This window comes from Weissella sp. LMG 11983 (assembly GCF_025908495.1).
In the GTDB taxonomy this organism is placed as follows: domain Bacteria; phylum Bacillota; class Bacilli; order Lactobacillales; family Lactobacillaceae; genus Weissella; species Weissella fermenti.
In genome coordinates, this window is the sequence record NZ_JAOZFD010000002.1 from 519,042 (window position 1) to 576,712 (window position 57,671).

The 57,671-nt window shown below is 44.9% G+C and carries 61 protein-coding genes and 1 pseudogene (2 of these 62 cut by a window edge); 10 read left to right on the forward strand and 52 right to left on the reverse strand.

Going from position 1 to position 57,671, the window contains the following annotated elements; genetic code table 11:
* Positions 1-284 carry the 3' end of a glycerol-3-phosphate 1-O-acyltransferase PlsY gene (gene plsY, locus OIT45_RS12155; protein ID WP_199404473.1) on the forward strand. Its footprint begins 346 nt before the window's first position, so only the last 284 of its 630 coding nucleotides appear in the window; the start codon falls outside the window, past its left edge; it ends in the stop codon at positions 282-284.
* Between the two features lie 120 nt (positions 285-404).
* On the opposite strand, the gene OIT45_RS12160 is transcribed toward plsY, so the two are convergent.
* The 31 genes and pseudogenes from OIT45_RS12160 to OIT45_RS12310 all read right to left on the reverse strand — a co-directional run bounded on the left by OIT45_RS12160 (position 405) and on the right by OIT45_RS12310 (position 29,297).
* The gene (locus OIT45_RS12160) at positions 405-1,286 is read right to left on the reverse strand and encodes an aldose 1-epimerase family protein (RefSeq protein WP_003607892.1); all 882 of its coding nucleotides are present in this window, start codon (positions 1,284-1,286) and stop codon (positions 405-407) included.
* A 128-nt stretch (positions 1,287-1,414) separates the two neighbouring features.
* Positions 1,415-2,335 carry a tyrosine recombinase XerC gene (xerC, locus tag OIT45_RS12165; protein WP_199404472.1) on the reverse strand — a complete coding sequence of 307 codons (921 nt, stop codon included), beginning with the start codon at positions 2,333-2,335 and terminating at the stop codon, positions 1,415-1,417.
* A gap of 2 nt (positions 2,336-2,337) precedes the next feature.
* Positions 2,338-4,458, reverse strand: coding sequence for a type I DNA topoisomerase (gene topA / locus OIT45_RS12170; RefSeq protein ID WP_003607894.1), 2,121 nt, complete (start codon positions 4,456-4,458; stop codon positions 2,338-2,340).
* Between the two features lie 140 nt (positions 4,459-4,598).
* Positions 4,599-5,456 carry a DNA-processing protein DprA gene (gene dprA, locus OIT45_RS12175; protein ID WP_199404471.1) on the reverse strand — a complete coding sequence of 286 codons (858 nt, stop codon included), beginning with the start codon at positions 5,454-5,456 and terminating at the stop codon, positions 4,599-4,601.
* Positions 5,457-5,504: 48 nt separating this feature from the next.
* Entirely contained in the window at positions 5,505-6,269 is a 765-nt protein-coding gene (locus OIT45_RS12180) for a ribonuclease HII (protein WP_264340105.1), read from the reverse strand.
* Positions 6,256-7,134 (reverse strand): ribosome biogenesis GTPase YlqF, encoded by an 879-nt coding sequence (gene ylqF / locus OIT45_RS12185; RefSeq protein WP_087044439.1) that lies wholly within the window; start codon positions 7,132-7,134, stop codon positions 6,256-6,258. The genes OIT45_RS12180 and ylqF overlap by 14 nt, the downstream gene beginning before the upstream one ends.
* A 45-nt stretch (positions 7,135-7,179) precedes the next feature.
* On the reverse strand, positions 7,180-7,401 hold the full coding sequence (locus tag OIT45_RS12190; RefSeq protein WP_003607899.1) for a YozE family protein: 222 nt from the start codon (positions 7,399-7,401) through the stop codon (positions 7,180-7,182).
* On the reverse strand, positions 7,401-8,015 hold the full coding sequence (locus OIT45_RS12195) for a YpmS family protein (protein ID WP_087044437.1): 615 nt from the start codon (positions 8,013-8,015) through the stop codon (positions 7,401-7,403). Before OIT45_RS12195 ends, OIT45_RS12190 begins: the two co-directional genes overlap by 1 nt.
* A 1-nt stretch (position 8,016) precedes the next feature.
* Positions 8,017-8,901: a GDSL-type esterase/lipase family protein gene (locus OIT45_RS12200; RefSeq protein WP_199404469.1), complete on the reverse strand. Its 885-nt coding sequence runs from the start codon at positions 8,899-8,901 to the stop codon at positions 8,017-8,019.
* 85 nt (positions 8,902-8,986) lie between these two features.
* Positions 8,987-9,832, reverse strand: a complete 846-nt coding sequence (locus OIT45_RS12205) for a DegV family protein (RefSeq protein WP_003607902.1) — start codon at positions 9,830-9,832, stop codon at positions 8,987-8,989.
* 163 nt (positions 9,833-9,995) lie between these two features.
* Positions 9,996-10,862: a DegV family protein gene (locus OIT45_RS12210; RefSeq protein WP_003607903.1), complete on the reverse strand. Its 867-nt coding sequence runs from the start codon at positions 10,860-10,862 to the stop codon at positions 9,996-9,998.
* A gap of 17 nt (positions 10,863-10,879) precedes the next feature.
* Positions 10,880-12,118 (reverse strand): MFS transporter, encoded by a 1,239-nt coding sequence (locus tag OIT45_RS12215; protein ID WP_199404468.1) that lies wholly within the window; start codon positions 12,116-12,118, stop codon positions 10,880-10,882.
* A gap of 2 nt (positions 12,119-12,120) precedes the next feature.
* A pseudogene (locus OIT45_RS12220) lies at positions 12,121-13,402 on the reverse strand (alkaline phosphatase family protein).
* A 10-nt stretch (positions 13,403-13,412) separates the two neighbouring features.
* Positions 13,413-13,829 (reverse strand): MarR family winged helix-turn-helix transcriptional regulator, encoded by a 417-nt coding sequence (locus OIT45_RS12225; protein WP_003607907.1) that lies wholly within the window; start codon positions 13,827-13,829, stop codon positions 13,413-13,415.
* Between the two features lie 76 nt (positions 13,830-13,905).
* Complete coding sequence (locus OIT45_RS12230; protein WP_264340106.1) at positions 13,906-14,559, reverse strand: copper homeostasis protein CutC; 654 nt, start codon at positions 14,557-14,559, stop codon at positions 13,906-13,908.
* A 146-nt stretch (positions 14,560-14,705) separates the two neighbouring features.
* Entirely contained in the window at positions 14,706-16,418 is a 1,713-nt protein-coding gene (locus OIT45_RS12235) for an NFACT RNA binding domain-containing protein (protein ID WP_003607909.1), read from the reverse strand.
* A 24-nt stretch (positions 16,419-16,442) separates the two neighbouring features.
* Positions 16,443-17,384: a riboflavin biosynthesis protein RibF gene (gene ribF / locus OIT45_RS12240; protein WP_199404467.1), complete on the reverse strand. Its 942-nt coding sequence runs from the start codon at positions 17,382-17,384 to the stop codon at positions 16,443-16,445.
* Between the two features lie 125 nt (positions 17,385-17,509).
* Entirely contained in the window at positions 17,510-18,643 is a 1,134-nt protein-coding gene (locus OIT45_RS12245) for a DNA/RNA non-specific endonuclease (RefSeq protein WP_199404466.1), read from the reverse strand.
* 93 nt (positions 18,644-18,736) lie between these two features.
* Positions 18,737-19,051: a PTS sugar transporter subunit IIB gene (locus OIT45_RS12250; RefSeq protein WP_071707312.1), complete on the reverse strand. Its 315-nt coding sequence runs from the start codon at positions 19,049-19,051 to the stop codon at positions 18,737-18,739.
* Between the two features lie 148 nt (positions 19,052-19,199).
* A complete protein-coding gene (locus OIT45_RS12255; RefSeq protein ID WP_199404474.1) occupies positions 19,200-20,420 on the reverse strand; it encodes an NAD(P)/FAD-dependent oxidoreductase in 1,221 nt (406 codons plus the stop codon).
* A gap of 130 nt (positions 20,421-20,550) precedes the next feature.
* Positions 20,551-21,462: a tRNA pseudouridine(55) synthase TruB gene (truB, locus tag OIT45_RS12260; RefSeq protein WP_071707316.1), complete on the reverse strand. Its 912-nt coding sequence runs from the start codon at positions 21,460-21,462 to the stop codon at positions 20,551-20,553.
* 73 nt (positions 21,463-21,535) lie between these two features.
* Positions 21,536-21,892, reverse strand: a complete 357-nt coding sequence (gene rbfA / locus OIT45_RS12265; protein WP_003607916.1) for a 30S ribosome-binding factor RbfA — start codon at positions 21,890-21,892, stop codon at positions 21,536-21,538.
* Positions 21,893-21,918: 26 nt separating this feature from the next.
* Positions 21,919-24,180 (reverse strand): translation initiation factor IF-2, encoded by a 2,262-nt coding sequence (gene infB, locus OIT45_RS12270; RefSeq protein ID WP_056973417.1) that lies wholly within the window; start codon positions 24,178-24,180, stop codon positions 21,919-21,921.
* 12 nt (positions 24,181-24,192) lie between these two features.
* Entirely contained in the window at positions 24,193-24,498 is a 306-nt protein-coding gene (locus OIT45_RS12275) for a YlxQ-related RNA-binding protein (protein ID WP_003607920.1), read from the reverse strand.
* Positions 24,488-24,787 (reverse strand): RNase P modulator RnpM, encoded by a 300-nt coding sequence (gene rnpM / locus OIT45_RS12280; RefSeq protein WP_003607921.1) that lies wholly within the window; start codon positions 24,785-24,787, stop codon positions 24,488-24,490. Before rnpM ends, OIT45_RS12275 begins: the two co-directional genes overlap by 11 nt.
* 12 nt (positions 24,788-24,799) lie before the next feature.
* Positions 24,800-25,939, reverse strand: a complete 1,140-nt coding sequence (nusA, locus tag OIT45_RS12285; protein ID WP_003607922.1) for a transcription termination factor NusA — start codon at positions 25,937-25,939, stop codon at positions 24,800-24,802.
* An 18-nt stretch (positions 25,940-25,957) separates the two neighbouring features.
* Positions 25,958-26,644, reverse strand: coding sequence for a ribosome maturation factor RimP (locus tag OIT45_RS12290; protein WP_264330315.1), 687 nt, complete (start codon positions 26,642-26,644; stop codon positions 25,958-25,960).
* A gap of 159 nt (positions 26,645-26,803) precedes the next feature.
* Entirely contained in the window at positions 26,804-26,950 is a 147-nt protein-coding gene (locus OIT45_RS12295) for a hypothetical protein (RefSeq protein WP_199404465.1), read from the reverse strand.
* A 102-nt stretch (positions 26,951-27,052) separates the two neighbouring features.
* Entirely contained in the window at positions 27,053-28,138 is a 1,086-nt protein-coding gene (locus OIT45_RS12300; RefSeq protein WP_199404464.1) for a hypothetical protein, read from the reverse strand.
* A gap of 135 nt (positions 28,139-28,273) precedes the next feature.
* The gene (locus tag OIT45_RS12305; protein WP_264330316.1) at positions 28,274-28,408 is read right to left on the reverse strand and encodes a hypothetical protein; all 135 of its coding nucleotides are present in this window, start codon (positions 28,406-28,408) and stop codon (positions 28,274-28,276) included.
* 88 nt (positions 28,409-28,496) lie between these two features.
* Positions 28,497-29,297, reverse strand: a complete 801-nt coding sequence (locus OIT45_RS12310; protein ID WP_199404463.1) for a matrixin family metalloprotease — start codon at positions 29,295-29,297, stop codon at positions 28,497-28,499.
* Positions 29,298-29,667: 370 nt separating this feature from the next.
* Between OIT45_RS12310 and OIT45_RS12315 the strand changes: the two genes are divergently transcribed.
* Entirely contained in the window at positions 29,668-30,024 is a 357-nt protein-coding gene (locus OIT45_RS12315) for a hypothetical protein (protein WP_071707324.1), read from the forward strand.
* A gap of 45 nt (positions 30,025-30,069) precedes the next feature.
* Here OIT45_RS12315 and OIT45_RS12320 read toward each other — a convergent pair whose 3' ends face one another.
* A complete protein-coding gene (locus OIT45_RS12320) occupies positions 30,070-31,176 on the reverse strand; it encodes an alpha-hydroxy-acid oxidizing protein (RefSeq protein WP_199404462.1) in 1,107 nt (368 codons plus the stop codon).
* A 106-nt stretch (positions 31,177-31,282) separates the two neighbouring features.
* Positions 31,283-32,500: an MFS transporter gene (locus OIT45_RS12325; RefSeq protein WP_199404461.1), complete on the reverse strand. Its 1,218-nt coding sequence runs from the start codon at positions 32,498-32,500 to the stop codon at positions 31,283-31,285.
* Between the two features lie 156 nt (positions 32,501-32,656).
* On the opposite strand from OIT45_RS12325, the gene OIT45_RS12330 reads away from it, so the two are divergent.
* Together OIT45_RS12330 and OIT45_RS12335 are read left to right on the forward strand one after the other, a co-directional pair.
* Positions 32,657-32,824, forward strand: a complete 168-nt coding sequence (locus tag OIT45_RS12330; protein ID WP_003607932.1) for a hypothetical protein — start codon at positions 32,657-32,659, stop codon at positions 32,822-32,824.
* Positions 32,825-32,968: 144 nt separating this feature from the next.
* A complete protein-coding gene (locus OIT45_RS12335; protein WP_242458279.1) occupies positions 32,969-34,396 on the forward strand; it encodes a helix-turn-helix domain-containing protein in 1,428 nt (475 codons plus the stop codon).
* 42 nt (positions 34,397-34,438) lie between these two features.
* Here OIT45_RS12335 and OIT45_RS12340 read toward each other — a convergent pair whose 3' ends face one another.
* A complete protein-coding gene (locus OIT45_RS12340) occupies positions 34,439-34,909 on the reverse strand; it encodes a hypothetical protein (protein ID WP_003607934.1) in 471 nt (156 codons plus the stop codon).
* Between the two features lie 303 nt (positions 34,910-35,212).
* On the opposite strand from OIT45_RS12340, the gene dld reads away from it, so the two are divergent.
* From dld to OIT45_RS12355, 3 genes are all read left to right on the forward strand, one after another.
* On the forward strand, positions 35,213-36,898 hold the full coding sequence (gene dld / locus OIT45_RS12345) for a D-lactate dehydrogenase (RefSeq protein ID WP_199404459.1): 1,686 nt from the start codon (positions 35,213-35,215) through the stop codon (positions 36,896-36,898).
* Positions 36,899-37,037: 139 nt separating this feature from the next.
* Positions 37,038-37,718 (forward strand): transposase, encoded by a 681-nt coding sequence (locus OIT45_RS12350; RefSeq protein WP_264330024.1) that lies wholly within the window; start codon positions 37,038-37,040, stop codon positions 37,716-37,718.
* Positions 37,719-37,738: 20 nt separating this feature from the next.
* On the forward strand, positions 37,739-38,641 hold the full coding sequence (locus OIT45_RS12355) for an IS3 family transposase (protein ID WP_264330023.1): 903 nt from the start codon (positions 37,739-37,741) through the stop codon (positions 38,639-38,641).
* Between the two features lie 101 nt (positions 38,642-38,742).
* Here OIT45_RS12355 and OIT45_RS12360 read toward each other — a convergent pair whose 3' ends face one another.
* The 10 genes from OIT45_RS12360 to OIT45_RS12405 form a co-directional block, all read right to left on the reverse strand.
* Positions 38,743-38,892, reverse strand: a complete 150-nt coding sequence (locus OIT45_RS12360) for a hypothetical protein (RefSeq protein WP_199404911.1) — start codon at positions 38,890-38,892, stop codon at positions 38,743-38,745.
* A 149-nt stretch (positions 38,893-39,041) separates the two neighbouring features.
* Positions 39,042-40,220, reverse strand: coding sequence for a chorismate synthase (gene aroC, locus OIT45_RS12365; RefSeq protein WP_199404912.1), 1,179 nt, complete (start codon positions 40,218-40,220; stop codon positions 39,042-39,044).
* A 2-nt stretch (positions 40,221-40,222) separates the two neighbouring features.
* Positions 40,223-41,410, reverse strand: coding sequence for an MFS transporter (locus tag OIT45_RS12370; protein WP_199404913.1), 1,188 nt, complete (start codon positions 41,408-41,410; stop codon positions 40,223-40,225).
* The gene (locus OIT45_RS12375; protein ID WP_199404914.1) at positions 41,407-42,177 is read right to left on the reverse strand and encodes a shikimate kinase; all 771 of its coding nucleotides are present in this window, start codon (positions 42,175-42,177) and stop codon (positions 41,407-41,409) included. The genes OIT45_RS12370 and OIT45_RS12375 overlap by 4 nt, the downstream gene beginning before the upstream one ends.
* Positions 42,174-42,980: a prephenate dehydrogenase gene (locus OIT45_RS12380; RefSeq protein WP_199404915.1), complete on the reverse strand. Its 807-nt coding sequence runs from the start codon at positions 42,978-42,980 to the stop codon at positions 42,174-42,176. Before OIT45_RS12380 ends, OIT45_RS12375 begins: the two co-directional genes overlap by 4 nt.
* Positions 42,973-44,271, reverse strand: coding sequence for a 3-phosphoshikimate 1-carboxyvinyltransferase (gene aroA, locus OIT45_RS12385; protein WP_264340107.1), 1,299 nt, complete (start codon positions 44,269-44,271; stop codon positions 42,973-42,975). The genes OIT45_RS12380 and aroA overlap by 8 nt, the downstream gene beginning before the upstream one ends.
* 372 nt (positions 44,272-44,643) lie before the next feature.
* Positions 44,644-45,138, reverse strand: coding sequence for a hypothetical protein (locus tag OIT45_RS12390; protein WP_199404917.1), 495 nt, complete (start codon positions 45,136-45,138; stop codon positions 44,644-44,646).
* 5 nt (positions 45,139-45,143) lie between these two features.
* Positions 45,144-45,344, reverse strand: coding sequence for a helix-turn-helix transcriptional regulator (locus tag OIT45_RS12395; RefSeq protein WP_167849097.1), 201 nt, complete (start codon positions 45,342-45,344; stop codon positions 45,144-45,146).
* A 168-nt stretch (positions 45,345-45,512) separates the two neighbouring features.
* Positions 45,513-45,896: a hypothetical protein gene (locus tag OIT45_RS12400; protein ID WP_199404918.1), complete on the reverse strand. Its 384-nt coding sequence runs from the start codon at positions 45,894-45,896 to the stop codon at positions 45,513-45,515.
* 39 nt (positions 45,897-45,935) lie between these two features.
* Positions 45,936-46,547 (reverse strand): ECF transporter S component, encoded by a 612-nt coding sequence (locus OIT45_RS12405; protein ID WP_199404919.1) that lies wholly within the window; start codon positions 46,545-46,547, stop codon positions 45,936-45,938.
* Positions 46,548-46,758: 211 nt separating this feature from the next.
* On the opposite strand from OIT45_RS12405, the gene OIT45_RS12410 reads away from it, so the two are divergent.
* Positions 46,759-47,307: a helix-turn-helix domain-containing protein gene (locus OIT45_RS12410; RefSeq protein ID WP_135411938.1), complete on the forward strand. Its 549-nt coding sequence runs from the start codon at positions 46,759-46,761 to the stop codon at positions 47,305-47,307.
* Positions 47,308-47,316: 9 nt separating this feature from the next.
* Positions 47,317-48,282 (forward strand): multidrug resistance efflux transporter family protein, encoded by a 966-nt coding sequence (locus tag OIT45_RS12415; protein WP_199404920.1) that lies wholly within the window; start codon positions 47,317-47,319, stop codon positions 48,280-48,282.
* Between the two features lie 52 nt (positions 48,283-48,334).
* Here the strand turns inward: OIT45_RS12415 and OIT45_RS12420 are convergent, their stop codons facing one another.
* Positions 48,335-49,306, reverse strand: a complete 972-nt coding sequence (locus tag OIT45_RS12420; protein WP_264340114.1) for a Gfo/Idh/MocA family protein — start codon at positions 49,304-49,306, stop codon at positions 48,335-48,337.
* Positions 49,307-49,399: 93 nt separating this feature from the next.
* Between OIT45_RS12420 and OIT45_RS12425 the strand changes: the two genes are divergently transcribed.
* A complete protein-coding gene (locus tag OIT45_RS12425) occupies positions 49,400-50,392 on the forward strand; it encodes an IS30 family transposase (protein WP_264329892.1) in 993 nt (330 codons plus the stop codon).
* A gap of 157 nt (positions 50,393-50,549) precedes the next feature.
* Here OIT45_RS12425 and OIT45_RS12430 read toward each other — a convergent pair whose 3' ends face one another.
* From OIT45_RS12430 to OIT45_RS12460, 7 genes are all read right to left on the reverse strand, one after another.
* Positions 50,550-51,827, reverse strand: a complete 1,278-nt coding sequence (locus tag OIT45_RS12430; RefSeq protein ID WP_264330322.1) for an OFA family MFS transporter — start codon at positions 51,825-51,827, stop codon at positions 50,550-50,552.
* Positions 51,828-51,985: 158 nt separating this feature from the next.
* A complete protein-coding gene (locus OIT45_RS12435) occupies positions 51,986-53,923 on the reverse strand; it encodes a fructose-specific PTS transporter subunit EIIC (RefSeq protein ID WP_199404959.1) in 1,938 nt (645 codons plus the stop codon).
* A gap of 20 nt (positions 53,924-53,943) precedes the next feature.
* Positions 53,944-54,855: a 1-phosphofructokinase gene (gene pfkB / locus OIT45_RS12440; RefSeq protein WP_199404958.1), complete on the reverse strand. Its 912-nt coding sequence runs from the start codon at positions 54,853-54,855 to the stop codon at positions 53,944-53,946.
* Positions 54,852-55,619: a DeoR/GlpR family DNA-binding transcription regulator gene (locus OIT45_RS12445; RefSeq protein WP_199404957.1), complete on the reverse strand. Its 768-nt coding sequence runs from the start codon at positions 55,617-55,619 to the stop codon at positions 54,852-54,854. Before OIT45_RS12445 ends, pfkB begins: the two co-directional genes overlap by 4 nt.
* Before the next feature lie 156 nt (positions 55,620-55,775).
* Positions 55,776-56,369, reverse strand: a complete 594-nt coding sequence (locus OIT45_RS12450; protein ID WP_199404956.1) for a 5' nucleotidase, NT5C type — start codon at positions 56,367-56,369, stop codon at positions 55,776-55,778.
* A gap of 163 nt (positions 56,370-56,532) precedes the next feature.
* On the reverse strand, positions 56,533-56,739 hold the full coding sequence (locus tag OIT45_RS12455; RefSeq protein WP_112465071.1) for a CsbD family protein: 207 nt from the start codon (positions 56,737-56,739) through the stop codon (positions 56,533-56,535).
* Positions 56,740-56,839: 100 nt separating this feature from the next.
* A protein-coding gene (locus OIT45_RS12460; protein ID WP_199404955.1) for a hypothetical protein crosses the window boundary here: on the reverse strand, positions 56,840-57,671 show its 3' portion. It continues 773 nt past the right edge of the window; 832 of the gene's 1,605 nt are visible here — the last part of the coding sequence; the start codon falls outside the window, past its right edge — the gene reads right to left on this strand; its stop codon occupies positions 56,840-56,842.

The following is a 57,671-nucleotide window of genomic DNA, read 5'->3' on the forward strand; positions in this document are numbered from 1 at the left end:
TGCTATTGATGTACAACCCAACGATGTTTGTAATTGCGTTTGCGATTTTCCTAACCGTTATCTTGCTAACCAGTATGGTATCAATGGCTTCAATGATTGGGTTCACCCTGGTTACGTTGCTATCAATCTTTTGGTTGCACGATTGGTTGTTATCAATTATCGCCTTCGCGTTGACGATTTTCGTCTTCTACCGTCACCGTGAAAACATTGTCCGTATTAAAAACGGCACAGAATCAATGGTTCACTGGGGACTTGGTTACTGGCGCAGCCAATCAAAAAACTAACCACAACTATTCAACACAAGCACAGCTACAACTCGTAGTTGTGCTTTTTATTATGCACCCTGTGTCAATATCATAATAAAAAGCCCTGCTATCAAATAGCAAGGCCAAATAAATTGCTAATTAGAAAAATGTTAGCGAGTATGAACCCGTGAATGTTTGGGCTGGTGCAAGTGTATTAATACCAAATTTGTGACGCAACTCACCGTCGGCATCAACCGTGTCCGCAATTCCCCACCATGGCTCAATCGCCACAAAAGGTGCTTCCTTGGCATATGGCGTCCAAATACCAACATACTTGGCGTTTTGGATGTGCATCGTCACCCCGTGTGATTCGTTCAACTTTGCCAAAACGATTGAAACGGGATTTTGATCCAAGCGCAAGATAATTGCGTCATCCTTGTAGTCATCACGACGCAAACGCAACGGAATACGTGAGTCAAACGTTGATTCCAAGTTATTGTCCAAGTATGGACCAACCAGCTTTGCACGTTGATACTTACGTTGTGGCTCAACATTGATGTAGTAATCCGTGAACTTCTCCCCCTCTTCAAGTGGGGCCCGGAAGCCGGGGTGTCCACCAACCGAGAAGTAGATATCATGCGTGTCCGTGTTCGTTACAACGTACGCAATTCCAAGCGTATCTTGCTCTGTTAGACGGTACAAAACGTCAAATTGGAAGTGGAATGGATAGATTGAAAATGATTCGTCATTATCAACAAGTCGGAAGCGGGCCGTTGTAGCAGTCTTTTCAACCAAATCGAATTCATTATCGCGGGCAAATCCGTGTTGCGCCATAAAGTACGTCTTGTCACGATACTTGTAACGGTCACCACGAAGGCGGCCAACAACCGGAAACAAATTAGGCGCGTGACGACCCCAGAAATTAGGATCTGCCGTCCACATGTATTCCAAACCACTTTCCTTGTTCGTAACGCTCGTTAATTCAGCCCCCATTTCTGAAATAACGACCGTAATATTATCATTCTCTAACTTGACTGACATGCCACTCTGCCTCCTGTAAGCGTTTTCCAATATGTCAATTATAACAAATTCGAGCATGCTTTTCTATTCAAGAACCATGAAAAATGTATGCAAAAAAAGAGGCTTACCTGTGTAAGCCTCTTTTTCAGTTACTCAGTTGCACGTGGGAAAAAGTCACGATAACTTTTCTGCAACGCATCCGTTGTAACGTGAGTATAGATTTGCGTGGTGCTCAGACTGCTGTGACCGAGCAATTGTTGGACGGTACGCAAGTCAGCCCCGTTATTCAATAAATCAGTGGCAAACGTATGCCGGAACATGTGCGCCGACACAACCTGTGTCAGCCCCGCTTTTTTGGCGAGCTGTTTCAGGATATACTCAATCCCACTCGTCGTCAGTGCTTGTCCGCGTTGGTTCACGAATAAGGTATCGTGTAGTGTGTCTGATTTTGCCAGTAAGGCCGGCCGGGCATCGGCTAAATAAATCGCCAATGCATCAGCCGCATATTGACCATACGGCACAATACGCGTCTTATTTCCCTTACCAGTAATCGTGATAATACGAGCTTGTTGGTCAATCATCCCCAACGTCAGCCCTGCAACCTCAGAAACACGCGCCCCGGTACCATACAAAATTTCAAGTAACAAACGGTTTCGTATGCCTAAGAGACTGGTGTCCCCCATCACAACTTCAAACAGCTTGTTCAACTCTTTTTCGTAAAAATAACGTGGCAAGTGGCGCCCCGCCTTCTTCAGTTGTACACCAGCAAATGGATTACTGGCCACAAATTCATTACGTTCCAAGAACTGATAAAAGGCACGCAGCGAACTCACCTTACGAGCAATCGTCCGACTCACATCACCCTTTTCATAAAGGGCTGATAAGTAAACGCGTACATCATATTGATCAACGGCTGTAATATTGACCGTCTCCTGATCTCCGGTCTCAATTAAGAAGCGTTCAAACTCATTAATATCTGATCGGTAAGCTTTTTGGGTGTCATCTGAATACTGGCGTTCAACACGTAAGTAGTCCAAAAACAACCCGGTTAATTTCGCCGTATCTGCCATCCTTATGCCTTCTCAGTTTCTTGCTTCTCAGCCTTGTCTGAAGCTTCTTCGTCATCCTTTGGCGTTGTACCGTCGGCACGTGTCTTTTCAGTTGGCTTGTCCCATGACACAAAGTCACAGTCTGGGTAACGTGAGCAACCGTAGAACGTACGGCCACGCTTGGTCTTGCGTTCAACGATTTGTCCGATACCACACTTAGGGCAACCTAGACCGATTTCTTCAACAATCGTTTGCGTGTTACGGCAATCAGGGAAGCGTGAACAAGCGTAGAACTTACCATAGCGACCCATCTTTTCAAGCATCGGTGCGCCACAGACATCACAGTTAAAGCCGGCCAAACGGTCCTTCAAGACAATCTTTTCCATCTCAACTTCAGCCTTTTCAAGCTCTTGTGAGAATGGCTTAAAGAAGTCATCAATGACCTTCACCCAGTTTTCCTTACCGTTTTCAACGTTGTCCAAATCGGTTTCAACTTGGGCGGTAAACTTAATGTTCGTGACATCAGGGAAGAATTCTTGCACCGTATTTTGGACTAATTCACCCAATTCAGTTGGCACAAACTTCTTCGCATCAATACGAACGTAACCACGCTTTTGAATCGTTTCGATTGTGGCAGCATACGTTGATGGACGACCAACACCATTCTCTTCCAGCGCCTTAACCAAAGCAGCTTCGGTATAACGGGCAGGTGGTTGCGTAAAGTGTTGTTCTGGTGACGTCTTTGCCATTTGAACCAAATCACCTACTGCTAGTTCAGGCAACTTGTTATCCTTCTCCTTGGCAGCTGGGTAAGCCTTAGTAAATCCAGCAAACTTGGTCTTTGAACCATTCGCACGGAACATCACACCGTTTTGCTCAATGGTAACAGCCATCGTGTCTAAGATTTCTGGCGTCATTTGACTAGCCACAAAACGTGACCAAATCAATTGGTACAACTTGAATTGATCATTCGTCAACTTATCCTTGATTGAAGCTGGTGTGCGGAAGACAGATGTTGGACGAATTGCTTCGTGGGCGTCTTGCGCACCTTCCTGCTGCTTACCTTGTACCGGCTTAGTTGCCGCATACTCAGCACCGTATTCTTCATGGATAAATGTTGAAGCGTCAGCCTTGGCGATTTCAGAAATACGCGTTGAATCAGTACGCATATACGTAATCAATCCAACACTACCTTCTTTGCCACCCAAGTTGATACCTTCGTACAATTGTTGCGCAGCCATCATTGTCTTACGCGTACGGAAGTTCAATTGTGTGTTCGCCGTTTGTTGCATTGTTGATGTTGTAAAGGCCGGTTGTGGGTTACGCTTGCGTTCCTTTGCCTCAACCTTCGTGATATCAAAGTCACCCTTTTGATCAAGGCGCTTCATGACATCTTGGACAGCATCATTGTCTGGCAATTCAGTCTTCTTGCCATCGACACCGTAAAAGACAGCCTTAAACTTCGTCTTGTCCTTCTTGAATTCTGAATCCAGCGTCCAGTATTCATCTGGTTGGAAGGCTTGAATTTCGTTTTCACGAGCAATAACCAGCCCCAACGCAACGGATTGCACACGTCCAGCTGACAAGCCCTTCTTAACCTTCTTCCACAAGATTGGTGAAATAGAATACCCCACCAAACGATCAAGGACACGACGTGCTTGTTGTGCATCAACCAAATCCATATTGATCTTACGTGGTTGCTTGAAGGCATCCTTAACAGCATCCTTAGTAATTTCATTGAAGACAACACGGTTTTCGCCGGCGTCTAAGTCCAAATCAAGAATGTGTGACAAGTGCCAAGCAATCGCTTCACCTTCACGATCCGGGTCGGATGCGAGGTAAACGTGCTTAGCTGCCTTGGCTTCTTTCTTTAAGCCCTTAATCACATCACCCTTACCGCGGATGTTAATGTACTTAGGCTCATAATTATTTTCAATGTCGACACCCATCGTTGACTTTGGCAAGTCGCGGATGTGACCAATACTTGCAACGACCTTATAAGAACTTCCCAAGTACTTTTCAATCGTCTTGGCCTTTGATGGTGACTCAACGATAACTAGGTTCTTCTTTGGCTTAGCCTTTGACTTGGTCTTTGAAGCCGTCGCACGCTTCTTCGCTGGCTTTTTTTCAGTTGTTTCTGCCATATGCGTGGACCTCTTTCTTTCAAATTTATTGTTTTCTACTATATATAGTAAGTATTATGCTTTAACAATTATGTACTATACACTACCAGTCTAGACTTTGACAAATAACAACCGTTTCGTATGTGCACCGTTTAACAAATTCAGAAGGAATTTTTGATAATATCTGCGGGTGTTAATGCCGGTATTGCACCACCTGCAATTAACGCATTTGTACCGCTTGAAAGCATCGTATCAATTCGGCCCGGTACTGCATAAATATCCCGATTCGCAGCTAACGCCAGATTGGCCGTGATAAGTGAACCAGAGCGATTTTTTGCTTCCACAACCAGGCATGCCGCACAAAGTCCAGCGATAATCCGATTGCGTTCTGGAAACTGATGTTTAGCCGGTCCGACCCAGGGCAAATACTCCGACACAACAACGCCTGCTTCAACGACTTGGCTTTGTAAGCCGTCGCGACGACGCGGATACGCAACCTCGAGGCCCGTCCCGATGACACCAACCGTCGCCCCATGGTGCGCAAGCGTTTCACGATGCACAGCTTCATCGATACCGGTCGCTAACCCAGATATCGTAATAATGCCAGCTTCCACAAAAGCTGGCACAAAGCCTTTAACAATTTGTTCCCCATACGATGACATTTCACGGGTGCCGACAATCGCAACACCCGGATAGCGCGCAAATAAAAAATTCCCTTGATAAAACAAAACCACTGGTGGGCAATCAATTTCAGCTAACCAAGTTGGGTATTCTTCGTCAGCAATTGTGACGTAGTGGGTCGTTTTAAGTTTTTCGAACTGCCGTGTCGCAATATCTGATTGGCAAAAAACACGACTACTAGCACGCTGTTGTTGTGGCACACCTGCCAATTGGTGCACCTCTTGGATCGACAACTCGTTTAAGCCATGCACCACCATGTACTCCCACACCCGCGTTCTACCAACGATCCCAACTCCTGGGACAAGTAATAACCATAATAAAAAATCACGTTGTTTCATAGCACCCTCCTAGTAAGAAAGAGTTGCAACAACGTGATTTTTCCATTTTTAGTCTAAATAATTTTTAACCGGCGCAAACGTTTTACGGTGAATTGGGGTCACTCCGTGCGCTGCCAAGCCAGCCAAGTGTTCAGCCGTACCATAGCCAGCATTATGTTCAAAGCCGTAACCAGGGTAATCGACCGCGTAGGCCGCCATCAATTCATCACGAAAGTTCTTCGCGAGAATCGAAGCCGCCCCAATCGAAATACTGCGGTCATCCCCTTTAATTAGCTTTTCTTGTGGCAACGGCAAATCAACTGTCATCGCATCAATCAACAGCCCGTCAACTTGTACTGATAGGTTTTCAATGGCTTGCTTCATCGCCACGCGTGATGCCTCATAGATGTTAATATCATCAATTTGTTCAGCATCAACAACCCCGAACGCGTAAGCCACAACTTTATCTTTAATATCTTGATCAAGTGCCAAACGCGCCTTTTCAGACAACTGCTTTGAATCATGCACTGCACTTAAATCAAATAAATCGTCAATCACCGCAGCTGCTGCGACAACCGGCCCAGCTAATGGTCCACGACCGACCTCATCAACCCCCGCCAAAACAAGACCATTCTGCCAGGCGTCACGTTCAAATGTTAGACGCTCCGAAAAAGCCTTGGCTTGTTCAGCCTGTTTGGCCAGTCGTTTGTCATAACTAGCTAACAGTTTTTGGACACCAGTCCGTTCGTCTGTACGCCAAATAGCCAACTGTTCGGGCGTCACATCGCCTTGCAACGCTGCCTTAATAGTCGCGATGGTTTCAGGCTTGGTCATCTTGTACAACTCCGATGTTGTCCTCAGGCATTTCAACCGTGTATTCACCCAACTTACCACGACGCAAATCAATCAACAAACGTTCTGACGCACGGTCGTAGTCGTCCTTGAAGCCAAGCTTTTGCGTGATTAGCAACAACAACTCAACGTCCGTGTTATTCTCCCAAGCGTCTTCTGGCAAGTGATAACGCGCAATAATGGCAGCTGGGTTATACTCACGCATGAACTTTAACGTTGCCAAGGCAATATCGTCTTGGTTAATCAATTGATCCTTGATGGCACCAGTCATTGCCAAGTGTTCACCAACACGTTGGTCCTCAAACTTTGGCCAAAGCACACCTGGTGTGTCCAATAGCTCCAAGTTTGTTGGTGTCTTCAACCATTGCAACTTCTTCGTGACACCTGGACGGTCACCAGTAATGGCAACATTCTTCGTCACCAAGTGGTTCAAAAGCGTTGACTTACCAACGTTTGGAATACCAGCAACCAACGCACGGATTGGCTTGTCCTTAACACCCTTTTCTTCTAGGGCAGCCCACTTGTCAGCCAACACCTTACGGGCAGCCTTCGTCATGATTTGTGGCGTCTTGTGACCACGTGTGTCCAAGGCCACAACTTCCATCCCCTGAGCCTCGAAGTACTTCTTCCAAGCCTTCGTGCGTTCTGGGTCAGCCAAGTCAGTCTTCGTCATAACCAACAAACGTGGCTTTTGTCCCAAAACCTCGTCTAGTTCTGGGTTACGTGATGAAACTGGAATGCGGGCATCAACCAATTCGAACACGATATCAACGTACTTTAAATTTTCGCGCATTAGGCGAAAGGCTTTGGCCATGTGACCAGGGAACCATTGGATAATTTGAGCCATAATGTTCTTCCTTTCGGTACTTTATGTATGACGGCATGAACCGCCTTAATCTTCTGAAGCTAAGTAGCGCGTCCACGCTTCGTCAAACACTGACATGCTGTGTAGGTAAGACGCGTTTTCTTCTAAGTAGCGTGACAATTCATCAAAGTCTTCTGCTTGCTTAGGAAATTGTTGGTCGTAAAAGGCCGCATTCGCAAACGTCTGAACTTCATCAAAGGTCATCGGATTACGTTGGGTCATCAACCATGAAAAAAATGGGCGTCGCATTATTTGCTATATCCTCCACGGAATAAAAACTTGTCCTTAGCCGGATCAATCGTCACCGCTTTCACGCGCATGCCCTGCACTTTCGGCGTTTTTCCGAGATCAATCAAAATTGTTTGTTCTGATGTGTCGATGGTCAACCACTTTGGTAAATCGACCATGTTACCAAGATACCCCATAACATACTTAACAGGCAATGGTAACTGGCCAACCGCAACTGACTTGGCGTGTAGCAAAATACCGCCATTCTTAGTCACTTCAGGCACCATCTTCATACCAAAATCAACGTTTTGCCCCAGGAGCTTGTACGTACCATACACCATCATCCCAGACTTTGTCATCTCAAAACGGAATTTGTCTTTCAATGCCGGATCATTATTTAGGTACTGCTCAACAAGGGCGTTCAGTTCTTTACGATCAACCGCAACTGTAAATGACGCTTGGCCAATTTGTGGCTTTGTATCAGTCACCTCAGTTCGATCTTGTGGTAACAGAATCAGCACAATCACCAGTGCCACCAAAGCAACCAATGTGATACCAATTCCAGTGATAATTCCTTGGACACGTTCACGAGATGGCATTACCACTCCGAAGCGTGTCACTTTACGTGGTTCCATACTACTTCTCCAACCAATCTTCAGTGTGCTTTGCCATTCTCTTCACCAGCAATGCACTCATTTTGTCATATCCTTTATCATTTGGATGATAGTGATCAAGCGTTGTAATATAATCATTCAACTCTTTATCACTCTTGCCATTCAATGTATCCGTGACCATCTCATTATCCAGTGAGCCACGATTTGCTTTTTCCGCCTCCGCAACTAACTTTTTACGGGCAGCTGGTGTTTGGTATTGACCAAACGTTAGTGTATTAAATGTTGACACATAATACACACGATCATCAGCCGAAGCTAAATTAGCATTAATGCCATTATAAATTTTGACATCCTCATTCAAATCAGAACGATTAGCCAGATAAACATATAGTGGATTGTAATTACCGAATAAGAATATGGGTGCGTCAGAATTTTTCTTTTCGAGATAATTGATGAGTGTCGTTAAGTTTTCAGTGTAGTCCGGCATACTAGCGGTGACCTTATCCGTGACTGCTCGCTCGGACTTCGCAAAAATCGCTTTAAACAGCGTTTGTTGCAAATCATTACCGCCAACCGTCATGACTAACACATCGGCGGATTTAATGTCTGAAACAGCCTGTTTATTCTTTTTAACACGCTTCAATATTTGATCTGAGCGATCACCAGCTTTACCATAGTTAGCCGTCTTAACTTTAACATCATACTTATCTGCCAACAATTTCGCCGTGCGCTTGGTGTAACCTTGTTGCTTCGTGGTGTCACCCACGCCTTCTGTCAAGGAATCACCAACCGCCACCAATTTAACGGTTTGCTTGTTAGCAGCATAAGCCGGCACGCTGGCACTCAAAGTTCCGAACCCTGCCACTAACAAAAACGTCGCGACCATCACTTTAAATTTGCGTTGCACGCTGCTCACCTCCTTAACAAAGCTCCGACTTACTATTTTACCATAGAAAAAGCGTTCCGCCCGGGGACGAAACGCCATTTTTTTGCTACTTTACTTGGTAACTGAAACCAATTGCACCAGCACCAGTGTGCGTTGACACAGTTGGTGACGTTTGTTGCACAACAATCTTGATATCCGGGAAGATTTCGTTAACCTTATCCGCCAATTCTTGTGCCTCAGCCGGAATACCAGCATGAGAAATACCAATTGCTTCGATACCGTTTGGTGCAGCTTGCATTTGCTCAACAATGCTCTTCAAGTAGGCACGCGTTGACTTAGCACCACGCCCCTTAACTTCAACATTGATGTTACCTTGCTCGATGTGGGCACCAATCTTGATGTTCAAAACACCAGCAATGAAGCCAGCTGTCTTTGACAAACGGCCACCTGCAACCAAGTTATCAAGGTTAGACACTGTCAAATACAATTGCGTGTTATCGTGAACGCGCTTGATTTCTGCCAAGATTTCTTCCTTTGAAGCGCCTTCAGCGGCCATCTTAGCAGCTGCCAGCACTTGGAAACCAAGGGCACGATCGATAAAGTCTGAATCAAGGACCGTGATGTCACCATCGACCATCATGGCAGCTTGACGAGCAGCGTCAGCCGTACCTGACAATCCCTTCGTCAAGTGAATCGAAATGATTTGCACATCATCTCCGACCAATGACTCATAAACTTCTGTAAAGACACCCAATGAAGGTTGTGACGTTTGTGGCAAATTTTCAGCCGCCGCCATCTTATCCATGAATTCAACCGGTGACAATGTCACACCATCTTGGTAGACCGTGCCATCAATCATAATTCCCAAAGGAACTACCTTTACATCGTATTGTGAAACTTCTTCTGCCGTCAACATTGCTGTTGAGTCAGTGACAATTTTAACTTGGGCCATGTTCTTAATTCCCCGTTTTTGTAAGTAATTTAATGATACCTCATTATCTCATTTTAAAGTTGATAATTCAAGGTTCTCAAGTGGCAAAACATGTTATCTAGTGTTATGAACTAGATAGAAAAGGCAGCTGTCGATTAATGACAACTGCCGTTAAAAACCGTATTTAGATTGAATCCGGCTCGCGAATCCAAGCCAACGCCAAGGCACCAGCACCCAAGTGAGTACCGATAACCGGTCCAAAGTACGTCAATTCAATTGGCATATCTGGGTGACGTTGTTGCAAGTCTTCGCGCCAGGCTGCTCCCGCTTCTTCAGCGTTTGCATGAATGACCATCGCACGCAAAGGATACTTTGACTCTGCACGGGCTTGATCAAACAACTCTTCTGCACGAGCCATCGCCTTCTTCATTGAGCGCACTTTTTCGAATGGCACAATGTAATTTGATTCATTGTCAAATGTCAAAATAGGCTTAACCTTCAACATCGTTCCGATAATCGCTGACGCATTTGACAAGCGACCACCACGAACCAAGTTTTGCAAATCATCCACAATGAAGTATTCGTCCATCGTTTGTTGCAATTCATCCATCGTCGCAATGATGTCAGCAGGTTCAGCACCGGCTTGAGCCATTTGTGCAGCTTTCATGACCAAGTGGCCCATCAAACGTACGGTAATCTTTGAATCGTAGCCGTAAACAGTAAAACCGTCCACCGCATCAGCCAAGCCAGCCACAGTGTTCACCGTACCTGAAATCGTTGATGCCAAGTTAACAACGATTGCACCGTCGTAACCATCAGCCTTCAAAGATTCAAACAACGTAATCCACTCCCCAACAGCCGGTTGTGACGTTGAAGGGAACGTTTCTGACGTTGCCAATTTTTCATAAAATTCAGAAGTGGTCAAATCAACCCCTTCGCGGTAAACCGTACCATCGATAATCACCGGAATTGGCATTACCTTAATGTCTAGCGCAACCACTTCATCTCGGCTTAGATAAGCCGTTGAATCCGTTACAATCGCAATCTTCATCTCAAAATCCTCTCAAATTAATTGTTAGTTGTAATGTTCTTTGGCAAACGCACAAAAATAATCAAGCCAATTACAAACAGAATTGATAGTGCGCCAGCAGCAAACTGCACGCGTCCCGTCACCTGTGATACGATTCCAAAAATGGCTGGTCCAATAATCGCCGAAAACTTTCCGAAGATATTAAAGAACCCGAAAAACTCACTACTACGTTCCTTGGGAATAATTTGTCCCAAATATGAACGTGACAAGGCTTGCATGCCGCCTTGTGATGAGCCGACACCAAACGCCAGCAACCAAAATTGATTAGGGTGATTAATAAAAATTGCAAATAATGTAATACCGATATAAATCAGCATCCCCATAATCAAGATATTACGATTACCAAAGCGATCGGCTAACCAGCCGTACACAATCGAAAATGGAAAGGCAATTAGCTGTACTGCCAATAAGACAACAATCAGTTGACTACTTGGAATACCAATTGCCAACGCAAATGAAGACGCCATCGTGAAAATGGTGTTCACCCCGTCGATATAGAAGAAATAAGCCAATAGGAATCCTGACAAAACAGGATAATGGCGCAAATCACGAATCGTTTCAGCCAAACGACTTACTGCCGCGCGGACCGGATGGTCATTTGCTGGTAAAGCATACACCTGGCGCACATTCTTAACGAATGGCAAAGTAAATGCAAACCACCAAACGGCTGACAACACAAACGCAAAAATGACAACGCCGTGCGCTGAAAGGAAACTTCGTCCAATCATGAAAATAATGAATGGCACGAGGCCTCCTAGGTACCCAAACCCATACCCGGCCGAACTAACCCGATCCATTCGGCTCGGTGTCGTAATGTCCGTGATGTAACTGTCGTAAAAGACGTTAGCAGATGAGTACCCAACAAATGATAACACAAAGACTGCTAACAATAACAAAAGATTGTCAGCTGGCACGGTTGCTAAACCGAGTGTGCCGACAATCCCCAATGCCGTAAAAATATAAAACAAGCGGCCCTTCATGCCTTGAAAGTCTGCCAAAGCACCTAAAATCGGTGCCAAAACTGCTGCCGCAAGTGTCGCAACAGAATTTGCATAGCCCCAATAGGCAGTTGCGTGGGTCGCTGAAATGCCACCATTCGCCGCAACGGACGTCAACCAAATTGGCAACACCGCTGTGACTACAATGATACCGTACCCTGAGTTCGCCCAATCGTAAAAGATCCAGCTCCACTCGGTTTTATTAAAAAGCTTCTTCATTCTTACTCCTTAAACGCCTCGTCAATCACATGACCATCAGTTGGCGTATTAAATTGTAAGCCAAGCAACTTAGCCATCGTTGGTCCTTCTGACGTCAAATCAATATCCAACGTCAATTCTTGACCGGCCTCAATATCAGGTCCGTTCAAAATAAGGGTCGTTGTCTGGGTGGTAACCGTGAGTGCCCTTGTAGCGGTCCACTTCACCACGTTCCAACATCTCGTTTGTCACTTCTTCAACCACGGCTGGTCGACGAGTTTCATCAGTGAAGTAGTAACCCTTTTGAGCTTCTACCATCAATGAAGCTTCTGGGTCGGCACCGAATTCGACCAACTCGCTGTGATCATAAACGGCCTTAACACCTTCAACTTCACTGACCATCTTTTGTACTTGTTGCAAAAGGCTGGCATCTTTCAAGTAAACGTACGTCGCCCCGTCAGTGTGCTTAGCAAGTACTTGCCAATTACGAGCGACACGACCGTTGTGCGTTGCACGAAGCCAACCACGATCAGCAAACAACATGTTCAAGTGAATCATCTTTGACACGTTCATTTGGTAGTGGTCACCCAACACCATAAAGTCCGTATCTTCGAAAATACCCGCATCCTTTGTTGCTTGAATCAAATCACCAACGTGTTGATCCAAACGATCCAAGGCATCCCAAGCTTGTTGTGTGCGAACACCATAGCGGTGACGGTGCGAATCCATGTCCACCAAGTAAATCAACGTCAAGTTTGGCTTCTTTGTCTTGATTGTATCAACCGCAGCTGCCGTGATGAAATTATCCAGTTCAGGTTGTTGAATACCCTTACGCAAGTGACCAAACTTACGATCCATTTGCAACAAGAACAATGGTGAACTGGCGCGTAGTGACGTTGTATATTGATTTGTCCAAATACGATTTGGGAAAATCTCAGCAATATTCCAATTAATCTTAGCGCCAGCCGTTACTGGCCACAAGAAAGCAGCGGTTGTCAGTCCAGCTTCACGCGCCAAGTCATACACTGTTGGCACCTTAATGTGCTTTGCGTACCAGAACCGATCGGGTGATTCACGTTCTGGTTGCATCAGCGTCGCATTAACCACGCCATGGGTCTTTGGATAAGTTCCTGTGATGATTGACGTGTGTGAAGGATACGTAATTGAGGGATAAACGCCCTTAACTTCCTTAACCCACGTACCACCTGCGATTAAACTTGCAATGTTTGGCAAAAATTGCAATCGTGCGGCCAAATCCGCGCTTCCAAGTGCGTCCAAAGAAATTACAACTGCATGCTTCGCCATGCTCTTCCTCCTACATTTGCTTACTCAATGAGTTTTCCAAACGATTTAACAAAATACGGGCCATGCTCTTCTCTTCAGCCGACCATAATTTAAAAATCGTTTCCTCATAATGGGTGTGTTGTTGGTTGACAGCCGTCAACACATCGCTCCCCTTAAGCGTTAATTCATAAATCAATTGACGACGATCACGGCCTACCGCAATGTTTGATACCAATTCTTTTTTCAACAATGAGCTCAATTGACGAGACAACGTTGAATTATCCAAGCCAGTTTCCTCAGAAAGCTTATCTTGGGTATCAAATCCTTCTGAGACATGGTTTAACAATTGCCATTCAGCAATGGTCACACCTTGCTCTTTCGTGATTCTCGTTAAAATGGATTTATATTGTTTTTCGGTATCGCGCAATGCTTCTAAGACAGTTTTCATGCCGGCCTCCTGATTTAACTAACTAATTATACGCTTTTTGTATTACACATGTGGGACAAAAAGCCTGCACTTACGTTTACAAAGTGGTTGTCGCAACTAATGCAACGATTTTTGAGCCATGTAATTCAGAAACATGCAGCTCGTCTGCAAGCCAACTTGCATTTTCAAACGTCACTCCGCCACCCGGCAAAATTGTCAATCCTGCCGGTGCTTGGGCAATGGTATCCTTCAAATGACTAACCGTTTCAGTAATCGGTTGGGCTAAATCACCACCGTGCGTTAATACTCGCACTACACCGTAGTTTGCCAGCCAGCGTAAGGCTTGTTGCTGGCATTCCGGCTTAATGTCGTCAAAAGCCATGTGATACACAACTTGCATCGGTTGCGCTGCCTCGAGTAGCTTTACCATGCGGTCACGGGCTAAACGCTTTTCTTGATCAACAACCCCAAATGTCACCATTTTCACGCCCAAAGCTCGGAAATGAATTAATAAATCGCGCATTGCGTTGATTTCAGCATCTGAGTAATCAAAATCACCACCACGTGGGCGAACCATGACAACCAAGTCTACGTTAGCATCATGGGCCAACTTCACGGCAGTCGCAACCGTATTATCATCTGGTGTAATACCACCTAAGTCTAGTCGACTATTTAATTCAACGCGATCCACGCCAGCGGCGATTGCTGCACGCATTGTGTCCAAATCAGCTAAAGCAATTTCTTTAATCATGACGCACCCTCCTGTATTCTAATTCCTATTTTACTAAAAATGGGACAACGATTACAGATTTGCATTCCTGGTTAAGAGACCCTTAATGTTTGCTAGACAATAAAAGGCCGGATTACAACGAATCCGACCTCTGATGATGGACTATTTTAATTTTGTGCTTGCGTCGGCTTGTTTTGACGTAGCTTTTGAACCATCGCAAAGTCCGGTGTCACCGCCATCGTTGTTTGACCTTCAAAAATAACAAAACCAGGCTTTGAGCCATTGGGCTTACGCAAACGACGAACCGGTAAATAATCGACCGGTACATTGGCTGAATCACGGGCCTTTGAGAAATAGGCCGCTAACATTGCACCCTCAAGCAATGTTTCCTCAGAAGGTTCAGCGTCGTGAATAATCACGTGGGAACCAGGAATATCCTTGGTGTGCAACCAGATATCAGACTTTGCCGCTGTCTTCATAGACAAGCGTTCGTTTTGCAAGTTGTTCTTACCAACTTCAATCAACGTGCCATCCGTGGCATAGAACTTCTCAGGTTGACTCACTTGTGGCTTTTGCTTCTTCTTGCTTTGCACGCGCATGTAACCTTCTTGAATCAATTCTTGGCGAATTTCCTCGATATCCTTTGGTGATGCAATATCGATTTGGGCCAACAAGTTCTCAAAGTAATCCACTTCTTCTTGTGCCATCGCAATTTGCTCATTTAGGTACTTAACAGACGTCTTCAACTTGTTGTAGCGTGTAAAGTACTTTTGCGCATTTTGAGATGGACCGATTTGGTTAGACAACGCGATCTTCAAAGGCTTGTTGTCGTCATAATAGTTTGGCAACTCAATTGACGTCATACCACGCTCAATTTGGTGCATGTATGTCGTCAACAACTCACCCTTAATCTTGAATTCATCAGCGTTATCGGCTGCATCCAATTCGGCTTGTTGCTTCTTAATTTTCGTCTTGTTCTTCTTCAACTCATTACGAACCACACGCAACACAACCGCTGCTTGCTGTTGCACACGGTCACGCTCTGACTTCTCAGCAAAGTAACCGTCCAACATTTCACTAAGCGTTGGATATTCCACAATGTTACCAGCTAACGTCATCCAATCGAATGGTGCGAAATCAACACCCTTCTCAGTTGAAATCAAACGTGGCGCTGGCTTATCAAAGTGAGCAAACCAATCTTGTGCCAACTTCATCGCATCGCCATCTTGTTGCAAAACAGTTGCTAATTCCATCGCTGAATCACGGGCGAATCCTTGGAACGTGTGTTGAATTCCCTTAGCTAAATCAGACACATCCGGGTTATCCAAAATCAAATTTGCCAAGCCATCCAACGTCTCATATGGGTTCACCACATCTTGCTTAGGTGGCATGACATACGTACCACCTGGCATCAACGTACGGACACGGTTTTGGTCTGCTGGGACGTGCTTAATCAAATCCAAAATGCGTTGCGTTGGATCATCAATTAAGAACAAGTTTGAGTGGCGACCCATCATTTCAAGAATCAAAGATGTCTTCTCTTCATCACCCAATTCATTGCGTCCTGACGTCGTGAACTTAATCATACGGTCGTTCGCAACTTGTTCAACGCGCAACAATTGCGCACCTTCCAAGTGCTTGCGAAGCATCATGGCAAAGTTAGGCGCCGTTTGTGGGTTAGTGTACTTAATACGTGAAATTTGGGCGCGCGCAAATGAAGGGTGCGCACTCAAAAGGACTGGATAATTCGTACGATTATTACGAATCACCAAGAAAATTTCATTTGGATAAGGTTGGTGAATCTTCATAATGCGACCACCAGCCAATGTTTCATTCAACTCTCGCACCATTGCGTGCGTAAAGAGACCATCAAAAGACATGATTTGTCCCCTTTCTTTTTTCGATTAACGTTCTGCTAAAAAGCGACGTGAGACAGATTCATCATCTGCTAGCTTAGCAATTAGACCAGCCATGCCATCAAACTTCATCTCGCCACGAATATAGTGGTGCCAGCGAACTTTAACATGTTCACCATAGATTTCAGTTGCAAAATCAAACAAGTTAATTTCAACGGTCTTAGGACGGTTTTCACCAAACGTGACATTATAGCCAATTGAAGCCATGCCACCATACCATTGATTGCCAACTTGTAGTTCAACCGTGTAAACCCCCACGCCTGGCAGGCGCTCACCGGGCGTTGTCTCGATATTGGCTGTTGGATAGCCCATTTCGCGTCCACGCGCTTCCCCGTGAACGACAACACCCGTCGTTTCGTATGGTTGTGTCAGAAGAACGTTCAATTCGTCCACACGCCCAGTATCAACTAATTGACGCGCGCGGGTTGAAGCACCTTCTTCGCCATCCACATCAACGCGGGCTACCTCGATCACATCAAAACGTCCTTGCGCATACGCTGGCAAGTGAGCCATATCAGCTGCTGCGTCACGAGCACCATAAGTGTGGTCAAAACCAGCTACCACTTCTTGGGCATGCAACCCAACCATGTATTGATCAACAAAATCTTGTGGGGCTACCTTAGCTAACGCCGATGTAAAGTTCACAACGTACGCGATATCCACACCAAGTGACGCTAACAACTCAAGCTTGCGCGGCAACGTTGTTAAATAAGTGAGTGGGGCATCATGTGTCTTAAACACGATTGACGCATGTTGATCATAAGTCAGCACCGCCAACTTCACCCCACGACGTTGTGCTTCAACTTGTGCGCGCTCGATAACCGCACGGTGACCAGCATGAACGCCATCAAAAAATCCCATTGCCAATACAACTGGCTCATCAGCGATTTTCTCATTATCAAATGGGTGATGTAATGTCATAACTTCCATTTCAACTGCCCTCACATCCAAAAATTTCAATGCCCTTATCATACCATAAAACCCCGCACTAGGCGGGGTTTAGTCAGGATTAGTCTTGATTTAACGCCATTTATAAATGAATGAACGTTTATTTATTATTCTGTCAAACTGTGGCGCTTACCAACTTGAATTGCTTCGTTTTCGGTCATTTGCACCACATTATTCAGGTTCGTATTTGATGGCATGCTCCCAGTACCGTACCAGTAAACCTTACTCGTACCGCCTCCCGTCACATAAACCATACGGTCGCCCTGCCCTGCTTCTTGCTGTTGCGCAGGTTGTGCTTCAGGTTGAGTTGATTCGACGACTGGTGCAGCTGCAGCCTTTTCGACTGTACCGGTTGCCATTCCTGTCGCATAATCAATCGTTGCGTTTGGACTGACATTGGCAAGATACACGACAGTTGCACCACCATTACCACTTGTCTCGTGTTGTGAGCCGAAACGAATTTCAATCGTTTGACCGTTTTGGTCATAACCCACATATGCTAAACGCACCTCACGTGGCAACAATTCGTCACCTGAATACAACGGTGTTACTTGATAATCCAAACGGTAATTTGGGTGCAAGGCCAACCAGTTGTCCAGTTGATTCTCATAGTACAACATACTATCTGAGTTACCTTGATCCATACCAGAATAGTTGCCTGAATTCATCCAGGCTGTCTCTGGTACCAAGTTACGGGGCTCATCGTTCAGCCCTGAAAATTGGTAACCAACCAAGTGACCACGAGCCATTAACCAAGCACTCTTTGCACCATCCCCATAATACATCTTGTAATTGTGCCAACCGGCAGGATTATATGACAATCTTGGCGCACGCTTAGCTGTTGGCTCTTCATCGTTTGACAATTGAATGTGGCTATCAACTGCACGACGCAAATGATCGAGTGGTTGCATCACCATTTGGCGTGATGTTGCATACGCTAATGGTTGTTGCACCGCACCTGTTAAACCATGATCATCAGCCTTTGCCAATCCCTTGGTAGCATCACTTGCTTCAGATTTACTCGTTGAACTCGCAACTGAAGACGACTTCTCAGTCGACGCTGCCGAAGATGAAGACTTCTTTGACGAAGAGCTTGAAGATGACTTCTTTACAACTTTATGCGACGTTACCGATGAAGATGATGTCGTATCAGCTGATTCACTATCTGAACCACCGCTAAACGCACTGATGCCCATCAGTGCCAAGATAACAATTCCAGCTACCTTTAATTTCTTACCCATATACCTATACTCCTTATGCATTTTTGCATAAGCTAAGTATACAGAAAAACGCCCACTAAATGCGGACGTTCATAAAATGGTCACATTATTGTCTTAGTTACGTTCTGAAGCAAGGGCTGCCTGTAGAATAGCTTCACCCTTCATCATGCCGTAATCCATCATATTGATATCTACCACTGGGTAATCAGCCCCGTACTCTTCCTCATAACGAGCGTGCATGTACTTCACTTGTGGTGCAATCATAATCACGATTGGTTGATCCTTGGCAATTTGGTCACGAGCAGCCATGTCAGCAACACCAACTGTTGAGACATCCAAGCCATCCTTTTCAGCTGCATCGTTCATCTTGTTAGCCAACATTGAAATCGACATACCCGCTGCGTCAACCAATACAATATGCTTCGTCATAATCATTACCCCAAATTCTTATCTTCTCTATATTGCCTAAGCACCATATAATGATAGCGCTTTCATTAGTTAAATTGTAAATCACGCACAAATAATAAGCAAACAAAAAGAACTAACCTAGCGCACTAAGTTAGTTCTTTACACATTTTTAGTGATACAAATCAAAACGACCCTTTGATAGGACTTCCTTCATCCCACCAGTTTCCATCAACGACTTGTTCATGATAACCTTCTTCAACATTGAAGCTGGGTATCCCTTGACCTCGTGATCAGTACCCACGACACCAATGGCGCTGGTATTACCAATTGAGCAAACCGTTCCCAATGACTTATAACTAAACTCCGTCAATTCGTAATCCGTAATGTCTGCAATCACGTTCTTAGCGGCAATTTCACCCATCACCAAGGCCAATTGGGCTGTTGTTGGCAATAGTTGCTCACTCTCTGGATCAATCGCTGTGGCGACGTCACCGACCAAGTAAACATGACTGTCTTCCGGATCTTGCAAGTAACGGTTCACTGAATTACGGTTTCGCTTTCCCGTGTAACCCGAATCGGCCATCACGTGTGAACCACGGACACCGGTCGTCCAGATAATCGTGCCGGCGACCACTTCGCCTGGCACACCCGTTTGACGATCTGAGTACTTCAATACGCCCGGTTCAACAGAATCAATCCCCTTACCAGACTCAATTACTGCCCCGCGTCCACGCAAAACGTCAATCCCGTAGTTAACCAACTTTTCTGAGAAGACACTTAACGGACGTTGGGCGCCGTCAACCGCCATAATTTGAATTTGGTTTGGCGCAGCTCCCGCAATTTCAGCATACTTATCTCGTTGCTCAGACAAAGCTCCCAACAATTCAACACCTGTAAAACCAGCTCCGGCTACCACAATATGCAAGTGGCGTGGGTCGTTATCTTCGCGGTAAGCATGCATTTCGTCTTCAATATGTTGATAAATACGTTGCGCTGATTCAACTGAATCCATTGCCAACGCGTTTTCTTGCACGCCTGGAATACCGAAGTCTTCTGACTCGAATCCCAGCCCAACAATCAAGTAATCATATGACAATGCATCATGGTTAGCCAATTCGACCCGACGTGCTTGCTTATCGATTTTCGTCACCGTATCTTCCACAAAATACGTCATCTTATCATCAACAACGTGATCAATTGGATACGTGATTCGGTCGGCATCCAATGCACCTGCTGCAACTTCATGCAAGTCTGTTGCTTCGTAGTGGTATGGGTTGCGATCAACTAGCGTAATCTCCAAAAATGAGGCGTCGCCACGCTTTTGCAACTGACGCAACGCCATCAAGCCGGCATAACCAGCCCCCAAAATGACAACTTTTGTCTTTTCCATCATATTATCCCCCAATAATATCAATTATTCTTACAAGTAGAATACTGGCTAAATATGAATATTTTTAACATGAGCCCTTATCCTACACAAAAAAACGAGTCCGCGTAAAAAACGTGAACTCGTTAAAAGATTATTCAATTGAAAATGTTCGGAATGGGCGGTATTGCCCCTTATCCTCACGCCACTCAAAGACTGATTTCACATCACCATCGTGGGTAATCACAATCTTCTCATCAATTGGTTCATGCACATTCTTTGGCAATCCGATACCATTCTTTACCTTTGCCCATTGTTCATCAGTGATTGCCACATGTGGATAATGAGCAACCGCGCTACCCAATGGTTGCAACCAAGCATCTACATTACCACTCTCGTCCATCATCGCTTGGATGTCGGCCAAACTGTGGGCTTGTGACAAGTCATAGCCACCCGCCTTTTGACGTGTTAATTGGCTCATAACCGCTGGCACGCCCAATGTCTTACCCAAATCAACGGCCAACGTACGGATATAAGTTCCCTTAGAAACTTCAGCCACAAACGTAAACTTTTGCGTCCCATTCTCGGCATCGAATGTCGTATCAGAAGTACGTTCAAAACGATAGATAGTCGCATGACGTTCTGGTCGCTCAACTGTTTCACCAGCACGTGCATACTCATAAAGACGCTTACCATTCACCTTAACTGCAGAAAACATTGGTGGAATTTGAATAATGTCACCCGTTAGCTTAGCCATTGCATCAGCAATTTCTTCATCGGTGAACGGACGCGTCAATGGTTGTGATTCAACCACTTCACCATCCAAGTCTTCCGTGGTTGTCGCAAAGCCGAAGGTCACTTCACCAGTGTAAATCTTACCTGACTCTTGCAGAAATTCGATTGTTTTCGTTGCCTTACCCAAAGCTACTGGCAAAACACCATCAACAGAGGGATCAAGCGTACCTGCGTGCCCAATCTTCTTCATGTGCAAAATCTTGCGGAGCTTAAACACCACATCGTGTGACGTCATTCCGGTCTCTTTGTAAACTGGCAAAATACCATCCATGATTCAGTCCTCAATTCTCATTTAGTCTATGTATGAAAATAGCGACCCATCACAGGTCGCCATTCTCTAAATATTAGTCGTTTTGGTGCAATTGACGAATCAAATCATCAATCTTGTTACCATATTGGACAGATTCGTCCTTAACGAACTTCAATTCTGGTGTCTTGTAGATTTGCAAGCGTGAACCCAATTCCTTACGAATCAAGCCAGTTGCAGCTTCCAAACCAGCAGCTGCCTTTTGATTAACAGATGCCAACTCAGACAAGACACTGTAGTAAATCTTTGCTTGTTGCAAGTCACCGGTAACTTCAACACCAGTAACCGTCACACCTTCAACACGTGGGTCGCGGATGCGCTTAAGCAACAAATCGTTCACTTCACGTTGGATTTCTTGTTCAAGACGTCCAACACGGAAATTTTGTTGTGCCATTCTTAGCTCTCCATTTCCTGAGGGAATTAGCGAGGAATCTCAACCATTTCGTAGGCTTCGATCACGTCACCAATCTTCTCGTCGTTGTAGTTTTCAATCGTCAAACCGAAGTCGTAACCGTTCTTAACTTCCTTAACGTCATCCTTAAAGCGACGCAATGAAGCCAACTTACCATCGTAGATAACGATACCATCACGGATCAAACGAACTGATGAGTTACGCGTAATCTTTCCTGACGTTACCATTCCACCAACGATCGTACCGATCTTTGAAACCTTGAACAATTCACGAACGTCAGCCGTACCAACGATTTCTTCGCGGAATTCTGGATCCAATTGACCCTTCATAGCAGCTTCGATTTCGTCGATAGCGTTATAGATAACGTTGTGCAAACGAATATCAACCTTGTCAGCATCAGCTTGTTGCTTAGCTTGTGGCGTAGGACGAACGTTAAATCCGATGATGATAGCACCAGATGCTTCAGCCAACGTTACGTCAGATTCGTTAATCGCACCAACGGCCGTGTGCAAGATATCAACCTTAACACCGTCAACGTCAATCTTACGGAATGAACCAGCCAAGGCTTCAACAGAACCTTGCACGTCGGCCTTGATGATAACAGGCACTGACTTCATTTGCTTTTCAGCCATCTTGTTAAACAAGTCTGAAACTGAAACAACGTTGTTACGGTTACGCTCGGCAATCAAAGCACGCTTTGCACGCTCTTCACCAGCAGCACGGGCCGTCTTTTCGTCTTCAAAGACAACGAAACGGTCACCAGCTGATGGCACATCGTTCAAACCAGTAATTTCAACTGGTGTTGAAGGAACAGCTTCCTTCACACGACGACCGCGGTCGTTCGTCATCGTACGCACACGTCCGTAAGTGTTACCCACAACAATTGGGTCACCGACGCGCATCGTTCCTTGTTGAACCAAGACCGTGGCAATCGTTCCACGACCCTTGTCCAAACGAGCTTCGATAACTGAACCAGCGGCACGTTGGTCAGGGTTAGCTTGCAAGTCCATCACATCAGCCGTCAACAAGATCATCTCCAACAATTCGTCGATGTTTTGTCCAAACTTAGCTGAGATATTAACGAAGATGGTGTCACCACCGTACTCTTCTGGAATCAACTCGTATTGCATCAATTGGTTGATAACGTTTTCTGGGTTTGCACCAGGCTTATCAATCTTGTTAACCGCAACGATGATTGGCGTTCCAGCAGCCTTGGCGTGGTTAATAGCTTCGATTGTTTGTGGCATAACACCGTCATCGGCAGCCACAACCAAGATCGTGATATCAGTGATATCAGCTCCACGCGCACGCATAGCCGTAAAGGCCGCGTGTCCAGGCGTGTCCAAGAACGTAATCACACGACCTTCATCAGTCTTAACTTGGTAAGCACCGATGTGTTGCGTGATTCCACCAGCTTCACCTTCCGTAACGTGTGAGTTACGCAAGTAGTCAAGCAAGGTCGTCTTACCGTGGTCAACGTGTCCCATGATCGTAACGACTGGGGCGCGTGGTGCCAAGTTTTCAGTGTTCTCTTGCTCTTCTTCGAAGAACTTGTCGATGTCGGCGATGTCGACTTCAACCTTTTGCTCAGCTTCAATACCGTAATCGGCAGCCAAGATTTCGATTGTGTCAGCATCCAATGATTGGTTTTGGTTAACCATTACACCCAACATGAACAACTTCTTGATGATTTCCGTTGCATCACGGTGAATCAACTTAGCAATATCTTGTACGTTCATACCAACTGAGTAAACCAAAGTCTCTGGCAATGGTTGGTCCTTACGTACAGTAGGTGCTGGACGGTTCTCGTTGTTACGGTTACGTCCTGGCCCCTTCTTGCCCTTCTTGTTGTTACGGTTGTTACCGTTCCAGTTGTTGTTTGGGCGACCGTTGTTGTTACCACCGCGGTTGTTGTTGCGGTTGTTATTGTTGTTACGGTTACCACCTTGGTTACCGTTACCGTTGTTGTTTGAACGGTTTTGGTTTCCTTGGTTGTTGTTACGGTTTTGGTTGTTACCACCGTTGTTTTGTGCAGCCTTAGGAGCAGCTTGCGCGTTTTGCGCAGGCTTCTTAGGTGCCTCAGCCTTCTTTTCGGCCTTTGGCGCTGGCTTAGCAGCTGGCTTTACAGCGTTCGTCAACGTCTTCACAGCGTTATCGTCAATCGTTGACATGTGGTTCTTAACGTCCATACCAGCCTTTTCAGCTGCTGACACCAAGTCCTTTGATGAAACATTCAATTCCTTCGCCAATTCGTAAATGCGCTTGGTCATGTGTCATCCTCCCTAGTTTTCTAGATATTCCCGCATCTTTTTAGCAAATCCGCGATCTGCAACAGCAAGTACTGTTCGCGCTAATCCGGTTGCATCAGCTAATTCTTGACGTGTCAAAGCGGTTGTAAATGGCACGTTATAGCTGTTTGTTTTATCTGTAAATTTCTTCATGCTACTTGCACCGCCATCGTTTGCAAAGAAAACCAAACTGGCTTTCCCGTTACGAATAGCACCAAGTACCATGTCCTCACCCGTTACTAGCTTACCAGCACGGCGCGCTAGGCCAAGGAGATTTAATAGCTTTTGCTTATTTTGCATCGCCGAACAATTCCTTACGTGCTGCTTGGTGATCAACGTAGGCAATCAACTCATCATAAAAGCTGTCATCAAGCTTCGTTTCAAACACACGGTCAAACGTGCGCTTCTTCTTCGCCATCTCAGCAACTTCTACTGACAATGAGATGTAGGCCCCGCGACCATTCGCACGGTTGGTTGGATCAAGCTCAACGTTACCCTCGGGGGTGCGTACGACGCGCACGAGTTCCTTCTTTGGTACCATTTCACCAGTCACGATGTCTTTTCGCATTGGAATCTTACGTGGCTTCATGAGCACACCTCCTTAGGCTTCGTCAGTTTCCTCGAAGTCGTCCGCAACATCAGCTTCAACAACTGGTGCGTTAGCGGCTTCTTCTTCGCGGTTCGCCATGTCAGCAATAACTGCATCGCGTTCGCTTTCAGGCTTGATGTCAATCTTGAAGCCCGTCAAACGAGCAGCCAAACGAGCGTTTTGTCCACGCTTACCAATAGCCAATGACAATTGGTAATCAGGAACCAACACCGTAACGGCACGGTCGTTAGTTGGGTCGAAGATAACTTCAACAACTTCAGCTGGGTTCAAAGCATTCTTGATGAATTGGGCTGGATCTTCAGTCCATTCAACAATATCCATGTTCTCACCTGACAATTCGTTAACAACGGCTTGCACACGCGCACCGCGTTGACCAACCATCGTACCAACGGCATCCAAGTTGCTGTTGTGTGAGTAAACCGCAATTTTTGAACGGTCACCAGCTTCACGGGCGATTGACTTAATCTCAACCGTTCCGTCGAAGACTTCTGGCACTTCAGCTTCAAACAAACGCTTTACCAAGTCAGCGTGAGTACGTGACACAAAGACTTGAGGTCCACGTTGTTCGTTTTGAACTTGTGACACCAAGACCTTGATCTTGTCACCCATACGGTACGTTTCGTTTGGCATTTGGTCACCTTGCTTCATGGCAGCCTCTTGGTTACCTGGCAAAATGATGTACAAGAAGCGTGAGTCTTGACGCTCAACTTCTCCTGTGATGATTTCGTTCTCGTAACCGATGAACTTGTCATACACAACACCACGCTCAGCTTCGCGAACCTTTTGCATGATGATTTGCTTAGCTGTTTGTGCAGCCAAACGTCCGAAGTCAGCAGGTGTGACTTCGAAACGGATTTCATCACCGATTTCGTAAGCCTTGTTCAATTCCAAAGCTTCTTCCAACGTAATTTGCTCGTAAGGCTCGTCAATTTCTTCAACGACAGTCTTAACTGAGTAAACCTTGATGTTACCCTTCTTTTGATCGAATTGAACTTCAACGTTTTCTGATTCGTCATAGTTCTTTTCGTAGGCCTTCTTCAAAGCCTCTTCAATCGCTTCTACCAAGACTTCAGCCTTGATACCCTTTTCTTGCTCCAAAGCGTCAAGAGCTTGAACTAATTCCTTACTCATTTGGATTCTCCATATAAATTAGAAGTTATTTGCTTGACGTGCTTGTGCAATTGCAGCGCGTGGGACTTCGACTTCAGAATCATCATCCATCGTAATCGTCAACGTCTCATCTGAGACTGCCGTCAACTCACCAGCAAAGTCTTTCTTACCATCAATCTTTTGGTACGTCGAAACGCGAACCATCTTGTTCATTGCCCATTCGAAATCTTCAGGGGTGGTCAAAATGCGTTCTTGACTGATTGTTAGGTTAGCAGACTTGATGTCGGCGCGTGGCACCGCAATTGTCTTGCGCTTTCCCTTAACTGTGATTGCCAACGTTAATTCGTCGTCAGTCACCGCCGTTAATTCACCGTCAATTTCGTTTTGTCCGTCCATCGGTTGGTTTAACTTCACGTGAATATACTTTTCAAGTGCCCACTCGAAGTCTTGTGGGCGCTTTAGTTCACGTTCCGCACCAGGTGATGAGACATCCATTAGGTATGCCTCTGGGAATGGATCTGGTTCGATTTGGTCCAAACGTTCACCGATCAATTCAGTCAACATCACCAAATCATCCATGTTAATTGCGCCGTCTAGACGGTCAACCAACACACGCAAGACCATATCTAAATCTTGCTTTTCATAAATCACGTCCCATAGGTCAAACCCGTGGTCTGCCAACTCAGGCGTGAGGACAGCTTGCACTGTTTCTACAACGTTTGCCATGTTTTCCCTCCCTTCGTTCCGTAAATCATCTATGTCAGAGGTAAAACCCTAAAAAAATGAGCGGCCAAGGAAATTCGTTCCTGGCCACTCAACTAAGAGCTTATTCATTAACAGTATCTACAATAACACTTTTATATGAAAAGTGCAACTACAATACCATCACTTTGATGTCACTACTTCATGCTTTTCTGTGCGTGTCGCCTGTTCGATTTCTTCAGAACGGCGAACCGTCTTTTGACTAACCCCATAACCAACGTACGCAACAATTGCAGCTAATAAACTTAGCATGCTCATTACAAATGCCATCGTGATTACCCCCTTTTGTCGCAAAATCATCAACTGAACTTTCATTCAACATAAACAGTATAATTGATGCTCAAAAAAGTGGGGAGATTTAGTTCTACTTTTTTATAGGAAGCTCTTGATAAAACCTAATTTTGTCATTAACAATTGCGCGCCTGCTGCCAGCATGCTCATACCAATTGAGACAGCTGAGAAAGTGCGTGCCTTATCAGTCCATACTGATGCTTTTGGCAAATCACCAATTGAACTAATCAAGTCAGCGCTCTTAACTGCTTGCGCTTGTGTAGGCGTCTTACCCTCTGGTTCTGATGCAGACTGTGCAACCGAATCAGGTGTTACGGCAGTCGGCACACTTGCCTGGACAACTGCGTTAACCGTTTTTGCAATTGGCGTTGTAACTACCGGCATTGCTGTAGCTGATGCGACTTTTGTAATAACAGGCGCGACGCTAGTTGCTGAAGCAACCGTTGCAATTACACTCGGCTCAACGCTCACGCTATTGACAGCCTTAGTCAAAACCGGCTTAGTGATGCTTGACGTCTGTGGCGTTGCGCTCACTGTTGGTGCAATAGTCGCCTCAGAAGAGACGCTTGGCGCCTGATCTGGCACCAAAGCACCAGAATGTGGCGCCGCTGGCGCGACAACTGGTTCATTTGGCACAACTGCTTCTGGCGTAACGTACTCAGGTTCAGTTGGCTCCACAGGCTTGGTTGGTTCAGTTGGTTCAGTTGGTTCAGCCGGTTCACTACTTGATACATCGTCAGTTTCTGCATCTGAGCCTTCGGTAACATTCAAGGTGAAATGTCCCACTGAACTAGAAATCTTGGACGCATCCACGTAAAACTTGCCATCGCTTACCTTATAAATCCGACCTTGGTCAGGTGATAGTGCCAACTGCGCAACCAAACCGTCTGGCAAATCAATAGCGGTCAGTCCAGGCACATCACCATCTTGATAGTATTCAATCGATGAACCACCGTTCGTGCCATCTGCCTTGGTCCATGTAACTGTTTTACCAGCTGCATCAACCAGGTTAATCACGATTTGCTTAGAATTACGAACCGTTTCCAATCCTTGATCCGGCAAATAAGGTGATGCCGCAACTGGGTCAGTTTGCGTTGCAACTGTTGCGCCAAGCATAGATAAGCTAGCAATTGTTACAAGTAGCATTTTTTTATTTTTCTTATTCATATTAGACGCCCCTTTCGTCTTAATTTATCGAATTGTGTAGCTAAGTGCCACTGCCTTAAAGACCCACGCGACGATTAAAAATATTAATGGTAAGTTTCCTAACAACCCTTTTGCAATCCCTCGCAAAAACACGGTTTACACAACTCGTGACACTGACACCAAGATAGCCGTTGTTAAAACTGCCAACGACAGCGTCATCCAAAATTGTGAATCAGGTTGAACAAACATGTCAAAAATGCTCGTTACCACATATAGAAGGATAATACCCATTGTCTGGGTACCTCTTCTGTCAACTTTTTCTTTTAGCGTCTTACGATATGCTCTCTTATTAGACACAACCACATTTAATGCCATACTCTTACTCTTTCACCTCAGTAGCATACGCCATCTGTCGCATCTGCTTAACAACATGGCGATGCCAAACAACGACACGTGCAATAACCAACAGCACCGCAACCGCTAGTCCAATAAACATTGTCCAAAAAACGATTGGTAGGTGTGAAACGCGGGCTTGGAACATAGAAGTTTGTTGCACCATCATTTTTTCAGAAAGAACAGACTTTTTCGTTCCTAACTGTTGTAAGGCACTTTCATCAACTTGCCATGGCAAATGACTCGCATCCCATTGTGAAATCGCCTGAATAGGACCTAGATTCACTGGGTACATTAAGTCATTCTTATCTTGCACATTGTGTTGCAAGCCCATTGCGTGGCCAATCTCGTGTGCCAATACACTCGTTAAAAAGCTTCCCTCAGTCGAATACGATGTTAAATCATAATCTTCCTGGATCCCTTTTGTGTGAATCAAAATTTGTTTCACACCTTGCACATCAGCCGTTTCACCCAATACGTCAGCGGCGACTTGCTGCGATTTCCCATTCCCGGCGACATTTTGGTCGTTATCAAATGAAATTGTAATTGTTGTGACATTTGGTGTTTCCGGTGTACCCGTAAACATTTGTGGATTTTGCAATGCAATCGTCCACAACGTTTCGGCCTTAGTCACTGCCTTCGATTCAGACGCTGACGCATTTAGCACCTGTACCTGGAAGCGTGGTGTATCATCAGCCTTCACGTTTTTAGGCGCTACCGCTAGAAACATCATGACACCAATTATCGATAATATACTCTGAAAGCAAAGTTTCGTTGTCTTTGCCATGTGACACCTTCTCCTCAATCATCTCTCAATCATTTCCACAATTTTGAAACAATCAACAACGCATTATACGCGCCCATTACTTCATCATCATACAAACTTTTTTCTGATTAGCGTAAAAAAATGAAGGACGATATAACCACATATCATCACTTCAATACACTAATCAGTTAATTTCCCTTACTAAAGGTAATTATAACAGTATTTTGTTTTATTTTCTGAAAAAACATCAAATTGTAATCTTAAAGTCAACCCAAGATTTTTAAATATCGAAGAAAAAATTGATAATAATGCGCCAAAGCGACCCGGAGCCACTTGCGTTACGACATACCGTGATAGAATGAAGGCATTAAAAAACATTGGAGCCATTACTATGCAAACAGATCAACTTGTTCTAGCTGCAATCAACGTTGTGCGCCAGGCATTCGGCCACGGTCATTTCATCACCGATGCGTCAAATACTACCGACGCAATTCACCAATATCTTGCGTCTGCCGCTAGCGTCAATGACGATACAATCGCCATCGATGTTTACGAAGGGACAACACAACCCATCATCGTGTTCACTTATAATCACGACGCGCAGATTATCGCCGGCGAAACCTGGACCTGGATTATGATGGATGAAGCAGTCATTTCAGACGGCATCCCATTTCAGCTCGTTAGCCCAGATACAGTTGAACGATTGCATCTACAACTTAACAAGCAACTAGCACACTATGCCAAGTAAGCAAAAACGGACCGAATCATCGTGATTCGGTCCGTTTTTATCTATTTAAAACTTCGCATCAATAATCTTGGCATGTTGCAACTCAGCAACCGTGTGAGAACCAGTCAATTGCATCACAATCTTTAGTTCTTCGGCCAAGTGCTCATAAACTGACTGCACGCCAGCTGCACCACCTTGATTCAAGCCCCAAAGCATTGGACGTCCGAGTGCGACCACATCGGCACCTAGTGCAATAGCCTTGGCAACGTCCTCCCCACGACGAATGCCAGAATCAAATACGACTGGAACACGGTGGTTAACTGCCTTAGCAACAGCCGCCAATGTATCGATTGAAGCCGGTGCGCCGTTCAATTCACGACCACCGTGGTTTGATACCCAGATACCATCGGCACCCGCCGCAATGGCAGCTAGCGCATCATCGGGATCTTGAATGCCCTTCACGAACACTGGCAAGCCATTAGCCATCTGCTTAACCTTGGTAATATCAGACAAAGCAAGATCTTGCTTGGCGCGGGCATAAATTTCAGAAATTCCCAATCCTTCACCAGAACCGGCCGCATTTGAGAAGGCAGCTAGATTTTCCATTGGCAATGGGAAAGCAAAGTTATTGATGATATCTGCCTCACGATATCCACCCAACGTCGCATCAGCAGTTAAAATAATTGCCTTGTAGCCATTCTGAACAGCTTCGTCCAACAAATATTGATTAAACTCGTCATCGCGAGACATGTATAGTTGGAAAAACTTCGACGTGTCGGGTGATGATGCAGCGACATCCGCAATACGTGAGTTACCGTACGTTGACAAGCTGAAAATTGTACCAGCGGCGCCAACACCCCTGACCGTTACGCGTTCCCCATTTTCATGCATCAAACCGTGAGCAGCAATTGGCGCGGCAATCACGGGCATTGATAGCGGAATATCTAATAATGTTGTTGATAGGTCAGGCGCACTGATGTTTTGGAGCATGCGCGGAATAAGTTGATAGTGGCGGAAAGCCGTTTCGTTGTCGTGCAACACTTGTTCATCAGACGATCCTCCGTCGACATAGCCAAATGCACCCGCCTCTGTGTCACGTTGGACTGCTGCTCGCAAGCGTGGCAAATCGATAATGTTCAAAGCCTCTTCTTTTGTACTACCTTGATAAGCCATCTGTGATTACCTTCTTTGATTAAATTGAATAAGTGCAAATGAAATTTACACTTTCAGTATACCGCCCTGTCTTTCAACTGGTTCAAAAAAGGTGTAACCGATTACATTAGTGTTGCGCAGCCCCATCAATCTTTGGCGCAACATCTTGCTCGTGATGATAAAACTTGTAATACAACAAACCCGCAATAACTGGAATGACTGCAGCCAACAAATAAAGCTCGCGGAAGTTCAATAGCTTTTCGACATCCCCCAACACAAACGGACCAACACCGATTCCCAAATCAAGCCCGATAAAGTACGTTGACAATGACACACCAACGCGAAGCGCGTTTGGTGCCAGCTTCAAAGCCACCGCTTGACCGTTTGACATAAAGGTTCCATAACCCAAACCGATAAAGGCCCCTGACAGCAACAACATAAAGCCGGAATGCGTCACCCCAAGTAACACTAGTCCCGCTGCCAATGAAGCATAGGCTGGATACATGACATAATCCTCACCACGTTTGTCAAAGATGCGACCTGCCATTGGTCGCGTAAACGTAATGACCAAAGCGTATACGACGAAAAAGAATGAGCTGATACTTACCAAGTGAATTGTCTTGGCGTATGAAGACAAGAACGACAAAACTGATGAGTATGAGAAGCCCATCAAGAAGCCAATACCAGCAATGAACAAAGCCTTACGCTCAATCAAATTATCAAACGTCATATGGCGTAATTCAGCCTTACGTTCAGACGTCAAAGCCAAATTGTGGATTGGCAAAAGCAACGTTGCAATCGTCGTCAATAAAATCAAAACTGATGACACAATCACAATGAAACGGAAATTCGTGAGGTTCAACAAAATCATCCCCACAAACGGACCAATCGCCGCAGCCAATGACGTACTCAACCCATAGAAGTTGATACCCAATCCCTTTTTATCTTCAGGGATGTAATCCGTCACAATGGCATTCGTCGCGGTTGACGTCATCCCATAGGCAAACCCATTCACCAAACGGACAACGAACATGACCCCGATATTCGGAATGATCAAGTACGCCAACGTTGAGACTAAATATATCAATGCCCCAAAACGTAATGATTGCTTGCGACCAATAATGTCGAGCTGTTGTCCAATAATAAGACGCGCAATCAATGTCCCAATAACATAAATACCTGAAGCCAATCCCGCCTGTGCTAGGTTGGCGTGCAAATTCGTGTGCACCACGACTGCAATAATGACCATCAATAGATAGTAAACAAGATAAACAATAAAATTGATGGCTGTAATACTAATAAAGCCAGCGTTAAAAATGCTGGTAACCGGTTTTCCCGTTGTCATGTAAACATAACTCGCTTTCGTAAAGTCTGTGTCTCAGTCTAACCATCAACCCTAGCGAGGACAAAAATGAGATTTTCGAAAACGGAAAAACCATTTTTTGTTGTTGTGGTTGCCTTTTCTATACTAAGAACAGATATTCACAGGGAGACAAATACTATGCCACACACGAATGAACAAATCGCACACGATTTCGCAATTGCCATTGCTGCCCAGAACTATACGAAGAGTTCTGTCCGAAACATTGGTTATGCACTGGATGATTATGATCAAATTTATCACCAAGTGTTAGAGCAACTTGCACTTACCCACCACATTGCGGTATAACCTAAACTAACTGAACGAGTAAAAGGCATTGTCAGCACTGCCTTTTTGTGTTTGCGGAGGAACAAACTTGTGGACTGGCTACTACAGAAAAAAGAACGCGATAAATTAACGCTCAAAAACTACCTGATGAGGCAACCATTTCCGATGGTCCCCATCAAGCAAGTCATTAACGACCTCGGTTGGTCAAAGTACCTTGTCATGAACTACGGGCAAGCCCTAGCTGATGACTTGGCACAACTAGATCAACACGAATTGGTTTCGTTTGATGGTGCGCGCCAACACTTCATTGTGCGACCAGGGCACAGTATGCTGTTTGACGAGTTACGTCTACAGTACCTGAACCGTGCGCCAAAATATCATCTACTAATGGCCTTATTATTTGGCACGTTTGAAACCGTTGCTGACTTTGCGGTGCAACACGATTTTTCAACGCCATATGTCCGCGAGCTATTACAAGAACTGCAACAAGATTTGCAACCCTATCATATTCAGATTAACGATTCTTTCATATTAATTGGCAATGAAAAAGAGGTTCGTTACTTCTTCTTCCGAATCTTGTTTGATTACTATACACTCCAAAGCAACCCCCTCCCAGCGGCAGCCATTGAATGGGCACAAACAACTTGGGCCTACTTAAAAACAACCAGTCCCAATCCAATTTCACCCGCCATCAGCTTGATTGTGGAATTCCAGCTGGGCATTTGGTACGTCCGAATGACTCACCAACACATCATTACGCCCAGCGATTCGGCGCCAGTGCTTGATGAGACAACCGATTTACCCGCAACAACGCGTTTATTTCTTAACCGCATGCGTGAACACTTAACGCAGTCATTAGGTCTGTCTGACATTGAAGCCGGGTATGAAGCGCGTTTTGCCTTGAGTGCCCTCTACGCCTTTGGTTTCGCACGCAAAGAACACTTTGAAACGTATATGCCGATTGAAACGCGCCTCTTGTTCAGTGTCGTCTCGGATATCATCGCCCGTGAGCTACCGGCTTTCTTCGGAAACGCTTATCTGATGACGCATAAATTAATCGACGCCATTCAGCATGATTTATACACAACCAATTTACGCTTAGTCTACTTCCACAGTGCACTTCGACCGGAGCCAAACGTAGATGAAGCCATCTCACAATTTCCAGTGTATGCGCAACTGACCCAGCATCTCATCCAAGCCATCGCGACTGAGACGAACATTCCACATGACACCTTGCAAAATACATTATTCGAGGATTACTTCAATACGTTCATCACGCGCTTGCCGCAAGAAGAAGTTTTGCCCATTATCACGGTTGACTTGGAATTCGTCGATAATGCCGCACTTGGGCGTCGCTTGGCTCAGTTAATGAACAACATGCCGGCATTAAATATTATTTTGAGTTTTGATACACCAGACTCTGCCGACTTGGTCATTTCCAACACGCACTTATCTAACAACCAACGACACCTCTACCTGAAGGCCAGTCCGACGTTGGCTGAAATTGAAGAAATTCGTCAGGTGCTCCATCAAATCACGGTTCAAAAATTCGAACGCTTTACCGGGCAAACAATTCCGGTTCGCTTTAGCTAAAAAGGCACGTCGCCCAATAATCGGGTGACGTGCCTTTTAGCATTAAATCAATGTAAACTTTTCAATCATCAACTCGGGGTGGATGATCTTCATGTCAGTCGTGCCCTCTGTGGCATAACCGGCTTCTTCAAACGTTTCTTGCAGTTGGCGCTTAAAGGCAAACCATGAGCGCATGTCAGCGCGCAACAATTCTTCAATTTGTTGCAACACTTCACGTGGGTTATCAACCTTGGCGTCAGCGCGAATTTCTTCGCGAATCTTTTCAATTTGTTCAGCGGAGAAGTACTTTGGCTCATCAAGCAATTCAGCCACAGCTTCTGACAACAACGGGTTAACCAGCACGTTTTCAGCACGTGACATCATCTTCTTAACGGCTAGCTCAATCGCCATCTCCGTCAAATACGTATTCGTGATGTGCAACGCAACCTTGACCAACGGTGACTTTTCACGTTCCTTACGGCGCTTCTCTAGCTCGTTTCGCACGTCAGCTGGAGATGGAATTTCATAGCTCATCAATCTATTCTCCGTAGTTTTTATTACCTTAATCATAACAAATTAATTATGGTTTGTTTCTGATTGAATTGTACCCGTTTTGAGGACAACTATTATCTAGACTTGCTCGGCGCATTTTGCTATAGTTACGTTAATGCATGGAATAAGCCATGTAATACACGACTCTAAAAGACGCCGGTAGTCAGGAATGATTACCGGCGTCTTTTGTCTTCATTTTTTAGCCAATTGGCATATATTTATGTACACTATCCCCAGCTAAAAAGCGCATAATGAATATGTAATCAAATATAAGGGGGAATCATTTTGAATACAGTAGAAGCATTACGCGCAATTGTCGGTAAGTCACACGTGATTACGTCACCTGATAAGTCATTGCGTTATCGCAAAGGTTATCGCTCAGGTCGCGGGGATGCCTTGGCAGTTGTCTTACCTGGCACACTAATGGAACTTTGGGAAGTTTTGAAGGTCTTGCATGATAACGACCTGATTATCATCATGCAAGCATCGAATACGAGTTTAACTGAGGGATCAATTCCTGCACCGGGCTATGATCGTCAGGCTGTCGTGGTGAATGGCTCACGCATCAAGGGGATGCAGCTCATTAATCATGGCGAAGAAGCTTTGGCTTTCCCCGGTACCACGTTGTACAAGTTGGAAAACGCCTTGAAGGCTATCGGACGTGAACCGCACTCAGTTATCGGATCATCGAACTTGGGTGCCTCAGTTATTGGTGGCATCAATAACAATTCAGGTGGTGCGTTAATCCAACGCGGTCCAGCTTACACGGAACAAGCCTTGTATGCACAAATTGACGAACATGATGAACTGCGTTTGGTTAACCACCTAGGCATTGCCTTGGGTGATACGCCTGAGGAAATCATCACAAATCTAGAAAACCGCAACTTCAACATTGATAACGTGCCACACAGTCGTACGCGCGTTGGTCATAATCGTGATTACGAGGCGCGTGTCCGTGACATCGACTCAGATACACCAACTCGTTACAATGCCGATCCAAATGAATTGTACGAAGTCTCTGGTGCTTCTGGTAAACTGGCGGCCTTTGCGGTGCGTCTGGACACCTTTCCTAAGGAAGGTGCATCAAAGGTCTTCTACATTGGCACGAATAATCCAGATGTCTTAGAGCGTTTGCGTCGCCACATTTTGTCAGAGTTCACTCACCTACCCGTTTCTGGTGAGTACATGCATAAAGATGCTTACGAGATGGCCAAGAAATATGGAAAAGATTCTTTGATTGTCATTGAAACGCTTGGTACCAATGTTTTGCCTTATCTATTTGGCATGAAAGCAACGACTGAGCGCATCTTGGATCACATTCCAACGTTCAAGCCATACTTCCCTGACCGTGTTTTGCAACACATGGGCCAACTCTTCCCTAATCAACTACCAAAGCGTATCGAAGCGTACAGCCAGCGTTACGACCACTACTTGCAACTGAAGATGGAAGGCGACGGAATCGACGAAGCACGCGCCTTTCTAAAGGAATTCTTTGCGACAGAAGATGGTGATTATCTAGAGCTAGATGACAAAGAAGCTGAGCGCATTGCGACGCACCGTTATGTCACAGCTGGCGTTGCCATTCGTTATGAAGAAGTCTTCCAAGACGACCACATTGAAATCTTGCCGCTCGACATTGCGTTGCCACGTAACGAGTTCAAGTGGTTTGAGGAATTGCCAAAAGAAATTGAAGATAAAATTCAATACAAGCTCTACTACGGCCACTTCCTCGACCACGTCATGCACCAAGACTACATTTTGAAGCCAGGTGTCGATGCACACGAGTTAAAGAAGGAAATGCTGGCATTGCTAGATAAGCATGGTGTCATCTACCCCGCTGAACACAATGTCGGTCACTTGTACGAAGCAGCACCTGCCTTGGTCGCCCACTACAAGAAGAACGATCCAACGAACAGTTTTAACCCTGGTGTTGGTAAAACCACCATGCACAACTACTGGGGAAATTATTAATTAGCTAAAGAGGCCAGGAATTTCATCCTAGCCTCTTTTTTCATGAAAAAAAGCAGCACCACGCGGCTGCTATAGTCCCCTAGAGGTTGACGGAAGAAATAATATAAATTTCTTCCGTCAACTTCTAGGGGATTTTTCTATGTCTAGATCAAAATATTCACCTAAAGAGAAATTGAAGATGATTGAATCGTATCAAAAGTCTTCTTTATCTATGAGAGCCTTCGCTTTATCGAATAATGTCGGGCTGAATGCATTGCATAACTGGTTGCGGTTATACGCTAATTTCGGTATGGAGGGGCTTAGCGAATCACAAGATAATCAAAAATATTCTAAGGAATTTAAGCGTAAAGTTGTGCAAGCTTACTTGTCTGGTGAAGGAACATTACGAGAATTGACACGACGATTCAAACTACGTAGTGATAGTCAAATATCTGATTGGGTTTCAAAGTATAATGGGAATCAAGAACTGCGTTCTTCAGGCGCAGGTACAAGGAGAGTTACCATGGCATCACGCAAGACAACATTCGAAGAGCGAGTTGAAATCGCAACATACGCAATCGAACACGACCGCAACTTCACCCATAGTTCAGAGGAGTTTAAAGTAAGCTACCAACAAGTCCGCTCATGGGTATTGAAGGTTGAAGCTGGTGGATTCGAAGCGTTGCGTGATGGCCGTGGTCGAAAGAAGACAGCAGACGAGTTATCAGAAATGGATAAGCTCGTTCTTGAGAATAAGCGTCTAAAGGCTGAGTTAAAGGCCCAACAGATGAAGTTAGACCTAGCAAAAAAATTACAAGAGATTCTAAGCAAAGGCAGGTAACTGTAAACCGGGTCGCTAACGTGCTGTTGTACGAAGCAATGCATGCACTTCATGAGGAAAATCCAGCGGCATATCCTATTTATCAATTAGCCGAGGCCGCCGAAGTATCTAAGCAAGCGTATTATAAGTGGCTTAGGCGGTCTGAAACGGCGAATGATCAACTAAACCAACTCGTGATGGAGAAAATCAGAGGCCTTGATGAAGCTCATAAGCACAACCTCGGGGTAAAGCGAATGACGATGTACATCAATCTTGATGAAGAAATTTCTCAACGTATCAACCACAAACGCGTTCGTCGTTTGATGCATATCGCCGGTATCCGTGCGGATATCCGAGAGAAGAAGCACAACCATATTAAGACAAATGAAATGTACATCACTGATAACGTGATGAATCAGGACTTTACTGCCTTAGCGCCTAATCAGAAGTGGGCAACTGATATGACTGAATTGCGCTACGGCGCAAACCTAGAACACACACTTAAACTTTCAGCCGTGATTGATTTATACGGTACGTACGTTCTTTCATTTAACGTAAGCGAAACAGAAACTTCAGCTGCAGCTGTCCAAACTTTTCAGCGCGCATATCGAATTAGCGGGCATCCACGACATGTTTTAGTGCATTCAGATCGTGGCGCAGCGTATACTTCTGGTGCTTTCAAAAACTATCTAAGGCGACACAACGCTCATCGCAGTATGTCTCGCCCGGGAACACCATACGACAACGCCATCATGGAGAAGTTTTGGAATGACTTCAAAGTCGAATGGTGGGATAAGCAACACAGTTTCACATTCAAGGAAGCAGTTAAGGCAATCAAAGCAGGAATTGATTACTTCAACTTGATTCGACGTTCGGAAACTATAAATGGCCATACCCCGGAAGAATTCCGGAATATGGCCATTTACGGCGGTGCGAGCGCCTAGTTAAATTTTATATTATTTCCACCGTCAACTTGACGGGGCCTAGTACAGGACACTGCTTCAATATCTATTCAGTTTTTACGAAATTATCAAGCGCATCGTGCTTAGTTCAAGCCACGACGATTAATTTCACGGTATAACACCGATAGTGATGCATTGGCTAAGCGCGTACTACGCTTGTCGACCATCACTCGCTTGATACCTGCATCCTTCAGCACTGCCTTAGCCCATGCCTTCGTACCAGTCAAAATCATTGTTGTTTCCTCCTTTGATTTTCTCTATATTCGTGTACAAACACAGGTTAACATATCGGAAAGGACGACTGCAAAAAGACGTAAAAACTGGGTAAAAATCACAACTGTTCTCTTGCATCCAAACAAAACGGGAACGTTTGTTGGTGTGGTTAAAACGACCGAACTTCCTCGCGGTAAATCGCAACTTGCTCTTTTAGACGGTCAATATTATCGGCATCAAACTTATCTAGCACTGCTTGTGCTAATTCAATGGCAACCATCGCTTCAGCAATTACTGCAGCCGCTGTAACAGCGGTTGTATCTGATCGTTCAATTGAAGCACGATGGTTTTCATGCGTGTCGATATCAACACTTTGCATAGGACGGTAAAGCGTTGGAATTGGCTTAACAACCCCACGCACAACAATCACACCACCCGTAGTCATACCACCTTCAAAACCACCAAGATTATTAGTCCCACGCGTAAACCCGTTTTCGGCATCCCAAAAAATCTCATCCATCACTTCATCACCGAACTTTTCGGCATTGTCAAAGCCACCACCGAAGTCGACGCCTTTAAACGCGTTGATACTAACAATCGCGCGGGCAATTTTAGCATCTAACTTTTCGGTAGCTGCCACGTATGACCCCAGTCCAACTGGCATCCCAGTTGCCATCACTTGTACCGTTCCGCCAACAGTGTTCGCGTCACGTTTGGTTTTGTCGATAACGGTTTGCATCTCTTCATCCCCCGAAGCATCCAAGGCGCGCGTCGGGAAGCTTTCCGTCACCGCGCGTAGCTCATCAAGTGATTTGAAATCTGTCAACCGACTCAAATCGCTCTTTGCTGGACCAACATTACGAACAAAGCCGTGGACATCAACCCCAATTTCCCGTAACACAGCTTTCGCTACGGCGCCAACCGCAACACGCATCACTGTCTCACGTGCCGATGACCGTTCCAACACGTTGCGTAAATCAGCCTGATGCCGGTATTTAATACCTCCGACTAAGTCTGCGTGACCTGGTCGAGGACGCATTACTTTACGCATCGAATTTTCAGCGGTCGCTGGTGTGTTAGGATCCATAATTTTCGTCCAGTGGTTGTGGTCATCGTTATGCACGTTTAGCGTGATTGGTGACCCCAGCGTCTTTTGGTGACGCACTCCTGACAAAATCGAAACAGTGTCGGTTTCAATCACCTGTCGTTGGCCGCGACCGTATGCATGCTGTCTACGAGCCAACTCCTGGTCAATCATATCGCTCGTTAAGTTTAGTCCTGAGGGAATCCCTTCAATAATTGCCACTTCTTCTGGCCCGTGACTCTCACCTGCTGTCATGTATCGCATTTTTATTCTCCTATCTCTGTTTCACTCAAATTGACCACACGCAAAGCATGCGAGACGACTAAAATTAGATTTATCACAGCAACAATTAACAAGCTTTGCATCACAACTGCCAAATGTTGTTCCGCAAAATGCCCAGTCACAATCGGCATAAGTAATGCCGCGATGCTACCGGAAAAGAAGTACCAGCCAGTTGCTCGCCCGGTAAACGTTGGGTTATGTGCAATAAGTTGTCCAACGCCTAACTGCAGTGCACCACCGGCGGCTGACATACCAAACATTACCGTCGCCACGCTAATCAAGAAAATCGAATTTGTGTTAACAACCAACAACATAATCAGACTTAATAAAGCCATACTGTTCATTACCACCAATAACCATTTTTCAGGGAGTAGACGACGACCAGTTAGTAGGAACACGAGCCCAACGCCAATCAAAGAGCCTACGCTATAGCAAGTCATCAGCAAATGCGCGCTTGTCTCATCGAATCCGCGCACAAGTTGAAAGTAACGTGTTACCCATTGGGTGAAATGAATCATCAACCACATGGCGGTAAAGCCGTATGCTAAAAATGTAAATTGAACCACATCCCACTGCCAATGTGACGCTGCTTTTGCACCAGCAGAATGACTTTCTACCTTCGGAATTTGTGTGCCAATTAGAGCCAGAAAAGCGATGATTAAAATGGCGCTAGCTACCCAAAACACCCAGCCAAACCATAATTGGTGGCTATTTAAATTGATAATGATGATTGGCAAAATCCCTTCACCAATTGAGATCATGGCTTTAATCAGCACATTACCACTTGAACGACCGTCATGTTGCGCAAGTAACGTCGGGTAGGCCACCGCATCCAGCATGGCATTGGCAATGCCGGCGAAACTCGTTAAAACAATTCCTTGCCAAATCTGCGTTGATACCGGTACTAGTGTAAAGAAAACACCATAAGCAGCCATCGCCAGTAATAACAGCGTTTTTCGGGGCCAACGATCAGAAAGTTCGCCCAAAAATGGGTAAGCAATCAATTTTCCAATACCGATTGCCGATACAACCGCTGTCGCTCCGGCTAAATTTGTGTGCCAGATACTCGTTAAGGAACTCATAGTCTGCGCCAAAATAATTAATGCAAAACCTTGCACAACGTACATGAGGTAAATGGTAACTTGCATCCTAATTGCAACTAACTTACTCATATTTGCGCCTCCTCTCGTTGAATCGCCGTGGTTGTCATCAGATTTAAGTAGTCCGCAACTACCTGCTCTGGCAAAATATTTTTAAATCGTTTTTGTAGTCGTTCTCGCATAGCAAGCATGCGACCAGGTTGAACTACCGCCAACTTATGATTAGCTTTAATACCAGCAACCTCATCAACTAACGCCATCCTCGTCACCATCGCCTGTAATATCTGTCGATCCACACTATCAATTTGACTGCGAACCATATCCAAAACGGTGGGCTCAGCCAGATGGCGATCAATTTCATCAACAATTTCGTTAGGGGTTTTACTATCAGTTGTAATCATTAAGTCTGCCATCCGAGCATACTTAACCTGTCGATTTTGCCAAAGTTTAAAGAAGGACGACAATGAGTGTTGCTGCATTAAAGGCCGCATGTCATCAGCCATCAACAGGCGTTCAGTCACAGTACTAAAGTCGCTATTTAGCCAAATGGTAAAAACATCTGGTCGGCTCATCAAATCCATACAAATTTGGGTTTCGATGACCCCACCACCAGTACTGATGACGGTATCAGGTTGTTCAAGGACCTTTGCTAACATCTTCGCTTCAATTTCACGGAAAGTCGGTTCGCCGACTTGTGAAAAGAACGCTGGAATCCGTTGCCCAACATGTTCGACAATTGCTTGATCCAAATCAATAAAATGCTTACCCAAATCATGGGACAATTCTTGACCAACTGTTGTTTTACCGGCACCCATGAACCCAATTAATAATATATTCATCCTAAACCCCTCCTAATTTGTTGAATATTTGTTAGCGCCAACAATAACTGGTCAGCGTCTCCATTGGCCACTAAATCGTTTAGCCGTGTTAGTTCGGTCATAAAGTCCGCTACCGCCGCCATCGTAGCCGTCCGATTGTGTAATAATATTTGTGTCCACAGGTCGGGACTAGCTGCAGCTATCCGCGTCGTATCAAGAAATCCTGGCCCGACGAACGCGTGCTTTTGTTTATTTTCATTGGCACCTAATGTTGCAACCAAGGCATCCGCAATTAAATGGGTTGCATCACTTGTGAGTGCAACTAATGCATCATGTTGTTCAACGGTAACTGTCTCAAACTGACTACCCAATGGCGCCAATAATTCAGCTACTTTTTGGCGGTCAGATTTTTCGCCTATCAAGAAGAAACGTGCTTGTTCGAGCATAACTTTTCGCCGACCGTTAAGACCGGTTTCATCAGTACCAGCCATTGGATGGCCACCGACAAAATGCGGTAAGTGATCAGTCGCTGTCATAATCGGCCGCTTAACTGATGCCACATCGACAATTAAGTTGGTCGTGTGTAGATTTTGTAGAATAGCCACCGTTTCCGTTGGCGGCACTGCAATGACTACTAAGTCAAACGGCATTTGACTAATTTCCTTGGGTTCGAAAGCCCCATGAATCACACCAATTGCTAATGCATCACGGATATTCGCTGGTTCAATATCAAATCCTAATACTTCATAGTCTGGCGCTAGGCTCACACGTTCGGCTATCGCTGCACCTATCGCGCCCAATCCCCAAATTGCAATTTTAGGCATGCATTAGCACCTCCATATCTCGTTTAAAATCAGGATATGACACGGCAGTTGCTGCCTGGTTAGGAAGCGGGGCATCATCGTTTGTCAGTAATTGTGCAATCGATTGCAACATCGCAATCCGGTGGCCACCGTGGTCAGATAATGACTCAGCCGGTGCCTGCAATCTTGACACCCCGGTAATCAAAAAACCGTCTGGTGTCGGCTTCACGTCAGCACCATACGCTACTAAAGTTTCACTCACGGTGCTAATGCGATTACTTTCCTTCACACGCAATTCGCTGGCATCCATGACCCGACTATCCCCCTCGGATCGCGCAAGTGCTAACGCCAGAATCGGCAATTCGTCAATCATAGTGGTCACTTCTCCTCCCTGAACCGTCGTGCCAATTAGCTGTGACACGCTGGCAACACGGACATCAGCGATTGGTTCACCGTTTTGAACACGTTCATTCAGCAATGTGATGCTTGCTCCCATCCGACGTAACACTTTAACAATGCCAGACCGTGTTTCGTTCATATTGACATCCTGCAAGACAATATCACTTCCTGGTTGCAACGTCGCACCAACCAGCCAGAATGCAGCTGACGACATATCTGCCGGTACCGAAACCGTAGTCGCAGTTAGTCGCTGATCACCTGAAACAAAAATCATGCCACCCTGACAATCAACCGTAACCCCGAAACTAGGCAACATGTTTTCGGTGTGGTTTCGTGTTTGAAAATCATCAAAAACAATAACTGGCACTCCGGCACTCAAACCGGCAAGGAGCAAACTTGTTTTGATTTGCGCTGAAGGCACCTTTAACGTTTCATTAATCACATCAGTCATGATGCCACCTCGAATAGTGACTGGTAGATGACCATCCGTCGTTGTAATATCAGCGCCGTAGCCAGTAAGCAAATCCACAATTCGATTCATTGGTCGCTGACTAAGACTGGCGTCACCCGTAATCACCGCTGGAATTCCTAAACCTGCTAATAAACCAATCATTAATCGTGTCGTTGTCCCCGAATTACCAAAATTAAACGCGATTGGCTCATCAAATTGACGCTTTTGAATATCGGCAATCCCCAAGCTATCAATAATAATGTCGTTATCTTCGGTGATAACGACATCTACCCCCAACTGTTGTACGCCATGAATTGTTTGACGTATGTCGTCTGATAGCAACGGCTGCATGATATGCGTTTTACCGACCGCCATAGCACCTAAGATAATCGCCCGGTGCGTAATACTCTTATCGCTTGCTACACGTAATTGACCTTTTAACCCCTTTTGAATTGTCATCATATTTCCTCCAGATACAAAAAAACGAATCGAGCGCCATGAAAGCACTGATTCGTTTAGAAAAATATCCAGCTGGTCATATTTTTTCTATTTCAAATCAAGCGCTTTGATGATTTCGCCCAATTCGCAATAGAAAATGCTTCTATTTCGGGCACGTCGTGATCGACGTGCCCGGCACATTAATCACGATGATTAGAAATAGAAGTAATAAGCATTATTAAATTGTGAGTTATTAAATGACATAGTCTTTCACCTGTTTCTCATAATTTATTAACAAAACAAACTATACTTGCTTATTTTTTATTCGTCAACCCCGATTTTTGGGCAACAACTTAAAAACGCGCCCCCAAACACTGTCCGGGCGCACGCTTTTCACTAATATTCTTTATTAATTTGATTTAACCAAAAGAAATACATCGTCGGTATAAACAGAGCAATGAAGAACACACCAAAGTAAACCTTATATGCTAACGTCTCGTTATACATCACAATCGTCAAAATAACTGGCATGAGCACGATTTCTTCAGCAAGCGCAATCAACGTTTTCTTTTGAATGCGTCGCTTAGCTACAATGTACTCAGTTTCAGAATAAACATCCTGGCTAACCCGCCCCTTTTTTCGTAATGATTGGGCTATCAAACTACCGGTCAGTACAAAAACACTGCCCGCAATTTGCAAGCCAAGTCCGATGTTATGGTCAACTACATACATCACAATGTAGGCAGCCAACAAGATTAGAAAGCCAACAATGTACTGCACCACATTACTAATCGCCAACACACGATACACTTCTTTTTCTTGATATTCATCAAGATCAACGGCGGAAGACGCCGCCCACATAACCATTTTCTTTTCAACGGATTCCCACATTATCCTTACCCCTCAATCCAAAACAGTGCATCCAATGTTGTATCCAGCGCCTTCGCTATACCAACGGCCAACTTCAACGTCGGATTGTACGCCCCTTTTTCAATCAAACTTAACGTCTGCCGCGTAATACCGACTGTCGCTGCCAGCTCTTTTTGTGACATGCCAGTCGCAACACGAACTGCTTTCACTTTATTTTCCATATACATTCCTCCGAAGAAAGGTAATATATATATTCCCTTTGTAATATATACATTACTCCAGATACTTATAAATTGTCAAATTAATTCTTAAATTCGAATAACCGGGCAATGTAAGAAAACTGATGTATAAAAAAACAACGTAACACCCATAAAGCGTTTACGCTGTTTTCTTCGTTAGTTTCTCTTGAATCGTTTATGGATTAACAATCCACCGATTGCCGCCAAACCGATTGTTGGCCAAAATAAGCCATTGCCTGGAATAAATAAACTGCCTAATAATACAACAACTGCGGTCACTAACATCGTTACATCAAATACAATACTAGGTTTAATCCGGCTTTTAAACCCGATTTCAAATAGATGATCATCCTGCCGCCACTTGGCATTTTCGAACCCTTTATACAGTGCGACAAAAAACTTAATCACCCAAAATATAACAACGATAGCTGACATAATCCCGAATGCAACACCTACCAACGTAAAATTCGAATGTGGCGAAACATCCTGCGCCAACACAACATAAAATAGCTCAACTAAGAGTAGATATATATAAACCAATACAACTCGTCCCCCTCATCAACTCACACAACCTTAAAATTAATGCAAACGGTTAACATAAGCCACGACCGGCGTCGCAATCAATGCCACTAAAATTGCGGACACAATAATTTCGACTATGCCGTTCACTCCTGCGACTGACAAAATTAACCAGCTTAATAAGTGGTTATCTGGAATACCTGTAAAGGTGGTGTTCATAACATTGAACCCTAGCCAAGTAAAAATCAAAACAAACGCCGTATTAATAAATGCGGCCAAACCACCAAGTATAAATAACGGTATAGTTTTGGTTTGGCGCGCTCGACCTTTGACCCAATGCCAATACAAGTAACCAATGATTAATCCGACTAAAATTCGCGGTACTAAAGCCGTCAGTGGATTACGGAACATCAAAGCTCCGATTGACGGCACGCTCGTCCAAGCATCCCACAAGGCATACACCCCCCAGACGAAGCCCAAAAAGGCACCTGCACCAGGGCCTAAAACGATTGCACCAATCGCTACAGTCACACCAATAATTTGAACCGATAGTCCAACCGCAAAAGCCCCCAGTGGCAGTAAGCCCAGCATAGGAACCATAGATTGAATCAGAATAATTGCAGTAAATAACGCGATTAGGACAAGCCTCCGGGTTCTATTTCTTGATTGCATACATATCCCTCCTTTCACTCATAATCATAGTGAGACACGACCAGCCTATCAATGCCTACAAATAGTAGCGTAACACATGAAAATTGGTGATCTTTCTCAAAATTTCAACGAGTAAACAATTCAAAATGGGATTTAAAATGCAAAGCATTATTGACACCTACGCTTTGTTTAGTATAGTAAATATTATCCAATATACTAAAAAGGAGCATTTATGATAACAGACATCGTGGGAAACCGGCTAAAAGAAATTCGCCAACAACGGCAATTAACCCTACAAGAAACCAGCGAGTTAACCGGCGTTAGCGCCGCATCGCTAAACAACATTGAACGTCATACGACATCTCCATCCATTGATACGTTGTGGAAAATATCAAGTGGGCTGGCCGTGCCAATCAACTATTTTTTCGCAACCGATACAGTTGATTTTGAGCTGGCTACTCCCGCTGATTTTCATGATATTCCTAGTGACAATCCAGGAGTGAAGGTCCAATCAATTTTCAGTACCTTAGCAAATACCAAATTTGAAGTCTTCGACCTCAACTTGTCATCGCTAACTGAGCGTGAGTCTGCTGCCCACGTTCCAGGGACTGTTGAAGTACTACTGGTAAGAAGTGGCACACTAACAATGGCGATTAACGGCCAATCGTATGTTATTCCAGCTGGCAGTTTAGCAAAATTCAACGGTGCCTTTCCACACGTTTATCGAAACGACGCAATGGAAGAAGCATCGTTCATCAGCCTCATGATATACGATCGTTAGGAGGTCATTATGGCAATCAAAGCAATTTTGCTGGGTATCTTAGCGGCCCTATTTTTTTCGCTGACTTTTTTGTTAAATGAGATTAATCTTTCTGATTCAGGTTATTGGATATGGGTCGCCACCTTGCGTTATTTATGGATGTTGCCCATGATTATGTTGCTAGGTCGCGTACCACAACTAAAATCTGATTTCAGGCAGGTTTGGGCTAGCATGAAAGAGGCACCGAGTTACTGGTTTATTTGGAGCAATGTTTGTTTTGTCCTTTTCTACGTTCCCCTCACCTGGTCAGCGCAGTTCCTGCCTGGATGGCTCGTTTCAAGTCTCTGGCAACTCACCATTGTTTTTGGTGTATTGACCACGCCATTGATGACCGTCACAGACAATTCGGGAAATAAGCACCGCCTTAAAATTCCGGGAAGCAAAATCAAATGGATGGTCGTCATCTTACTTGGAATTGGCCTCACAACGGTCCAAACCAACGGCTTCAGCCAGGTTACCCCGATGTTTTGGTTTGCCATCGTTGCCATCATTATTGCGGCGGTATGTTATCCACTGGGCAATCGCCAAATCGGCAACCGGTACCCAACCTTCAACGGCTTGGAAAAAGTTTTTGGGATGCTAATTGCCACCTATCCAACCTTCATTGTCCTGAGCATTATCGGGTATTTGAAAGCTGGTTTGCCTAGTCAGGGCACGCTAGTAAGCACGTTCAGTGTAGCGTTGTCGTCCGGTGTTATTGCCACGGTGCTGTTTTTCCAAGCAACAGCCATGGCAGCCCGAAATATGGAAACCTTAGCAACAGTTGAAGCAACGCAATCATTTGAGGTGATTTTCACTGTCTTGTTGGGCTTGGTATTTCTTGGGCACACCTTGCCAAACCATCTCCAGCTAACCGGTTTAGCTATTATGCTCTTCGGTATCACCGGCATCAATTTGTCCGGCAACTGGCGCCTTCGCAAAAGAAACCATTCATAAGTAAAGAACCCGTCAGCGTAAAATTGCTGACGGGTTCTTTTCCTATTTTGTATTATGCGCCTTGCCACTCCTGCTGAATCTTGGCTAATACTTGGAATTGCGTCTCAGTTAACGTTGCGAAATGCTTGGCAATAGCGTCGTCATCAACAGCGGCTTCAAAATCGACAATTTCATACCATAAAGCGTCCGCGGTGTTACCAAGCGCAATTGTCTCCATCTCACCTGTTTCAGTGTGATACCACTGGGCAAAATCGGCACGTGGAAAGTCCATAATACGGAAGTATCCCTTTGTACCAGAAATTGTCACTGCCTTCGGTTGCTTAGCTTGCATTGAGTTAGTAATCGTTGCCATTTCATTATCTTGGTTAACCAACAAGGTCACCGACTGTTCATCCACGCCAGTTTCGAATGGCATCATCGCTGATTTTACAACGTTAGGTGCACTGGTCATAAAGTATAAGGTTGATTGGGTAGCGTATCCACCAATGTCCAACAAGGCCCCACCTGCCAAGTCTGGATTGAAGAAACGATTCGTTGGATCATATGGCTTATGGCTGCCAAAGGTTGTGTTGATCATTTTAATTTGCCCGAGCGCCCCGTTCTCGACCGAATTGCGCAGGCGCTTGAATAGTGGCATATGAACTGGTGTCATAGCTTCCATCAAAACTAGTCCCTTTTCCTCAGCAAGTTTTTGAACAATCGCATACTCTTCGTATGACACCGTAATTGCCTTTTCAGCCAAGACATGCTTGCCATGTTCGAAAGCTTGCTCGATGAATTCTAAATGTGTGTTATGCGGTGTCGCAATATAAACCGCATCAATATTATCATCTGCCAGCAATTCCGCCACTGTGCCATAAGTCGTTGGAATTTGATACTTGTCAGCAAACTGCGCCAACTTCTCCTGATTGCGTGCAGTTACTGCAGTTGCTGGATGGTTGTGTGCCAGCAAAGCAGCCGCCATCTCATTGGCAATTGTACCCGTTCCAATAATCCCCCAATTTAACGTCCTTGAATTTACAATTCAAGTGCAACACTAAGCTAAATAAAAACTGACTCATAATGAACCAGCGTAAAATGTAGTTTGTCTAGAACATACAGAACGCGAGGAAACATTATGAGTCATTATCATCAGCTTACCGCATTTGATCGCGGACGTATAGAAGTTTTACTCAGAGAAGGGTTGTCAATGCGTAGCATTGCAAAAGAAATTGGTAGAAGCGCTTCGACAATCTCTCGTGAGATTGCCCGCTGTGTTGGCTCAACTTATGAAGCTGAGGATGCCGATCAAAAGCACATGCTTGCTCGAACGAAGTCGCATAAACACCGAAAGTTAGATAACACTGAACTGCGAGAACTAGTTATATATGGAATTAATCAAAAACATTGGTCGCCTGAACAGATAGCTGGTCGACTAAAGATATCAAAAGGTCATACGATTATTAGCGCAAATACAATCTACCGAGCGATTTATAGAGATAACTTGGGCCAGCCGGTGAAAAGTCACAAAGCTCGGGGCATTGCTCGTGCGCTTCGGCATAGAGGAAAAACTCGACATACTAAAGGTCATGTCGAGCGTCGAGGTAAGATTAGAATTCCAAATACGATTGACGAGCGACCTGCAGAAGCAGGTTGTCGCTCTCGAATTGGAGATTGGGAACTGGACACTGTTATTGGCCGTAAAGGCGGTCAAGTATTGGTCACAATGGTTGATAGGAAGACCAGAATATTACTTTCAAAACGAGCGGCATCAAAGAAAACCGTCGATGTTATGAGAATCATAGGTTCAATGCTAAATTCCCTTCCAACTAGTCAGATACAGACTTTAACTCCAGACCGCGGAAATGAATTCAGTGCGCAAGATGAGATAACAAAGAAATTCGATGTCCAGTTTTACTTTCCTGATCCCCACGCTCCATGGCAACGTGGGACCAACGAAAATACAAATGGGCTAATCCGTGAGTACGTCCCTAAAGGGACTGCAATCGAAGATTATTCAGACGAATACATTGAACAAATGGTTGAGCAAATTAATAGCCGACCTCGAAAGCTTTTCGGCTGGAGATCGGCTAAAGAATATTATTTATCTCAAGTGTTCCGGTTGAATTGACAATTCACCTCATCATAATACCCCCATTCATTTATGCCACTAACATATCACAAGAAAAACCGTTGATAAAACAGAAGTTAAAATTCACATAAAATCACTTTTGATTTCTGCCATCGAACAAAAAAAGTGACCAGCATTTGCCAGTCACTTACGTCACCTACGCCTGTCCAGTTTCAGGATTAGCTACCGTCTTCGAATTCTTAGGTACCCTAATCATGAACCAAATGGCCAATGACAAAATTAACAAAATAATGTAAACATACAAAACAACAGTCAAATTCCCGCCGGCCAGCGACAAAATAATCGCTCCTGCCAGACTACCAAATCCGAACCCTTGATAAATTAACGCGTAATTCTGACTGTGATTTTTCAAACCAAAGTAATCCCCAACCAACGATGGGAACACTGTAATTGTGCCACCAAAAAAGAAACCAACCATCATCATCATGCCATAAAAGACCGGTGCAGCCAGATGCTGACTCAACGTCAAGACCACTACCGCAACCAACGTCGCACTATAAGATAAAATCAGCATCGGCTTGCGACCGAATCGGTCAGACAGTGACCCAATCACAAATCGACCAAACGTATTGGCAATAGCAATCAATGCCACAACCGTCGTCGCACGTTCAATTGATAGACCGGCCAAGTTAGTCCCAAGGTTGGCCGCAATTCCCGTTAAGTACACGCTCAATGAAATCGTAAACAAGGCCACAAACAATAGGTACGCCTGTGGTGTGCGCAACATTTCTGCCGTTGTAAATTGATGCTTGGCCGTTGTATTAGCCGTTTCGGTTTCTGGTGCATCACGCAAGAATAGTGACCCAACTAAAATTAAAATCGTCACCAACGTCCCCCAGCCCATCAGTGCACGAGGCAAATTGTTCACGAGGTCATTACCCAGCAAAGCTAAATCTACATATTTAAACACAAATGATCCGAGACCATAAAACGCAATCGAAATGCCCGAAATAAAGCCCGTTTTCTCAGGGAACCACTTAATCGCGTTTGATAAAGTCGCCATATAGGCGATACCGTCAGCCGCCCCAAGGGTGACACCAGCAAATATGTAGTATAGCCATAATTGCGATGGTGAATGAAGTCGCGACACAATAAATGCCGAAAGTCCGAATACTAGTCCAGCAGCAACCGTCACACGGCGAACGCCAAATCGTTTGACCAGTTTACCAACAAAAATGGTTGATAAAGCCAGCGTTAGCGATCCAATTGAAAATATCAATGACACCGAACCAAGGTGTGGTTGCACGGCAGCAACGTTTCCTTGCTTGTCGAGTGACAACTCCCCAAACATTTTCAAAATCGGTGTATTAAATATGGACCATGCATAAAATGTTCCAACTCCTAATTGCACCAGCGCGGTCCCAAAAATAACTAACCAGCGGTTATATCCCCCTGATTTTACCTGCCCCGTCATAACACCCTCCTAAATGTAAGCGCTTTCTCTCTGTTATTCTATTCTAACACCCACTTACTAAATGTGTATATGTTTGGCATATTTTTTGTGTCAGAAACGACAAAAAAACAGCGTGACCACTGTATTTCACGCTGTTTTTACTTTTGTTTAATTAGCAATTATTGATTGTCTGGTACTTTAAGTAGGCCGTAAATAACGCCTGCCACAACTGCACCAATCGCTACAAAGAGTAGATATAGGAATGGTGAGTTCGTCAAGGCGACCACAAAGATACCACCGTGTGGGGCAAGCAACTTAATGCCTGCCAAACCAACTAATCCACCCGCCAAAGCTGATCCAGCCACGAAGCTTGGAATAGCACGTGCTGGGTCTGCGGCTGCAAATGGGATGGCCCCTTCAGTAATAAAACTTAGTCCCATCACAATATTGGTCAAGCCAGCTTCGCGATTCTTTTGACTAAACTTACGCTTGAACAATAGCGTTGCCACGAAAATTGCCAACGGTGGCACCATACCACCGGCCATGACAGCAGCCATCACGGTTGAGCCACCAGATGCAACACTCGCAGCTAATGTTCCAGTTCCAAAGACATACGCGGCCTTGTTAACAGGTCCACCCATATCAATCGCTTCCATCCCGCCAAGCAAAGCCCCAAGCAAAATAGCATTGGTCCCGTTCAAACCAGACAGGAAGCCGTTCAATCCACTATTAATGGCTGACATCGGAATGTTCACTAGGAGCATCAAGAATCCGGTCACAAGTACCCCAAACACTGGGAAGAAGAGAATTGATTTAATTCCGTCCAATGCCTTTGGCAAACCAGCAAATAGACGCTTCATAACCAACATCACGCCACCGGCCAAGAATCCACCGACCAAAGCACCCAAGAATCCTGATGGCACTGGTTGATGACTCGCATCTAATCCCACATTGAAAATACTGTATCCATTGGCCGCAAGCGCACCGGCAACAAAACCAACCACTAACCCAGGCTTTTCAGCGATTGAATATGCGATGTACCCTGCCAAAACTGGCAACATAAAATTGAATGCCGTATTTCCGATTTGCTTGAAAAATGCGGCGGCTGGGTGGTACGTTCCAAGTTGTGACAATGCATCATGTGGTACCCCTAGACTCTGGTCAATTAGGAAGGCCAACGCAATCGCAATTCCACCACCGATAACGAATGGCAACATGCTCGAGACACCACTCATCAAATGACGATAAAACGCTTTCCCTATTGACATCTTTTCATCACTCACACTTGAAGAAGCCGTCTTTGATGTTTCGTAAATTGGGGCATCCCCAGATAAAGCCTTATCAATCAAGGACTCAGGATGGCGAATCCCTTCAGCAACCGGCACATTGACCAAAGGCTTATTAGCAAAACGAGCCATCTCAACCTTTTTGTCAGCCGCGACGATAACACCTGCCGCCTCAGCGATATCTTGATCACTTAACTTGTTGCCAACACCACTAGCACCGTTAGTTTCGACCTTAATACGAACTCCCATCGCAACAGCTTGCTTTTTTAGTGCTTCCTCGGCCATGTAAGTGTGGGCAATTCCAGTCGTACATGCTGTCACGACTACTAACAACGGTGCGTTTTGGTTAACGCCTGCTATATCTGCGCCAATTTCTTCCGGTGCTGATTCATCAAACAAGTCACGGACATCAGCTGGGGTCGTTGCCCGCATCAACTGATCCGTGAACCCATCCTGTAACAAAAAACGTGATAAATTAGCCAGCTCCTCTAGGTGGGTATTACTCGCGGTGTCCGGTACAGCAATCATAAAGATTAAATGAACTGGTTGGCCGTCCAAAGCGTCGTAATCAACCCCAGCTGCTGACCTGCCAAATACAATCGTCGGCTTAAGAACCGCGGCGTTCTTCGCGTGCGGAATCCCAATACCGTCACCTAACCCCGTCGATGTCTGTGCCTCGCGCGCCAAAATCCCCTCTAAAAACTCACTTTCATTTGAAATACGACCAGTCCGTTTCAAACCGGCAATCATTTCCCGAAATGCTCCCACCTTATCTGTTGCTCGCAAATCCAAAATCATGGTTTCGGCTGCTAACAATTCATTAATGCGCATGATTACTCCCCCATAATCAATTAAATTTCAACTACTTCAACATTATTCTGAATCTCTTTAATTTTCGCCGGCGTGGCAATATCGTCGCTGAACGTCGTGGCTGTTGCACTAGCGACCCCTAACGAGAACGCAGCGACCACATCCGCAGATGTCGCCCACGATGCAACGAATCCCCCAATCATTGAATCACCAGCCCCAACTGAATTCTTGACTTGTCCGACGATTGGGCGGGCAAAATACGTATGCTCAGCTGTGAATAACAAAGCCCCGTCACCTCCCAACGAAATAATGGCATTTTGGGCACCGGCATCAATCAACTGGCGACCCGCGGCCTGTAAACTAGGCATACTAGTATCTGCCAGATTAAACAGTGCCTGCACTTCGTCTCGATTGGGTTTAACTAATATTGGCTTTGCCGGCAAAGCGCGTTGCAAGTCATCACCAGTTGTATCGATTACAAATCGTGCCTGTTTCTCAAGTACCAGCGCAATCAATTCATCGTACGCTCCGACTGGCAAGCTACTAGGTGCACTACCAGAAAATATCACGATATCTGCCGGCGTTAACTGATGAAAAACTTGTTTAAAGCCTTCCCATTCTGCCATTGTGACCACCGGTCCAGGTGCATTGATTTCTGTCTCAGACTGCCCTTTCAGTTTCACGTTAATGCGCGTGGTATCTGCAATTGGCGTAAATTTAGTTTTCAGACCAAGACCATCTAAAGTACGACTTATAAATTCGCCGGTGTAGCCGCCCAAGAAACCTAACGCCGTGGCTTCAATCCCGTTAGCCATCAATATCCGAATAACATTAATGCCTTTCCCACCTGGATAAGCAATCGCTTTTCCTGCACGATTCGTCATACCACTTTGGTAGTTGGCTACCTCCATAACATAATCAATGGATGGATTTAATGTGACTGTATATATCATGATTCTCCCCCTACGATGATATCGGTTTTTGCCTGATAGGCCGGAGCGGATGCTAACGACTTATCGGTAATCAAAGTAATATCAGCTAAATCACTCACCTTGGCAAAAGCGACGCGATCAAACTTGCTATTATCTGCTAATACAAAGACTTTATTCGACCGGTTAATCACCAACTTTTTGATAGTCGCCTCTTCTAAATCCGGTGTCATGATTCCCATCTCAGCATTCACGGCATCAGCACCCAGAAAACTAACATCAAAGGCCAGTTGACCTAATTGCTCGGCAGCTGTCGCACCAATCGTTGCATTTGTTGACAATTTAACTTGGCCACCAATGATAATCACTGGCACCATCAAATCTGCTAATTGCGATGCGTGGTGGACTGAATTTGTAACGACCTGAGGCGCGGGTTGCAAATTACCTAATAATGCAATCATGGCACCTGTGGTTGACCCAGCATCCAAGTAGATTGTTTCACCACCATGCAACTCTCGCATCGCCGTCCTTGCAATGACTTGCTTCGCCGATAGGTTCATTTCATTCTTCTGGCTTAACAACGCTTCATGTTGGAGTGTCTGTTGTTGTTTGGTTAGTTCCACCCCACCATGAATTCGTTGTACCTCACCAGACTCGGCTAACTGATCCAAATCACGTCGTAATGTTGATACTGAAACCAACATTAATTGTTGCAATTCTTGTATCGAAATCCGCCCCCGTTTATTCAACAGTGCCAGAATCTTGTCATGTCTTTCCGAAATCATCATGTTTTAATTACCCGTTATAAAATGTAAGCGCTTCCTTTTCAGCTGTAACTATAGTGTTATTTGGTTTGGTTTGCAACGTTTTTCATGCAAAAACATTCATTCACAACCAAAAAAAGAGCTATCCAATCGCTTTGGATAGCTCAAATCAACTTATTTTTATTCCCAGTGGGCCTTATCAAACGTCGCTTTATCACCATGAACATTAAAATGGCCACGTTCTGCAACGACCTTAACTGCTTCACGTAAGTTTTCTGTCACATCTTGAACTTGTGAAACATCCATCAAGAAGTCAACTAGTTCATCGTCCCAAACCAGTCGTGGGTCAGCACCAAACTGCAACCAAACACTGTCACTAGTCTCGTCATCCCAGTCACTCGCCCCGTGGTACGGACGATCGTCAACCAAGATGCCACCACCATAATGGGCGACACTTTTATCGTGTGCCATTATAACGTGTTTGTACAAAGGACTATCTTCGCCCGCACCAAAATAGTGTTGTAACCAAATGAGTTTATCTTGCCACGCACTTGGATTGTGCCAAGGCGCGGTTGATAGAATGTAAATCTCATACTCATTAGCCAGGCGATTAACAGCTTCAATCACCCCTGGAATTGGTGGCAAATCTCGAAAAATGCCTGGAATTTGATCCGGCTTAACGACTGACTCTTTGCTCATATCAATCTGATTTAACACAGACAACGTGTCGACAAGCACATTATCCATGTCAAGAAATAGTTTAGGTTGCGTCATTTTTCACTCCATAATTGTTGATAAAGAAAGCGCATACATTTATTTAGGTAACTTTAGTATATCAACAAATAACACGTTGTCCACCAGATATAATATCTGCAAACAAAAAGGCCACCGACTTCATCAACGTGAAATCAGTTGCCTCGATAATACTCAAAACTATTTACTTATCGAACTTTTCCTTGATGTCATCAACAACATCGCTGGCTGCGTCCTTTGCATCGGCCAACTTGTCCTTGGCCTTACCAAGCAACCCTTGTGCCTTACCTTCAGTCTCCCGAAGATCGTCACCAGTTACCTTACCTTCAACTTCCTTCGCCTTACCGACTACTTCATCCTTCAATCCATCAAGCTTATCATCCAAAGCCATATCAAATTCCCCCTTTTGTCATTTAATACGATGGTACAAGTTGATAGTATCTACCTACTAATCTAAAGTCAACTGTTTTGACTTGTCAAGAATTTTAATCTCAGCTTACTAAGTCCCGTTTCTTGAACCCGATAAACCCAAGCCAAAGTAGCACGATTGCCACGATAATTTGTCCGATAACAATTGTTGTGGCAGGTGCAGTAACCGGAATATTTGCTGACCAGCCTAAGGGTGACAACCGAACGAACCACTTTGAAAAACCGAACATATTCCGCAAGTATGTTAGCAGGAAGAAAATGCCGTAGTAAGCATACAAAACGCTAAAAAACTTTGGCAGCCAGCCAAGTACGAACGCACCGATACCGATATACACAGTCAAAGTTGGCAAGTAACCCAGCAGGCGTTGAATCTGATAGGATGCTAATGACCCTGAAATCATACTATTCGCAACTTGCCAGACAATGATCACCCCAACGATGTATACCGCTATGCCAATTAACAATGGTGTCAGTGTGTACGTCCAATACAGCTTGGCGCGACTGACTGGTTGTCCACTTAACAAATCTAATGACCCATTACGCCTATCTTGATTGTAACGTTGCATGAGGTTCAGTCCCATCAAGGCGACAAAGAACAATATGAACATTGCAATCATCTCAAGAAAATGAGCATAGAGCGTGTTCGCCATTGTTTTAGTCGCCTGAACCCCCATGATTTTATCAATTTGGGCACTACCGCCCAGTAAGTCTTGCACATTACTGAAGATACTCCCAAACATGGCGGCAAAGACAACAATTGCCACCATCCAGCCAATAACCAATTTGCTTTGTACGTGCACGAATAGTGTTGAAAAACCACGTAACGTAGCCGGCGCTGTAACGCGACCACGACCAGTAGACGCAAGTAGTCCTGCCCCCATATCACGACTGCGA

Excerpts from the sequence above, each read along its gene's own strand:
- OIT45_RS12160 (WP_003607892.1), bottom strand. The coding sequence starts at position 1,286 with ATGTCAGTCAAGTTAGAGAATGATAATATTACGGTCGTTATTTCAGAA.
- xerC (WP_199404472.1), bottom strand. The coding sequence starts at position 2,335 with ATGGCAGATACGGCGAAATTAACCGGGTTGTTTTTGGACTACTTACGT.
- topA (WP_003607894.1), bottom strand. The coding sequence starts at position 4,458 with ATGGCAGAAACAACTGAAAAAAAGCCAGCGAAGAAGCGTGCGACGGCT.
- dprA (WP_199404471.1), bottom strand. The coding sequence starts at position 5,456 with ATGAAACAACGTGATTTTTTATTATGGTTATTACTTGTCCCAGGAGTT.
- OIT45_RS12180 (WP_264340105.1), bottom strand. The coding sequence starts at position 6,269 with ATGACCAAGCCTGAAACCATCGCGACTATTAAGGCAGCGTTGCAAGGC.
- ylqF (WP_087044439.1), bottom strand. The coding sequence starts at position 7,134 with ATGGCTCAAATTATCCAATGGTTCCCTGGTCACATGGCCAAAGCCTTT.
- OIT45_RS12190 (WP_003607899.1), bottom strand. The coding sequence starts at position 7,401 with ATGCGACGCCCATTTTTTTCATGGTTGATGACCCAACGTAATCCGATG.
- OIT45_RS12195 (WP_087044437.1), bottom strand. The coding sequence starts at position 8,015 with ATGGAACCACGTAAAGTGACACGCTTCGGAGTGGTAATGCCATCTCGT.
- OIT45_RS12205 (WP_003607902.1), bottom strand. The coding sequence starts at position 9,832 with ATGGCCCAAGTTAAAATTGTCACTGACTCAACAGCAATGTTGACGGCA.
- OIT45_RS12210 (WP_003607903.1), bottom strand. The coding sequence starts at position 10,862 with ATGAAGATTGCGATTGTAACGGATTCAACGGCTTATCTAAGCCGAGAT.
- OIT45_RS12215 (WP_199404468.1), bottom strand. The coding sequence starts at position 12,118 with ATGAAGAAGCTTTTTAATAAAACCGAGTGGAGCTGGATCTTTTACGAT.
- OIT45_RS12225 (WP_003607907.1), bottom strand. The coding sequence starts at position 13,829 with ATGAAAACTGTCTTAGAAGCATTGCGCGATACCGAAAAACAATATAAA.
- OIT45_RS12230 (WP_264340106.1), bottom strand. The coding sequence starts at position 14,559 with ATGATTAAAGAAATTGCTTTAGCTGATTTGGACACAATGCGTGCAGCA.
- OIT45_RS12235 (WP_003607909.1), bottom strand. The coding sequence starts at position 16,418 with ATGTCTTTTGATGGTCTCTTTACGCACGCAATGGTGCGAGAGTTGAAT.
- ribF (WP_199404467.1), bottom strand. The coding sequence starts at position 17,384 with ATGGAAGTTATGACATTACATCACCCATTTGATAATGAGAAAATCGCT.
- OIT45_RS12245 (WP_199404466.1), bottom strand. The coding sequence starts at position 18,643 with ATGGGTAAGAAATTAAAGGTAGCTGGAATTGTTATCTTGGCACTGATG.
- OIT45_RS12250 (WP_071707312.1), bottom strand. The coding sequence starts at position 19,051 with ATGACGAAGCATATTGTATTGGTTGACGCAGCGGGTATGTCGATTTCA.
- OIT45_RS12255 (WP_199404474.1), bottom strand. The coding sequence starts at position 20,420 with ATGGAAAAGACAAAAGTTGTCATTTTGGGGGCTGGTTATGCCGGCTTG.
- truB (WP_071707316.1), bottom strand. The coding sequence starts at position 21,462 with ATGGATGGTATTTTGCCAGTTTACAAAGAGACCGGAATGACGTCACAC.
- rbfA (WP_003607916.1), bottom strand. The coding sequence starts at position 21,892 with ATGGCACAACAAAATTTCCGTGTTGGACGTCTTGAACAAGAAATCCAA.
- infB (WP_056973417.1), bottom strand. The coding sequence starts at position 24,180 with ATGACCAAGCGCATTTACGAATTGGCGAAGGAATTGAATGTTTCATCA.
- OIT45_RS12275 (WP_003607920.1), bottom strand. The coding sequence starts at position 24,498 with ATGCAAAATAAGCAAAAGCTATTAAATCTCCTTGGCCTAGCGCGCCGT.
- rnpM (WP_003607921.1), bottom strand. The coding sequence starts at position 24,787 with ATGAAGCCACGTAAGATTCCAATGCGAAAAGACATCGTGACTGGTGAA.
- nusA (WP_003607922.1), bottom strand. The coding sequence starts at position 25,939 with ATGAGTAAGGAATTAGTTCAAGCTCTTGACGCTTTGGAGCAAGAAAAG.
- OIT45_RS12290 (WP_264330315.1), bottom strand. The coding sequence starts at position 26,644 with ATGGCAAACGTTGTAGAAACAGTGCAAGCTGTCCTCACGCCTGAGTTG.
- OIT45_RS12295 (WP_199404465.1), bottom strand. The coding sequence starts at position 26,950 with ATGGCATTTGTAATGAGCATGCTAAGTTTATTAGCTGCAATTGTTGCG.
- OIT45_RS12300 (WP_199404464.1), bottom strand. The coding sequence starts at position 28,138 with ATGAATAAGAAAAATAAAAAAATGCTACTTGTAACAATTGCTAGCTTA.
- OIT45_RS12305 (WP_264330316.1), bottom strand. The coding sequence starts at position 28,408 with ATGGGTATTATCCTTCTATATGTGGTAACGAGCATTTTTGACATGTTT.
- OIT45_RS12310 (WP_199404463.1), bottom strand. The coding sequence starts at position 29,297 with ATGGCAAAGACAACGAAACTTTGCTTTCAGAGTATATTATCGATAATT.
- OIT45_RS12315 (WP_071707324.1), top strand. The coding sequence starts at position 29,668 with ATGCAAACAGATCAACTTGTTCTAGCTGCAATCAACGTTGTGCGCCAG.
- OIT45_RS12320 (WP_199404462.1), bottom strand. The coding sequence starts at position 31,176 with ATGGCTTATCAAGGTAGTACAAAAGAAGAGGCTTTGAACATTATCGAT.
- OIT45_RS12325 (WP_199404461.1), bottom strand. The coding sequence starts at position 32,500 with ATGACAACGGGAAAACCGGTTACCAGCATTTTTAACGCTGGCTTTATT.
- OIT45_RS12330 (WP_003607932.1), top strand. The coding sequence starts at position 32,657 with ATGCCACACACGAATGAACAAATCGCACACGATTTCGCAATTGCCATT.
- OIT45_RS12335 (WP_242458279.1), top strand. The coding sequence starts at position 32,969 with ATGGTCCCCATCAAGCAAGTCATTAACGACCTCGGTTGGTCAAAGTAC.
- OIT45_RS12340 (WP_003607934.1), bottom strand. The coding sequence starts at position 34,909 with ATGAGCTATGAAATTCCATCTCCAGCTGACGTGCGAAACGAGCTAGAG.
- OIT45_RS12350 (WP_264330024.1), top strand. The coding sequence starts at position 37,038 with ATGTCTAGATCAAAATATTCACCTAAAGAGAAATTGAAGATGATTGAA.
- OIT45_RS12360 (WP_199404911.1), bottom strand. The coding sequence starts at position 38,892 with ATGATTTTGACTGGTACGAAGGCATGGGCTAAGGCAGTGCTGAAGGAT.
- aroC (WP_199404912.1), bottom strand. The coding sequence starts at position 40,220 with ATGCGATACATGACAGCAGGTGAGAGTCACGGGCCAGAAGAAGTGGCA.
- OIT45_RS12370 (WP_199404913.1), bottom strand. The coding sequence starts at position 41,410 with ATGAGTAAGTTAGTTGCAATTAGGATGCAAGTTACCATTTACCTCATG.
- OIT45_RS12375 (WP_199404914.1), bottom strand. The coding sequence starts at position 42,177 with ATGAATATATTATTAATTGGGTTCATGGGTGCCGGTAAAACAACAGTT.
- OIT45_RS12380 (WP_199404915.1), bottom strand. The coding sequence starts at position 42,980 with ATGCCTAAAATTGCAATTTGGGGATTGGGCGCGATAGGTGCAGCGATA.
- aroA (WP_264340107.1), bottom strand. The coding sequence starts at position 44,271 with ATGATGACAATTCAAAAGGGGTTAAAAGGTCAATTACGTGTAGCAAGC.
- OIT45_RS12390 (WP_199404917.1), bottom strand. The coding sequence starts at position 45,138 with ATGTGGGAATCCGTTGAAAAGAAAATGGTTATGTGGGCGGCGTCTTCC.
- OIT45_RS12395 (WP_167849097.1), bottom strand. The coding sequence starts at position 45,344 with ATGTATATGGAAAATAAAGTGAAAGCAGTTCGTGTTGCGACTGGCATG.
- OIT45_RS12405 (WP_199404919.1), bottom strand. The coding sequence starts at position 46,547 with ATGCAATCAAGAAATAGAACCCGGAGGCTTGTCCTAATCGCGTTATTT.
- OIT45_RS12410 (WP_135411938.1), top strand. The coding sequence starts at position 46,759 with ATGATAACAGACATCGTGGGAAACCGGCTAAAAGAAATTCGCCAACAA.
- OIT45_RS12415 (WP_199404920.1), top strand. The coding sequence starts at position 47,317 with ATGGCAATCAAAGCAATTTTGCTGGGTATCTTAGCGGCCCTATTTTTT.
- OIT45_RS12425 (WP_264329892.1), top strand. The coding sequence starts at position 49,400 with ATGAGTCATTATCATCAGCTTACCGCATTTGATCGCGGACGTATAGAA.
- OIT45_RS12430 (WP_264330322.1), bottom strand. The coding sequence starts at position 51,827 with ATGACGGGGCAGGTAAAATCAGGGGGATATAACCGCTGGTTAGTTATT.
- OIT45_RS12435 (WP_199404959.1), bottom strand. The coding sequence starts at position 53,923 with ATGCGCATTAATGAATTGTTAGCAGCCGAAACCATGATTTTGGATTTG.
- pfkB (WP_199404958.1), bottom strand. The coding sequence starts at position 54,855 with ATGATATATACAGTCACATTAAATCCATCCATTGATTATGTTATGGAG.
- OIT45_RS12445 (WP_199404957.1), bottom strand. The coding sequence starts at position 55,619 with ATGATGATTTCGGAAAGACATGACAAGATTCTGGCACTGTTGAATAAA.
- OIT45_RS12450 (WP_199404956.1), bottom strand. The coding sequence starts at position 56,369 with ATGACGCAACCTAAACTATTTCTTGACATGGATAATGTGCTTGTCGAC.
- OIT45_RS12455 (WP_112465071.1), bottom strand. The coding sequence starts at position 56,739 with ATGGCTTTGGATGATAAGCTTGATGGATTGAAGGATGAAGTAGTCGGT.